Here is a 57274-nt window from a genome sequence, read left to right on the forward strand (position 1 = left end):
CTCGCTTCCCGCCAACCGTATCCGGTCCGCATTCTCGGTGTCAAATCCGCGGTAACCGCAGATTTGGAGTTCGCCGAGGTCACAGACCCTTTCAGGTCGGCGCCGCAGACGTTATCCGAACCGCATTTCCAGTGTCAAATCGGGGCCGAACCCACCATTTCCACAGAAAACCGTTCCACACACACGCCTATCGGAACATATTCACTTCACATCTGGTGAGAGCAAACTCCACAGGCGCACCGCACCCAGTCGGGTTTTGCCAGGAGTTTGTTGTTCTCAGGTGTTTCGTACTCTACCTGGTCCGTTGAGGGCTCTGTCAGCGGGGGTCCCACTGTCTGGCCACGTCCCAGAAGCACCACTTCGCGGTGTCCCGCTCGGTGTGGAGAGAAAGTTACCAGGGTGTTCAGGGGCCGTTTTCACCACCCCCCTCCAAACGTGATCTCGCTGGTCAACGGCATGTCGGCGTGCGTTGCGAGGTTCAGGGCTTGACCCTCACGTCGCGTGAGGCCGCACGGTTGGCCGCGGAAGCAGAGAGGGAGACGATGAGCTACACGGTCGGGCAGGTCGCCGCTTTCGCGAGGGTCACGGTGCGCACGCTGCACCACTACGACGAGATCGGCCTGCTCTCCCCCGGTGGGCGCACCGCAGCCGGGTACCGCAGGTACGACGACGCGGACCTGGAGCGGCTGCACCGGATCCTGTCCTACCGCGAGCTCGGGTTCCCCCTCGACGAGATCGCGACCATCGTGACCGACCCGGACACCGACACCATGGGGCACCTGCGCAGGCAACGCGCCTTGCTGCTCGCACGGATCGACCGGCTCCAGGACATGGTCACGGCGGTCAACCGTGAGATGGAGGCACAACGCATGGGAATCCCGCTGACGCCCGAAGAGCGCTTCGAGATCTTCGGGGAGTGGCAGCCCGCCGACGGCTACGGCGAGCGGGCGGAGCAGAGGTGGGGGCACACCGAGGAGTGGCAGCAGGCGCAGAAGACGATGAGCCAGTTCTCCAAGGAGGACTTCGTCCGCATGCAGGCCGAACAGGCGGAGTGGGTCGAGCGGCTGCTGGTCGCGCTGGACGAGGGGGTCGCCGCGGACAGTGAGCGGGCGATGGACCTCGCCGAGGCGCACCGGCGGCTGATCGGCGCGCTCTACGACTGCTCCTACGAGCGCCACCAGCAGATCGCCGAGCTGTACGTGACCGACGCGGAGCAGCTGGCCTTCGTGGTGCCGCCGGGCAAGCAGCGCCCCGGCATCGGCGAGTTCATCAGGGACGCGGTGCGGGCGAACGCCGCCCGTCACGTGAACTAGGGACAGGAGAGTGCTCCGATCGGGGTGAACTGGACGTGGTTGTTGATACGGCCATTCAGCCCAACGAGGATCTTCGGACTTCTTTCCTCTAGGAGGCCGTGATGGCTGATCGTCGTGTTCACTTCGTGGGGAGCCTGCCGGGCGCCGACGCCGAGTCGGCGATGTCCGGCGCGTTGCGCTCCGCCGGCTCCAAGCTGCGAACCCTCTCCGACGGCGAGACCGGCGAGCGCAACCGCTGGATCGTCGACTTCGTCGACGGGCTGGACGGGCACCCGGACCTGGAGACCGTGGCGACCGGCTCCTGGTCGAGCTACCAGGACGTGCCGAAGTACCGGGTCCGGAAGGGGCACCGGCTGACCGGGGCCTCGCTGAACCTCGGCTACCTCGACGAGTTCCGGCGCAGCTTCCCGGTCTTCACCCGCCTGCGCGAGGAGCACGGCGCCACGGGGCTGCGCTACCAGGTGGGGGTTCCCGGACCTCTGGACCTGGCGATGTTCGTCTTCGGGCCGGTCGGGCCGTTCCGCCACACCGCGCCGTTCGAGGAGGCGACGGTGCGGGAGATCCGGGAGATCCACGCCGAGGCGGGCGAGGACGTGCTGTTCCAGATCGAGGTCCCGGTCGAGCTGGTGTTCATGACCAAGGCGCCGAAGCCGCTGCACGCGGTGCTGGCGCGCTGGCTGGCGAAGAAGACCGTCGGGCTGGTGGCCGCCGCGCCCGAGGGGACGCGGTTCGGGGTGCACCTGTGCGTCGGTGACCTGAACAACAAGGCGCTCGGCCGGCTGAAGGACGCCGGGGCGCTGGTCACGTTGTCGAACGCGATCGCGGCGGCCTGGCCTGCCGGGCGGACGCTGGAGTACGTGCACGCGCCGTTGGCCGCGGGCGACCTCCCACCAGTGGTGGACGAGGCGTTCTACCGGCCGTTGAACCGGATCGCGCTGCCCCAGGGGACGCGGTTCGTCGCCGGGCTCGCCCACGAGAGCCAGGACCTCGACGTGCAGCGGCGGCTGCTCGCACTGGTCGAACGACTCGTTGGCGGCTCGGTGGACGTGGCGTGCGCGTGCGGTCTCGGCAGGCGAAGCCCAGCTCAGGCGGTGGAGGCCATGGCGAGGTGCACCCGGTTGGCCGAGTCCGGCTGATCGGCCGACTTGCGGCGCGGTGGCCGACGCATTACCCCAGTGCTGGTGACCACCGCGGCCGCGCGGTCCTGAGAAATGGATCGCCCGGCCCGTGCGTTGCAGGTGCACCAGGAGCAACACCTGACGATGGGGAGAGTGCATGGCTGCCGATATCGGCGTGACCGGGCTCGCGGTGATGGGCCGCAACCTGGCGCGCAACTTCGCCCGCAACGGTTTCTCGGTGGCGGTGCACAACCGCTCGCGGGCGAAGACCGACGCGCTGGTGTCCGAGTTCGCTCATGAGGGCACCTTCGTGGGCAGCGTGACGGCCGAGGAGTTCGTGGCGTCGCTGTCCACCCCACGCAAGATCGTGATCATGGTGAAGGCCGGTGCCCCGACCGACGCGGTGATCGACGAGCTGACCCCGCTGCTGGAGCCGGGCGACATCCTGGTCGACGGTGGCAACGCGCACTTCGCCGACACCCGGCGCCGCGAGGCCGCGTTGAAGGAGAAGGGAATCCACTTCGCCGGGGTCGGCATCTCCGGTGGCGAGGAGGGCGCGCTGCTCGGGCCGAGCATCATGCCCGGTGGCTCCGAGGAGTCCTACGCCGCGCTCGGGCCGCTGCTGGAGAAGATCTCCGCGAAGGTCGACGGCACGCCGTGCTGCGTGCACGTGGGGCCGGACGGCGCGGGGCACTTCGTGAAGATGGTGCACAACGGCATCGAGTACGCCGACATGCAGCTGATCGCGGAGTCCTACGACCTGTTGCGGCAGGGCCTGGACATCAGTCCGAAGGAGCTGGCCGGGATCTTCCGCGGCTGGAACAGCGGTGAGCTGGACTCGTACCTGATCGAGATCACCGCCGAGGTGCTGGACCAGGTCGACGCGGCCACCGGCAAGGCGTTCGTGGACATCGTGCTGGACCAGGCGGAGCAGAAGGGCACCGGCCGCTGGACGGTGCAGACCGCGCTGGAGCTCGGCGTGCCGATCAGCGGCATCGCCGAGGCGGTGTTCGCGCGGTCGCTGTCCGGGCACGCCGAGCAGCGCGCGGCCGCGGCGGACCTGCCGGGCCCGAGGGGCGGCCGGGTGTCCGGAGCCGTCGCGGAGACGCTGGTCGAGGACGTGCGGCTGGCGCTGTACGCCTCGAAGATGGTCGCCTACGCCCAGGGCTTCGACCAGATCATCGCGGCCAGCAAGGAGTTCGGCTGGAACGTGGACCTGGGCGCGACCGCGACGATCTGGCGAGGCGGCTGCATCATCCGGGCGCGCTTCCTCGACCGGATCCGCGAGGCGTACGAGACCTCGGGCGACCTGGCATCGCTGTTGGTCGCGCCGTTCTTCGCCAAGGCGCTGGAGCAGGCGCAGGAGTCCTGGCGTCGCGTGGTGACCACGGCGGTGGAGCTGGGTGTGCCCACTCCCGGTTTCGCGTCGGCGCTGGCGTACTACGACGGGTTGCGGCGGGAGCGGCTGCCCGCGGCGCTGATCCAGGGGCAGCGGGACTTCTTCGGCGCGCACACCTACCGGCGCGTGGACCGCGAGGGCAGCTTCCACGTGGACTGGTCCGGCGAGCGCGAGGAGAATCCGGCCTGATCCGAAAGGCAACGGGAACCGGACCATCGAGCGGTGGTCCGGTTCCTCGTTTGAGAGGGTGCGGTGATGAGGCGCCTCGTGTGGATCACCGTGTTCGTCGTGCTCGCGGGAACGGCGTGCGGCGGTCAGCCCGCCCCCGCGGCGAAGGACCTGTGCGAGCTCGTGGGGAAGGCGGACTTCCCGTGGCCCGGAGAGCCGAAGGCCACGCGGGAGGAGGACTCGCTGGGGTTGTCCTGCGCTTGGTCCGCGAAGGGGTACAGCGTCGACCTCAAGCGGCTGAGCGGCATGTCCATGGAGGCGCTGCGCACGTCGTGGAACCTGAAGGAGCCCGCGAAGTCCCTCGGTGGGCGTGAGGTGTTCGTGCACAAGTCGGGCTTCGACCTGTCGTCGGAGGAGCGGCGGGCGGTCGAGTGCCGCGCGGCCATGGTGGACGGGTCGGACGTGGTGACGCTGCGAGTGCGCAACGACGACACCGCCGACCTGTGCGGTGATGTGACGAAGCTGGCGGAGAAGGTCGCGGGCGCGCTACCCCGCTGAGATCGCGAACAGGCGGCTCTCGGCCTCGTCGAGTGCGACGCGGAGCGCCCCGAGCGCGACCGCGTCGTCGGCGAGCTCGGACAGCAGCAAGCGCGGCGGTAGCAGGCACAGCTCGGGCAGCCGCCGGTTCAGCGGCTCGATCAGCGCCTGGCCGCAGTTGGCGAGGAAACCGCCCAGCACCACCAGTTCCGGGTCCACCGCGAGCGCCATCGTGGCGATGCCGGTGGCGAGGTCCTCGATGAACTCGGCCACCGTGTCGGCGGCGGCCGGGTCCGCGAGGAGCCGCTCCGGGCTGTGGTCGGAGGAGACCAGGAAGTCGTTGGCCGCGGCCCACGGGGAGCGCGGCATCGCGCCGAGCTCGCCGGCGGCGCCGTGGCTGCCGCGGTGCACGCGACCGCCGACGACCACGCCCACGCCCAGCTTGTGGTCGGCGAGCACGTAGACGACGTCGTCCACGTCCTTGGCGACCCCGCGCCAGCGCTCCCCCATCGCGGCCGTGTTGGCGTCGTTCTCCACGCGGACCGGGCACGGGAAGTGCGTCGCGAGCTCGGCGGCGAGGTCGAGTCCGGTCCAGCCCTCGATCACCGAGCACAGCGAGACCCGGCCGGTGCGGTCGACGAGGCCGGGGGTGCCGACGGCGACGGCCCAGAGGTCGTCCTTGGTGACCCCCGCGGCCTGGAGGCACTGCTGCGTGGCCCTGCGGATCATCACGAGCCGCTCGTTGGCGGGCAGCGCGGGGGTGAGCTCCACGCGTTTGCTGGCGACGATCTCGCCGTGCAGGTCGCCGAGCGTCGCGAAGACCTTGTGCGGACTGATGTGCACGCCGAGCACGTGACCGGCGTCGGTGCGGAAGCGGAAGCGGCGGGCGGGTCTGCCGAGGGGACGGGCGTCGCCGCTGACGGGCTCGACCTCACCGACCAGGCCCGAGGAGATCAGCTCCTCCACCGCGCCCTCGACGGCGGAGCGGGACAGCCGCGCCGTCTTGGTGAGGTCGGTCAGGGTGACGGCCTCCGCGCGGTGCAGGACCCGCAGCACCCTGGCGGTGTTCAGCCGCCGGAGGGCCGTGGCGTCACCGCCAAGCCGACCCGCTCCGTTCACCGGAAGACTCCTTCGTCCGACTCATGCCCTCTCAAGGCACAAGTACCCAACTGTCGCGCCGGGAAGGCACTGTGATCAGGCTAGCCGTGGTTGGGGCCGGAATGCGCGGACGCGAGCGCGCGCGTCCGGCGCCATCGGCCGGACGGGCGAAGGTCACCGCGGCGGCCGAGCCGATCTCGGTGCGGCGCAAGGAGATCGCACCGCCTTCGCGGACTGGCGGGAGTTGCCGACACCGCAATCGTCGCCACCCGGGACAACCCCCGCGACCGCCCGCTCCGGGCACGGCTCTCACCCGGTGCAGGAGAAGCCGACGCGGCCATGGCGCGGGCGTCCGACGGACCGCGACGACCGTCACACTCCCAGGAGCGATCCTTATCGCTTCACCAACTTCACGAGTTTGTGAAACATGTGTAGCTTGCAGTGTCATGAGGATCGTGATCGTGACCGTGGGCTCGCGCGGCGACGTCGCGCCGTACACCGGTCCGGCCCTGCGCCTGAAGGAGGCGGGCCACGAGGTCGTCGTCTCCGCGCAGGCCGACTTCGCCGACATGATCGGTGAGCTCGGGCTGGGCTACCGCACCATGCCCGGCGACACGCGGGCGCTGCTGGAGTCCGCGGAGGGACGCGAGTGGTCGAGGAACGGCACCAAGCTCAGCTCGCTGAAGGCGCAGCTGGACATCAGCAAGAAGCTGATGGACTCGGTCGCCGACGGCGTGCTCGCCGCCGCCGAGGGGGCCGACGTGCTGCTGCTGCAACGCGGCGCGCTGATCAACGGCTACCTGGCCGGCAAGGCACTGGGCATTCCCACCGCCGCGCTCGAACTGTTCCCCGGCGTGCCCACCGCCGAGTTCGGCCTCACCGGGCTGGGCGGCAAGGACCTGGGCCGGTGGGGGAACTGGTTGCTGCCGCGCCTGGCGCTGCGCGTGCCGACGCCGATCGACGGCGCGCTCAAGGCGTTCTGCGCGCGGATCGGCTTGCCGCCGATGGGCATCGGCCGGACTCGCCGGATGATGTTCGCCGACCAGGACTACCCGGTCCTGCACGGCTTCAGCAGGCACGTGGTGCCGCGCCCGGCGGACTGGCCGCGCGGCACCGACGTCGTCGGCTACTGGTGGCCGGAGCGCCCGCCCGGCTGGACCGCGCCCGCCGAGCTCGTCGACTTCATCCAGGCCGGACCGCCGCCGGTGTTCCTCGGCTTCGGCAGCATGGCGCCCGGTGAGGGCGAGCGGCTGTCCGAGGTGGTGACGGAGACCGTGCGCAGGACCGGGGTGCGGGCGGTCGTCCAGGCGGGCTGGTCCGGGCTGACCGCGACCGGGGACGACGTGATGTGCGTGGAGAGCGTCCCGCACGACTGGCTGTTCCCGAGGATGGCCGCGGTGGTGCACCACTGCGGCGCCGGAACGACGGGCGCGGGTGTGCGGGCCGGGGTCCCGGTCGTGCCGACGCCGGTGCTGGCGGACCAGCCGTTCTGGGCGAACCGGCTGGCGAAGATCGGGGTGAGCCCGGGTTCGGTGCCGTTCGCCGAGCTGGCGGCCGAACCGCTGGCGGAGCTGGTCACCAAGGCGGTGTCCGACCCCGCCTACCGGGAACGCGCGCAGTCGCTCGCCGCGAAGGTGCGTGACGAGGACGGGGCGGCCGCCGTGCTGCGCCTGGTGGAGCGCATCGGCGGGTAACCCGGACGGCGCGGGGTATTCCGGAGGGATGATCAGGACCGAGATGCGGATCGGGGCGAGCGCGGAGGACGTCTTCGACGTCCTCGCCGACGGATGGTCCTATGCGAGCTGGGTGGTGGGGGCGGCGCACATTCGCCAGGTGGACAGCGGCTGGCCCGCTGAGGGGGCCAGGGTCCACCACAGCATCGGGCCGTGGCCGTTGCAGGTCCAGGACGTCACGCGGGTGCTGGACGTGGTGCACGGACGACTGCTCGACCTTGAGGCCCGTGCGTGGCCGGTCGGGACCGCGCGGGTGCGGATCAGCCTCACGCCCGCCGGACCGGCCGAGACCGACGTGCTCATGGAGGAGGAGATCACCGCGGGCCCAGGGCGGCTGATCCCCACCGTCGTGCAGGGAGCCCTGTTGCGGCCACGCAACGTCGAGGCCCTGAAGCGCCTCGCCGACATCGCGCGCGGTCGGCGTTAGCCCCGACCACGTGAGCTGGGCTGGTCTGGGCCTCTCGCGAGGGGTGGGCGGTCGGTGGGGGCTGGCGCCCAGCGCCCGTCCTGGCTGGCGTGGTCGATCTCCTGAGGTGGCACCGCCCGCGTGCGCGCATGGGCTGGCTGGCGTGGTCGAGGATTCGCGTTTTGTCACCTTGATGCGCAAAAGAGCGCTCTCATTTCGCATCAAGGTGACAAAACGCGAAATGAGGGCACGGGGGGTGTGCGGGTGAGGGCGCCAAGGGGCGAGGCGCTAGGGGGGGTGAGACGCCAAGGGGTGGGGGCGCGAAGGAGGTGAGGGCGCGAAGGAGGTGGGGGCGCGAAAGGGGTGAGGGCGCCAGGGGGTGGTGGGGTGGTGATGCTGGTTGTAGGACGGCGTCTAGTCGTGGTTGATCGCGTTGAGCACCGACCTGATCAGGGTGGCGTAGGTGCCGCCCGCGACGCCGTTGCGCAGCAGGGCGACGTGGGCGGCCGTGCCGCCGGGGCCGCCGTGCACCGCCCCGCCGGGGTGGGCCGAGGCGCTGGCGAGGTAGAGCCGGTCGACGGGGGTGTCCGGGCGGGACAGGCCCGGCGTGGGACGGAAGACCAGCTGCTGGTGGATGGCCGCGGTGCCACCGTTGATCGCGCCCTCGACGAGGCTGATGTTGTGGCGCTGCAACTCCTCCGGGCCCGCGACGTGGCGGGCGATCACCTTCGAGGCGAAGCCGGGCGCGTGCTTCTCGATCGTCTGCTCGATGCGGTCGGCGGCTCGCTGCACCCGGCTCGCGTCCCACTTCCGGCCGCGGGGCACGTGGGTGTAGGCCCAGACCGACTCGGTTCCGCGCGGAGACCGGCTCGGGTCGGTCGTGGTCATCTGGCCCAGCAGCAGGAACGGGTCTTCCGGGGTCTGCCCGCAGCTGAGCTGTGAGCTGAACCGGGCCAGTCCGTTGAGGTCGCCGCCCAGATGCACGGTGCCCGCGCCGGCCACGTCCGCGGCCGTCCACGGCACCGGGCCGGACAGCGCCCAGTCCACCTTGACCGTGGAGTCGTCCCAGTGGAACCGGGTGAGGTCGTCGACCATCCGGGACGGCAGGTGCTGCGCGCCGACCAGCTCCAGGTACAGGCTCGGCGCGGGCACGTCGGCCAGCACCGCCTTGCGGGCGCGGACGTGCTCGCCGGTCGTGTCGCGCACGCCGACCGCCGTGCCCCTGGCGATGAGGACCCGGTCAACGCGGCGACCGCAGTCGATCCGCCCGCCGCGCTCCCGGAGCCTGCGCACCAGGGCCGCGGTGATCTCACCGGCCCCGCCGACCGGGGCGGGGAACCCCACGTCCTGGCCGAGCATCGCCAGCAGCCACCCGAAGATCGCGCTGCCCGCCGTGTCCGGGCCGAGGTCGGAGTGCAGCGCGTTACCCGCGTAGAGCAACCGCGCTCCCTCCCCCGCGAAGAGCTCGCCGCCGAGCGCGCGAACCGGCATCACCAGCCGCCGGGCGAGGCGGAGCGCGTCGGGCGTGCCCATCCGGCGGAACAGCCGCCCGGCCGCGCGGATCGGCGGAAAGGGTTGGAACAGCGCCTCCACCAGGTCGTCACGGATGTGCCGCCACATCCGGAACTCCGAGCGCCACGCGTCGCCGTCCTCAGGCGCGAACCGGGCGACGGACTCCGCGGTGCGGTCGACGTCCCGCGAGAGCACGGCGGTCCGGTCGTCGGGCAGGACGTGCGCGAGGACGTCCGGCGCGTGCCGCCAGGACAGGCCGTTCTGTTCCAGCCCCAGCCCGGTCATGAACGGCGACACCGCGCTGAGCGGGTAGAACGCGCTGCAGAAGTCGGTGCGGAAGCCCGGGGCGGTGACCTCGCCGCTGCGCACCGAACCGCCCGGCTCGTCGGCGGCTTCGAGCACCACGACGCTCCACCCCGCGTCCGCGAGCAGGTTCGCCGCGACCAGACCGTTGGGACCGGAGCCGATCACCACCGCGTCGGCGGTGTCCCCTGGTTGTGTCACGTCACGTCCTCACTACGTCCGGGCCGGCCAACCCTGGGACTGGTGCGTCGGCCTCCCCCACGGTAGATCGCGCAGCCGCCGCAGGAGTCCGTGATCGGCGATCGGTTCGAGTGGCGGACTGCCCTCCCCCGTGCCGCTGGCCATCGCGGCGACCACCTCGGCAAGCGCGGAGGCGCTGTCGTGCTCCGGGGTCCAGCCGAGCTCCACGCGCGCGCGGGCCGAGAAGACCAGGGGCGCCTTGTCGGCGAGCACGAGCCAGCCGGGGTGCAGCGGGTGCAGCCCGAGGCGCCACGCGGACCACGCGAGTCCCGCCAGCGGCAGGAACGGCACGGGAACCCGGATCCCGCCGAGCACGCGGCTGATGTCGCTCGCGGTGAGCACCGGGTCGGCCGCGAGGTTGAACGCTCCGGTCGCCCCGCGCTCCAGGACCAGCCGCAACGCCGACGCCACGTCCCGCGCGTGCACGAGCTGGAGCCGCAGTCCCGGCCACAACGGCAGCGGCGGCCTCCGGGTGGTCAGCAGCGACGTCGGCATCAGCGGGCTGAACAGCCAGCGCCGCATCTCCGCGCCCGATCCGCTCTGCACCACCGCTGCCGGGCGGACCCGCGTCACCCTGACGTCCGGGTTGGTGGCGGCGAACCGGTCGACCAGCGCCTCGGCCTGGGCTTTGTGGCAGCTGTACGCGCTACCGCTGACACCGCCGAGCGGCCAGTCCTCGTCGACCAGCTCCCACCGCCGCGCCTGCCGGTACGCGGCGACCGAGGAACCGAACACCACATGCGGGACCTGGGCCAGCCGCGCGGCGGCGAGAACGTTCCGCACCCCCACGAAGTTGGTGCGGTACATGTCCGGGTCCTCGGTGCGGGGGTGGATCGCCCAAGCCAGGTGCACGACCGCGTCCACTCCGGTGAACGCCTCGTGCAGCAGCGAAGGCGCTTCCGGCGCGCCGATGTCGCACGCCAGCCAGTCGGCGTTCGTGTAGGGCGCGACCCGCTCGGGCGGCCTTCGGGTCACGCCGACGACGTCCCAGCGCGGCGTCACTTCTCGCAGCAGCGCGGTGCCCAGGTTTCCGCTCGCGCCCGTCACAGCGATCCGCCGGATTCGCATGGGACTCGCTTTCCCCGTTGAGCGCCCGCGAAACGCCTGGCTAGGCTGCACATCATGCCTTCGGACGGTTTCACCGAGTACGCGCGAGCCAACGCCATCCGCCTGGACACCATCGACCCGGCCGCGCCGTTGGAGGACCTCGAACCGCTGCGCGCGCTCGTCGGTGACGCCAAGATCGTCGCGATCGGCGAGAACAACCACCACGTGCGCGAGTTCTACTTGGTCAGGCACCGGATTCTGCGGTTCTTGGTCGAGCGCTGCGGATTCGACACCCTCGGGTTCGAGTCCGGCTTCGCCGAGGGCTCGGCGATCGACGACTGGGTGCGCGGCGGCGAGGGCGAGCTCACCCGGCTGGCCAAGCGCAACATCACCTTCACCCTCGGCGAGGCCGAGGAGATGCGGGCGCTGCTGACCTGGATGCGCGAGACGGAGCACGAGGTCGGCTTCTCCGGCCTGGACGTTCCCGCCTCGGCCGGGTCGCCGAGGCCCGCGCTGGACGCGGTCGCCGGCTACCTCGGCACGGTCGACCCGGACGCGGTGACGCTGGTGACCGCGGCGATCACCGCGACGGAGCTGTACAGCGGCCCGAACAGCGCGGTGTCGTCCAAGCTGCACAAGGAGCTCGACCCCGCGCTGCGGCACGCCGCGACGGCCGCGCTGAGCCGCCTGCTCGCGCACATGGAGTCGCTGCGCCCAGCCTACGTCGATCGATCGTCCACTTCGGACTTCGCCGTCGCCGCGCACCACGTGCTGGGCGCGTGGCGGCTCGACCAGTACCTGCAGGAGCTCAGCGCGATGGGCGACTCTCCCGCGTTGTTCGGGCTGAACTCCTCACGGGACAGCTACATGGCGGCGAGCGCGAAGCGCCTCGTCGACGAGGGCCGCCGCGTGGTCATGGCCGTCCACAATGGACACCTTCAGCGCACGCCGGTGTCCTTCGGCGGGCCGCACGTCGCGCTGCTGCCGGCGGGGTGCCAGCTCGCGCACACCTACGGCGATGACTACGTGGCGATCGCGGTCACCGGCGGCGAGGGGCACACGGTCGCGCTGGCGCTGGACCCCGAGCAGCCCACCGGCTACCGGACCTACGCCGCTCCCCTCGCCCCGCCGGAGCCCGGAGGCGTCGAGGCCGCGATGAGCGGTCTGGAGCTGCTGGACCTGCGTCCCGCGCGGGGGAAGGTCGAGGGCCCGACGAGCATCCGGTGGGCCACGATGCAGCCGGAGACGGACGTGCTCAGCGGCTTCGACGCGGTGGTGCACGTGCCGACGACCAGCACCACCGACCACGTTCCCGGACGGTGAGCGGCCGTCGTTGTCGGTGCGCCGAACTACGCTCCGGCCATGAGAGCATCCTCAACGTTCAAGGTCTCCACCTTCGCCCCGACGCAGGTCGACGCCCCGCCGGTGACCACGGCACTTCCCGTTGGCGTGTCCACTATGGACAAGCACTACGACGGTGAGGTGACCGGCCGGTCGACGACGCTGTTCACCGCCGCGTTCGACCACACCACCGGCGCGGGCACGTACGTCGCGATGGAGTCCTTCGAGGGCTCGCTGCACGACCGGTCCGGCACCTTCAACTTCGCCCATTCGGCGACGACACTGGGTGAAGGCCGTGAGGGCGAGTACTTCGTCATCGTGCCGACCAGCGGAACGGCGGGGCTGGCCGGGATCTCCGGCACCGGCGGCATCGCGGTCGACGCCGACGGCACGCACCGGATCTGGTTCGACTACGAGCTGGCCTAGGACTCGACGACATGGCGGCCGCTGCTCCGCCGGTCGCGACGTCATCGTGAAGACCTCGGCAGCACAGGGCCGGTTGTGGGCGACGGCAGAGTGCTTGTCACCCACCCGGTCGTTGGCGGAGCCTCTGTGGACTTACGGGGCGGGCGAGGGTATCGGGGGAACCCTCGCCCGCCCCGCGACCTAGCCGCGGATGCCTGGGGCCTCCGCGGCGATCGTCGTGCTGGCACCGTGGCCGGTGTGCACGACCGTCTCCGGCGGCAGCTCCAGCAACCGCTTGGTGATCGACTCCACGATGGTGTCGTGGTCGGAGTACGAGCGCCCCGTCGCACCGGGACCGCCCTGGAACAGGGTGTCGCCGGTGAAGACCACGCCCAGCTCCGGCACGTGGAAGCAGCAGGCCCCCGGCGCGTGGCCAGGGGTGTGCAGCACGTGCACCCGCGTCCCGGCGACCTCGATCACCTGGCCGTCGGCGAGCTCACCCGAGGGCCGGACGTCCGGGTGCGTCAGGTCCCACAGCACCAGGTCCTCCGGGTGCAGCAGGATCGGCGCCCCGGTCGCCTCGGCCAGCTCGGGGGCGTACCGCACGTGGTCGTCGTGCGCGTGCGTCGCGATGATCGCCTTGACCTTCCGGCCGCCGACCACCGCCAGGATCGCCGCCACGTCGTGCGGGGCGTCGAAGACCACGCACTCCGAGTCGTCGCCCAGCACCCACACGTTGTTGTCCACGTCGAAGGTCTGACCGTCCAGCGAGAACGTGCCGGAGGTGACGGCGTGGTCGATCCGCGCCGCCATCAGAACGCGCCCTCCGCTGAGAAACGTACGTCGGCCATCAGAAGACCACCACCGAGCGCAGCACATCGCCGTGGTGCATCCTGGCGAACGCCGCCTCGACGCCGTCCAGGGGGATCTCCTCGGTGACGAAGGCGTCCAGGTCGAGCCTGCCCTGCTGGTAGAGGTCCACCAGCAGTGGGAAGTCCCTGCTGGGCAGGCAGTCGCCGTACCAGCTGGACTTCAGCGCGCCGCCCCGGCTGAAGAAGTCGACCAGCGGCATCTCGATCCGCATGTCCGGCGTCGGCACCCCGACCAGCACCACCGTCCCGGCGAGGTCGCGGGCGTAGAACGCCTGCTTCCAGGTCTCCGGGCGGCCGACCGCGTCGATCACCACGTCCGCGCCGTTGCCGTCGGTGAGCGCCTGGATCGCGGTGACCACGTCCTCGACCTCGCTGGCGTCGACCGTGTGCGTCGCGCCGAAGCCGCGCGCCCACTCCAGCTTCCTGGGGTCGGTGTCCACCGCGATGATCTTCGCGGCGCCCGCGAGCCGGGCGCCCGCCACCGCGCCGTCGCCGACGCCGCCGCAGCCGATCACCGCGACCGAGTCGCCCCTGCCGACGCCGCCGGTGTTGATCGCCGCGCCGATGCCCGCCATCACCCCGCAGCCCAGCAGGCCGACCGCCGCCGCCCGCGCATCGGGAGCGACCTTCGTGCACTGTCCACTGTGGACCAGTGTCTTCTCGGCGAACGCGCCGATGCCCAGCGCGGGGCTGAGCTCGGTGCCGTCGGACAGCGTCATCGGCTGCGCGGCGTTGTGCGTGTTGAAGCAGTACCACGGCCGTCCGCGGCGGCAGGCGCGGCAGTCGCCGCACACCGCGCGCCAGTTGAGCACGACGAAGTCGCCCGGCGCGAGGTCGGTGACGCCCTCGCCGACCTCTTCGACGACGCCCGCGGCCTCGTGCCCCAGCAGGAACGGGAACTCGTCGTTGATCCCGCCCTCCCGGTAGTGCAGGTCGGTGTGGCAGACCCCGCACGCCTGGACCCGCACCACGGCCTCGCCGGGCCCCGGGTCGGGCACGATGATCGTCTCGACGGCGACCGGTTCCCCGCGTCCCCTGGCGACGACGCCTTTGACCTCCTGTGCCACGCGGGCCTCCTGTTCGGCTGGATGCATGTGGATCTCCGACCGTAACGCCCTGGGGAAGGGTTCACCCGCCGTCGAGCTCGGCGAGCTCGGCGTCGGTCAGCAGCCGCGAGCGGATCAGGAAGCGCACGCCCTCCGGCGCTTCCAGGGAGAACCCGCTGCCCCGGCCCGGGACCACGTCCACGGTGAGGTGGGTGTGCCGCCAGTACTCGAACTGCGCGGCCGACATCCAGAACGGCACCGGTTCTGGCACTCCCCTGATGTCGAGGTCGGCCAGGTGCACGTCGGAGCCGCCGGTGCGGAACTCCCCCGCGAGGTAGCACATGGGCGCGCTGCCGTCGCAGCACCCGCCGGACTGGTGGAACATCAGCGCCCCGTAGGCGGCCCGGAGGCGGCGGAGCAGGGCAGCCGCCTCCGGGGTCACCTCGACTCGTGCGACGGTCATCAGAAGAAGCCCTGCGCGTTCTCGGAGTAGCTCACCAGCAGATTCTTCGTCTGCTGGTAGTGGTCGAGCATCGCGCGGTGGTTCTCCCTGCCGATCCCGGACTGCTTGTAACCGCCGAAGGCCGCGTGCGCCGGGTAGGCGTGGTAGCAGTTGGTCCACACCCGCCCCGCCTGGATGGCGCGACCGGCCTTGTACGCGGTGGTGGTGTCCCGGGACCAGACACCGGCGCCGAGTCCGTACAGCGTGTCGTTGGCGGTCTTGATCGCGTCGTCGAAGTCGTCGAAGCGGGTCACCGAGACCACCGGGCCGAAGATCTCCTCCTGGAAGATCCGCATCTTGTTGTCGCCCTCGAAGATCGTGGGCTGCACGTAGTAGCCGCCGGAGAGCGCTCCGCCGAGGTCGGCCCGCTCACCGCCGGTGGCGACCTTCGCGCCCTCCTGCCTGCCGATGTCGACGTAGGACAGGATCTTCTCCAGCTGGTCGTTGCTGGCCTGCGCGCCCACCATCGTGTCGGTGTCCAGCGGGTTGCCCTGCTTGATCTTCTTCGTCCGCTCGACGGCGTCGCCGAGGAACTCCTCGTAGATCGAGCTCTGGATCAGCGCGCGGGACGGGCAGGTGCAGACCTCGCCCTGGTTCAGCGCGAACATCGCGAAGCCTTCGAGCGCCTTGTCGTAGAAGGCGTCCTTGGCCGATGCGACGTCGGCGAAGAACAGGTTCGGGCTCTTGCCGCCGAGCTCCAGGGTCACCGGGATGATGTTCTCGCTGGCGTACTGCATGATCAGTCGCCCGGTGGTGGTCTCGCCGGTGAAGGCGATCTTGGCGATGCGGCTGCTGGAGGCCAGCGGTTTGCCCGCCTCCACGCCGAAGCCGTTGACCACGTTGAGCACGCCCGCCGGCAGCAGGTCCGCGATCAGCTCCAGCAGCACGTGGATCGAGGCCGGGGTCTGCTCGGCGGGCTTGAGCACGACGGCGTTGCCCGCCGCCAGCGCGGGCGCGAGCTTCCAGGTGGCCATCAGCAGCGGGAAGTTCCACGGGATGATCTGGCCGACCACGCCGAGCGGCTCCTGGAAGTGGTAGGCCACGGTGTCGGCGTCGATCTGGGAGATCCCGCCCTCCTGCGCGCGCAGCACCCCGGCGAAGTAGCGCCAGTGGTCCACCGCGAGCGGCAGGTCGGCGGCCAGGGTCTCGCGGACCGGCTTGCCGTTCTCCCAGCTCTCCGCGACGGCCAGCTGTTCGAGGTTCTGCTCGATCCGGTCGGCGATCTTCAGCAGCACCCCGGAGCGCTCGGCCAGCGACGCCCGGCCCCAGGCCGCGGCCGCCCCGTGCGCGGCGTCCAGCGCGCGCTCGACGTCCTCCGAGGTGCCCCTGGCGACCTCGGTGAAGACCTCGCCGGTGACCGGGGTGGGGTTCTCGAAGTACTGGCCCTTGGCGGGCGGCACGTACTCGCCGCCGATGAAGTGGTCGTACCGCGAGCGGTAGGACACGATGCTGCCTTCGGAGCCTGGAGCGGCGTAGGTCGCCATCTGCTGCCTCCCACGTCTTCGGGGTGAGTGGCGGCGAGGCTAGGAAGTCCAAGGTTGCAGTCACGTTGCACTCGGCCACCGGCTTGCGTGGCGGCGGTGCGCCGGTCAATCATCGGAGGTGATGGCCACCACAGATGGCCGGTCACCGGCTGTTGACCCCGTCGAACGAGCCCGGCTGCTGGTCCGGGTGCACGAGGCGGTGCTCGGGGGTGGCCGCGCGCCACTGGCTCCGCGCACCGTGATCGCGGAGTCCTGGCGGCGGTCCCTCGACGCGCGCGTGGACCCCGACCGCACCGAGGCGCCGATGGTCTACGCCCAGCGCGAGGTGAGCGAGCTGCGCGCGGCGCACCCGCTGGCCACCACGCTGCCCGCGCTGCGGGGCACCCTGCGCGGCCTCGCCGACGAGGCCAGCCAGATCATGATCGTCACCGACGCGGTGGGCCACATCCTGTGGTGCGAAGGGGACTCCGCCGTCAAGCGCGCCGCCGACCGGGCCGCGCTCGCGGAGGGCACCCGGTGGTCGGAGGACACGATCGGCACCAACGCGATGGGCACGGCGCTGGCGCTGGGCCGCCCGGTGCAGATCCACTCCGCCGAGCACCTGGTGCGCAGCTACCACTCGTGGACCTGCGCGGCGAGTCCGGTGCGCGACCCGGACAGCGGCGAGCTGCTGGGCGTTGTCGACGTCAGCGGCCCGCTGCACACCGGTCACCCGGCGATCGCCGCGCTCGTGGAGGCCGCCGCGCGGCTGGCGGAGGCGCAGCTGCGCGCCGAGCTGACCGCGCGGGACGAGCGGCTGCGCGAGCGGAACATGCCGCACCTGATGGGGCTGCGCGGCGAGCCGGGCGCGCTGCTGACGCCGACCGGCCGCGTGATCGCCTCGGCCGCGGGCGGCCTGCCCCGGCGGGTGGACGTGTCGGGGCCGGAGATCCTGCTCGCCGACGGCCGCACCGGGCTGCTGGAGCCGCTCGGCGAGGGCTACCTGCTGCGGCTGCCGCGTCCGGTGGCGTCCCGCACACCGCGGTTGTCCTTGTCGCTGTTGGAGGAACCGGTCGCGGTGCTCGACGGCCGTGAGCACCCGTTGAGCCCGCGGCACGCGGAAATCCTTGCGGCACTGGCCCTTCGGCCCACCGGGATGACCGGTGAGGCCCTGGCACTGGCCACCCACGGCGAGGACGGCAACGCGGTGACGGTGCGCGCGGAGATGCACCGGCTGCGGGCGCAGCTCGGCGGAATGGTGGTGGGGCGCAAGCCTTATCGGCTCGTCGCGGAGGTGTCGGCGGACTTCCTGCGGGTGCGGGAGGCGGTCGACGCCGGGGACGCCGAACGGGCGGTGCGGCTGTACCGCGGGCGGCTGCTGCCCCGCTCCGAGGCACCGGTGGTGCGGGCGGAGCGCGAGGAGCTGCACGCGGCGGTGCGGTCGGCCGCGCTGCACTGCGGGCGACCCGAAGTGCTGTGGGAGTTCGCGCGGCAGCCGCACGGGGCCGACGACATCGAGGTGCACGAGCGGCTGGCGCGGGACCTGCCACGCTCCGATCCGCGCCGGGCCTCCGTGGTGACGCGGTTGCGGTCGCTGGTGTAGCACCTCGCCCGCGCGGTGCTGGCGTGGTTGGGGTTTTCGCGTTTTGTCACCTTGATGCGCGAAAGAACGCCCTGTGCTCGCAACAAGGCTACAAAACGCGAACGGGCACGCAAGGTGGGGTTCGGGTCGACGGGTGGAATAAGCGCGTCGGTGTGCGCCCGAGTGTGAGGCCGCACTGGAGGATGCGCGGAGCACGGCCTCGTGCCCGGCTTGTCCGGTGCCACGCGGTGCTGGCGTGGTTGGGGCGGTGGTGCCGTTGAGTGCGGGTCCTAAATGCTCTCGACGAAGAGGTCGTGCGCGCAGAACGCCTCCGGGTCGAAGTCGTCGTTCCAGCCGTAGCGCAGGAGGGTGGCGCGCAGGAGGTCCGGGGAGCAGCGCAGGTCCTCGGTGCCGAAGTCGGTGATCGGCACGACGGCGGTCAGCGGCGCCGCGGTGGCGATCACCGGCACCAGGTCGGGCACCGCGAGGAACAGCGGGAAGAAGAGCGAGCACATGCCCTCGTACGCCTTCTCCCCGGCGAGGAGGATCCACTCCTCGTCCCCGGGTTCCCACTTCAGGGTGAGCCCACCGCGGCGGGCGACGGCCGTTGCCGCACCGTAGGCGGCCGCCTCACCCCACTCAGGGAACGGGCTGACCCAGGGCCGGGCCTCCCGCCACGGGGACAGCGACTCGTCGAGGTCGATCATGTCGGGCTCCCTGGGCACGCGTGGATGGTCTTCTTGTTCTTCCTGCGGTAGAGGTTGACGACCGTGGTGGGTCTGCCTGTGCGCGAGTGCACGCCGACGACCTCGGTGAACTCGACCTTCGCCCGCTCGTCGTCCGCGCCCGTCCACAGCCCGGCGGCGTCGGCGCGCTGCGCGGCGTCCAGGGTCAGCCGGTCCACGTCGACGGTCGCGTGGAAGCGGCTCTTGTCCGCCGCCTCGCTGTCATCGCGGTGCACCTTCTGCCCTGCGGTGTTCACCGTGTAATGGCCGTCGGTCAGGACCCCGTGCTTGTTGCGCCACAGGGGACGGCGGGCGAACTCCCCCTTGACCTGGGGTCCCATGAGCCTGCCGAACACCAGCCCGGGATCGGGGTCGCGACCGGCGGAGAGCCACTTCCGCTCCCGCGCCTCCGCTCGCCACGCCGGGCCGCTCAGCTCACGGGTACCGGCGATGTCGTCGTCGAAGCAGCGGCGCAGGTGCGCGCAGATCTCCAGCACCGCGAGCATCCCGGCGCCCGCGCGGTCGATGGGCGTGCCGTACTTCCCGGTCCCGGCCTCGGCGAGCAGGCGGGACACCGAGTCCACCGCCGCGCGCGCCTGACCGGCCTCGGTGTCGGGAAGCGCTTCCCGAGCGGCCGAAAGCCCGTCGAGCGCCTGTTGGTACCCCGTCACGCAGCCCCCTGAGTTCACTCCAGAACAATCACAGGGAAAAGCATTTGCCGCATTGGCAATTCGTCAGCCGAGCGGGCGAAATCCGGCGAGAACCTACCCGCCGCTCATGAGCTGCTGGGTCCGCGCGATGTCCTCGTCCAGCCCGTTGCCGATCTCCGCGCAGGCGTTCATCGCCGCGTTCGCCTCGTCGCTGACCTGCTCCAGCAGGCCGCCGTAGCGCTCGACACCGGCCTCGGCGAGGTGGTCGGCGACCCGGCGCACCGCGTCGAGAACCGCTTGGATGAACGGACCGGGCAAGGCCTCACGGGCGGCGGAAAGGCTCTGCAATGCCTGGTCGTATCCGCTCATTCCAGCCTCCCACCCCGAGGAAAACCAGTCGACGAAAACCATAACGAAAGCAAACAGGGCTGTATACCCGGGGCAAGGCATTCACCCGAGGCCATATGGGCGAGTGCGAGAAACGGAAATCCCCCGGTATTAGGGAATTCTCCGGCGCACCGTCAGCACGACGTGGGCGATCAAGCCGAGAACAAGGCCCCAGAACGCGGAACCGATGCCGAGGAGCGACAGGCCCGACGCGGTGACCAGAAAGGTGACCAGCGCGGGCTCGCGGTGTTCCGGCTCGGCCATCGCGCCGCTGAGGCCGGACATCAGCGCGCCGAGCAGGGCCACGCCCGCGATCGCCGCGACCAGCTCCTTGGGCAGGCCGGTGAACACGCCGAGCAGCGCCGCGCCGAAGGTGCCGACGAGCAGGTAGAGCAGGCCGCAGAAGACACCGGCCGGGTAGCGCCTTCGCGAGTCGGGATGGGCTTCCTGGCCGGTGCAGATCGCCGCCGTGATCGCGGCGAGGTTGACGCCGTGGCAACCGAAGGGCGCCAGAGCGAGCGAGGTGAGCCCGGTGCCGCCGACCAGCAGGCGGTCGCCGGGCCGGTAGCCGCTGGCGTGCAGCACCGCGAGGCCGGGCGCGTTCTGCGAGGCCATGGTGACCACGAACAGCGGGACACCGATGCCGATGATCGCCGCCGGGTCGAGCACCGGGGTGGTCCACTGTGGACTCGCCAGCTCCAGGCCGACCCCGGAGAAGCGCAGACCGCCGCTGACGGCGGCGGTGAGCACGCCGAGCACCAGGGCCGCCAGCACCGCGTACCTGGCGCTGAACCGCTTCGCCACGACGTAGCCCAGCAGCACGGCCGCCGCCACCAGCGGCCCCTGGCCGAGCGCGCGGAAGGCGTCGACGCCGAAGGAGAACAGGATCCCGGCCAGCATCGCCGAGACCAGCGGACCGGGCACCAGCGCCATCAGCCTGCCGAAGACCCCGGAGAAGCCGATCAGCGCGATCGCCAGCGCGGAGACGACGAAGGCACCGACCGCGGCCGGGTAGGAGTAGTCGCCGATGCTGGTGACCAGCAGTGCCGCCCCGGGCGTTGACCACGCGGTGATCACCGGCATTTTGGTCCACAGGCTGAGCACGAGACAGGTCAGGCCGCTGCCCACGGAGATCGCCCACAGCCAGGACGTGGTCTGCCCCGACGTGAGGTGCCCGGCCTGGGCCGCGGTCAGCACGATCACCATGGGACCGGAGTAGGACACCACGACCGCGATCAACGCGGCGACGAAGGACGACAGCGAGACGTCCTTGAAGAAGCGTTGCGGGGCCTGCTGGACCGCCGAGGTCATGACCGCCCGATCCTCTCGGTCAGCCGGCTCGTCCAGTTCGCCGCGCGTTCGTCCTGTGCTCATAGCGGTGCACAACCAACTTGACCCCCGGATGCCGTGTCAAGCGGGTTGCCGTTGGGGCACAGGGGAAAGCAGTGGCCCGGATCACGGGTCACCGCGGTCCGGGCCGGCGAGCGCGGAACCTCCGCCGCTGTCGCAAGGGGCGGACCAGCGCCTTTCGCTCGCGTGATGACCAGGGTCCCGTCGCGTCCGCCCCACGGGCGAAGAAGGCCAAAGTTCGCGATGTGGCCTGGCCACGCCCGTTCCACCAGCCGGGAACCGGTCGAACAGGCGCGGCGGAACCCGGCCTACTCGCGGTGCACGCGCACGTGATCGATCTCGATGGAACCCTCGGCGACCTCCGGCGGGATCACCGCACCTAGCGCCTGGCCCGCAAGTCGCCCCGAAGCCCCGAGCTGGCGCGCCACCCCCGTGCCCCGTGCGCGCGTGGACTGGCTGGCGCTGTGGGTTCTTCGCGTTTTGTCACCTTAATGCGCAAAAGAGCGCTCTCATTTCGCATTAAGCCTACAAAACGCGAAACGAGGGCACGGGGGGTGAGGGGGGAGGGGGAGGCGGAGTGGTGGGGAGGTGGGGTGAGGGGTGAGGGGGGAGGCGGGGAGGTGGGGGGAGGTGGGGCGGTGGAGAGGTGGGGTGAGGGGCTAGGGGGTGGGGGGTGGGGGGTGGGGGGTGGGGTGGTGTTACCACGTGCAGGATGGCGCCTTGTCAGCTTGATGCGGCGAGGCAGCGACTGCGGTCTTTCGTCCACTTTGGACCCGTCAGGTGGTTCGCAAGGTGGAGGCACCGCGTTTTCGCTTGTGCAGCAGGGAGACTTGTGTCGCGCCAGGGTTTCGCACCGCCCGGTGACACGGGAGCCGTCGCCCGGACCGGCGGTGGAGGCCGCGCGGGGCCGCGCAGGAACGACTGGACTCAGCCGAGACGCGGTCGAGGGGGTTCCGCTCCGCGATCGAGGCAGGAGTGGGCCCCAGTGTTGGTCGATTTCCTCGGCGGCGTCGGCGCGCCCCTGAACTGGCCCCGTCCAGCAAAGCTGGAGGAGCTGTTCGCCCCAAAGAAGCTGAAGATGGTCTACAACTTAAGGGTGAAGGCGGCGTACAACGCACGGCTGGAGATGGCCTGCGAAGTCGAACACCGAAAGTCGCTACGAGTCCCATTTGCCGGGCGTCGGCCATGGCCTTCTTTACCGTTCTCACCTGTGGCGACCCCCCTCACCCAATCGGGTATTGGTGGCTGCGCCGAAACGTTCGCCGGAAGGCGTTAACGCACGGCCGTGGTAAGGATGGCCGCAGCATCGGTGACCTGGCGTCCGGGGCATCATCACCTGTCACGGAGAGGAGTTCGGCCGCGTGGACACGACCACATTCGGTGACTTTCTGCGCTTCTACCGGCTGCGCTCCTCGATGACCCAGGAGGAGTTGTCCGAGCGAACCGGCATCAGTGTGCGCACCATCAGCGATATGGAGCGTGGACGGGTGCGCAACCCGCAGCGACGCACCGTGGAACTGTTGGTCAACGGGCTCGAACTGGTTGAGGAGGAAGCAAGCGAGTTCGCCGAGGTGGCCCGCGCCGGACGGCGGATGGCCGTCGCGGCGGACAAACCGGGGCCTCCCGACGTGCCGCAGGTGGGCGCCGCATGCGCGTTGCCTCCCGTGCTCATCGAACTCACCGGGCGGGACGCCGAGCTACGGGCGCTGGACGAGTTCGCGCGGGACGCCACGTCGTCCTCCCGCCTGCAGGTGGCGGTCATCCACGGCCTGCCGGGCGCGGGCAAGACCGCGCTCGCCTTGGACGCCGGGCACCGGCTCGAAGGCCAGTTCGGCAACGGTTGCCTGTTCCTCGACCTGCACGGCATGGGCCGCGAGCCGCTGTCGCCGGACCGGGTCGTGCACCGGCTGCTGCGCGGGTTCGGGGTGGGCGAACGCAAGATCCCCACCGACTACGAGGACCGGCTCGCCCTCTACCGCTCCCTGCTGCGCGAGCGCACCGTGCTGCTCGTGCTCGACAACGCCGCCTGCGAGGCTCAGGTGCGGCCGCTGCTGGCCACCAGTCCTGGCTCGATGGTGCTGGTGACGAGCCAGAACACGTTGGCGGGGCTGGACGCGCGGCACCGGCTCGCCTTGGGCGTGTTCGACGACGACCGCGCGATCGAGCTGCTGGGCCTGGTCGCGGGCAGGGACCGGGTGGCGGCCGAACCGGACGCGGCGCAGCGGGTGGCGACGCTGTGCGGCGGCGTGCCGCTGGCGCTGCTCATCGCGGGCAACCGGCTGGCCAGCAGGCCCCAGTGGACGATCGCGCACCTCGCCGACCAGCTGGAGGACGAGCGGCGCCGGCTGTCGGTGCTCACCGCGGGCGATCTCCAGGTGCGAACGGCCTTCGAGATCTCCTACCACCATCTGGATCCCGCCGCCGCGACGATGTTCCGAAGGCTGGCGTTGGTGCCCGGTCCGGACACCTCCGTCGAACTGGCCGCCGTGGTCTCGGGGCTGCCGGTGGACGTCGCTGAGATGACCCTGGAGAGGCTGGCCGACGCCAGCCTGCTCGGGTTCAGCGGGACCTGCGGCCGGTACACCAGCCACGAGCTGCTGCGCGTGTTCGCGAGGGAACGCCTGGAGCTCTGCGAGAGCCCCGAGGACGTGGCGACGGCCACCGAGCGGATGCAGGACTGGCTGCTCGCGGTCGCCACGAAGGCCGCGCTGTTCTTCGACCACGACCGGACGGAGGCGCCGGGCGCGGTCGACGGGCCGGATCCGGTGCACTGCAGGGAGGCCGCGGCCCGGTGGCTGGCACAGGAACAGGCGCACTGGCTGGGGGCGCTGCGGTCCGCCGCGGCGCGGGGAGAGCACCGGAAGGTCCTCGACCTGGCCGCGGCCATGCACTGGTACTCGGATCTGCGCGGCACCGGCGACCTGTGGCGCGAGGTGTTCGACGCGGGCGCCACGGCGGCGCGAGCGCTGGGTGACGTCCGCGCAACGGCGGAGCAGTCGAACTACGTGTGCTGGGCGCTCTACGCGTTGTGCGGGCAGCCGGACGAGGCACTGGCGGCGCACCACCTCGCGGTGGAGGCGGCGGTCGAAGCGGGCGACCTCGTGGCGGAAGCGTGGGCTTGGTCCTACCGTTCGGCCATCGAACTGCGGCTGAGCTCGCCGCGCGAAGCCATCCGGTACAGCCGACGCGCCGTGGACCTGTTCGAACGGGCGCGCTATTCGAACGGCTACCACTTGGCGCTGTCCTTGCTGGGCAGGCAGCTGCACATGGCCGGCGAGTTCACCGAGGCCGTTGCGGTGCACCGGCGGAGCGTGGCGCACTACCGGAGCGCGGCCACCGCACCGGGCAACGACGAACTGCTGTCGATGGTGCTGACCCGGCTCGCCGAGAGCCTGGCGGCCTCCGGTGACGTGCCCTCCGCTCTGGAGTTCCTGGACGAGGCCGAGTCGCTGTTCCGCAAGCACGAGGTGACCACCGGTGTGGCGCGGGTGCGGTACTTGCGCGGCGTGGCGCTGATCGGCGCGGGCCGCCCGGCCGAGGCCGCGGAGCAGCTGCTGTCCGCGTTGGACGAAGCGCGCTGGGCGGAGACCAGGATCGAGATCCTGGTGCGGCTGGCGGAGCTGTCCGACGAGTGCGGCGAACCCGCGCGCGCCCGCATGCACCGGGTGCGGGCCCTGGCCGAATGCTCCCGCTATAACACGCCCGGCGTCCGGATCACCGCGGGCAAGCTCGCCGCCGAGCTGGGCATCACGTGCCCGAGCCAGCCCGTCCCGGACCCGAGCTAGCCTCCAGCCCACCGCCGTCACGCCGTGCCACCCGCACACCGATGACCGCCGCCGAGCGTTGGCTGGTGCGGTCAATCCGGTGCACCTGTTCTGGAGCGTGACGCTCCCTCCGTGCCAACCGCGTCGCCGAGCACCACCGGACGGGCGCTGTCACGGCGGGCCCAGTCGACGATGAGGGTGCGGGCCACGCTGAGCTCCCTGCATCGACATTTCTTGGCGACAAGTTCACCCACTGAGACTTCGCGCCAACAGGAAGAAGAACCGGAAGAACTCACCCCTCACCAGTTCTGCCGGTACTTCTTCATGACCACGCGGGGTCGGGGAAGGTTCAATCGGAGTCGGCGACAGCGAAAAGGGGTCGCCACACCCAAAAAGCGAACGGGTTTCACGTCTTTCCAGCAAGCGCTTACCTGACATCGCGGCGATTTCGTCCGAATTCACCCCGATTGGCCAGGTCGCACCATTCGCCGAAGGCCGCCGCCCTCGCCGAACCGAAACGCGCATCGCAACGAGAACTCCGAACACGAATGTCAATCGATCAGTTGACATCAATGTCCGGTTCTCCGGAACTTCCCTTCTCCACGACCACGCGAACGCGGCAGAACTGAGAGTGGGTAGACATGGCAAACCTCGCGCCGGTCGGCACCTCGACGCAGTCGAGCCCGGCCACCGCCCTGCGAGAGCGGCTGTCCCCCATCGTGGGCAGGCTCGGTCCCGTCACGCCGCCGAGGCGACTGCCCCTCCCCGAGGGCATTCCGGGACTGCCGATCGCCAGCTCGTCGACGGGCGACGTGCGCTGGGTGCTGCCCGAGGTCGCCGGGTTCGCGGAGCGGACCGGCTCACAGACCACCGGCCTCGACGGCGCGGGCGGCGGCTTCGATCCCGACCTCGCCGAATGGGTCGCGGTGGCCGAGGCCGTGGAACGCTACTGCGCGACCGTCTACAGCCGCGACCAGCTGATCACCGCCACCGCCGACGAGCTCGGCCCCGAGGCGCTCGACCTCGGCACCATGCCGCGGCTCTCGGACCGGGAGCTGGCCGACGAGAGCCACGGGATCGCACCGGCGCGCAAGGACGTGCCGCGCTCGTGGGTGCGCGGTGTCCGCCTGGTCGACGCGCGCCCCACCTGGATCCCCGCCGAGCTGATCTGGCTCTGCTTCAGCGAGCCGGGCGTCCAGCGGCTGTCCGCGCCCAACACCACCGGTTGCGCCATCCACTCCGATCCGTGGCAGGCGCTGCTCAACGGCCTCCTTGAGGTCGTCGAGCGCGACGCGATCGCGATCGTGTGGCGGCAACGGCTGCCGCTGCCCGAGATCGAGGTCGACAGCGGACCTCCCGAGCTCCACGAGCTGCTGGCCGGGTTCCGGGACGACGCGGGGCTGTCGATGCGACTGTTCGACGCGACCCTCGATCTCGGTGTCCCCACGGTGTACGCCGTGTACCAGGAGCACCGGTCGGAGCGCTACCACCAGGTGCTCGGCTGCGGGATCAGTCCCTCGCCCGAGAAGGCCGCCATGAACGCGGTCAGGGAAGCCCTCAGCTGCCGGCTGGCACTGGAGCACCACGGTGATCCGCCCGCCGACCCCGGGCTGATCCGCAGCACCATGGATGGCGCGCTGTACATGGCCAAGGCCGAGCGCGCGCACGCGTTCGACTTCCTCGTGGGCCCCAAGCGCACCGGCGGCACGGTCGCGCTGTCGCGGCTGGGATCGGCCGCGTGGCAGGGGTCCCCGAAGCAGTACCTGGTCCGGCTCCTGTCCCGGATGCGCCGGGCCGGCCTGGAGAGCTTCGCGGTCGACCTCGGGTGCGACGAGTCGCGGGAGGTGGGGCTCACCGCCGTCAAGGTGGTGGTGCCGGGTCTCCAGCCGCTGTCCTTCACGCACCGGGCGCAGTTCCTCGGCACTCCCCGCCTCTTCGACGCCCCCGCCGCGTGCGGCTACCCCGTCCACGCGCCCGGCGACCTCAACCCCTGGCCGCAGCCCTTCGCCTGAGCACCCGCCCGTTCCCATCGGAAGGAGACCAGATGCCCGGCACACGCGACGTGCTCGTCCTGCACGACGACGGGTTCGGCACCGAGGTCGCCACGCGGCTGGCCGCAGCGCTGCCCGCGGTGACGGTCCGCGCCGCGCACCCCACCGACCTGCCCGCCGCCGACGACATCCCGGGCGAAGGCGTGCTGGTGCTCGCGCTCAACCGCGCCGCTCCCCGGTTCGAACAAGAAGCGGACCTGCTCGCGTTGTCCCGCGGAGCCATCTTGGTTCCCGTGGTCGCGGAGCACCAGGTGGTCCGGATCGGGCCGGTGCTCGGCCCCGGCGCCCACGCCACTGTGGACTGCTACTACCGCAGGGTCCGCCAGCACCACCTCGGCACCGGGCTGCAGGAACTGCACGAGACGTACGACCGGAGCGGGCCACGCGGCTCGCACGGTTACCTGCCGTCCGTGGCCGCGGCGGCGGCATCGTGGGCCGCCGCGGTCATCCGGCGCCTGGCCGAGGGCGATCGGCGCGACCTCCAGCAGGTCACCCTCGTCAACGGCCTCTCGCCCCGGCTGAGCCGTTCACGGCTGACCGGAGTGCACGGCAACGCCAGGTCCGCCTCCCCCGTCCCCGCCGCCGACCGGTCGTGGCACGCGCTGCTGCCGCTGGCCCGCGAGCTCGCACAGGACCTTTCCGAACCGGACGCCATCACCGAAGGAGCGACCAGGTGAGCAGCTCCGCCCCGACCGCGCCGAACCGCATCGCCGCCACCCGCATGAGTGCCGCGGTCGCGGGTGACCCCCAGTTCACGCTCCCCGCGCGGGCCCGCACCCTCCCGGGACTGCTCCAGGTCCCGCTGCCCACCGGGTACCTCGTGGAGGGCGCCGCCGCTCGGCAGGTGTTCTCCGGCAAGGCCAGCGTGACCCTCCTGCCCCGGGTCCTCGCCCTGCTGGACGGGGTGCGGACCTACGCCGAGATCGCCGAGACCATGGGCATCCGCGAAACCGACGTCGTGTCGATCGTGTCGCTGCTCTACGTCCGCGGTCTCGTCGAGGAAGGCATGGACCCGGCCGTCCCCGAGGAGCCCGTCCCCCTGTGGCTGGCCCGCACCATCGACTCGACCCGGGTGCACCGGAGCGGGCACAGCGCCCTGCGGGAGCTCCGCTCCGCCCGTGTCGCGGTCGTGGGCCCGCCGCACCTCACCACCGAGCTCGCCGAGCTCCTCACAGCCAACTCCGTCACCGTGACACCCCAGCCGATCACGGCGGCCGCCCGGCTCACCGCCGACGACCTCCCCGGCGACAGCACCCTCGTGGTCGGGCTGTCCGACGGGCGGTGGGCGCCGGAGTGGCTGCACGACCTCGACCGCGCCGTCCGCGACCGGGGTGGGGTGTGGCTGAGGGCCGCGTTGACCGGTGCCCGGCTGGAGATCGGCCCGCGCTTCGACGCCAGGGTGGGGCTGGACCTCGCCCGCTGGGAGCTCGGTGCGGTGTCCACATCGGACGAGGATGGCGGTGCCGAGCTCACCGGCCCCGGCGAAGCGGTCCGGTCCACCGCGCTGGCCCTGCTGGCCACCGAGATCACCAACGTGGTGGCCAGGATCGGCCAAGGTGAAGGTCTCACCACCGCCGTGCGCGTCGACCTGGAGACCGCGGAGACGACCAGCCTCGCGGTCGCCCCGGGACCGATCGCCACCCTGGCGCCGGGGGACGCCCCCGCGCACTCGGTGGCGGTCAGCTTCGACGAGATGGTCCGCTTCCCCCCGAAGGACCAGGCGTTCCCCAAGGGCCACCTCATGCACTACATGCCAGCCAACACCGCCAAGCAGTTCGAGCACAAGGTGTACCCGCCGGCCTCGCGGATCCCGTTGCCACCGCTCACCGTCGCGGACATCCACGCCCTCGCCGCCGCCGACGCCCCGGTGGGCGTCGAACGGCTCGTGCTCGCCGTGCGGACGGCGTTCGGGCTGCAACCCGGTGGCGCCGAACGCGGTGACGGGCACGTGCACCGCTACCACGCGACCGGCGGCAACCTCGGCTCTCCCCAGGCGTACCTCGCGATTCGCGACGTCGAAGGGCTCGCTCCCGGCTGGTGGAGCTACGACCCGTTCGCCAACGAGCTCGCGGCGGTGGCACCGCTGCGCGCGGAGAGCGAGCGCTGGCTCGACAACGCCGCGCCAGGGGCACCAGCCGTCCTCGTGGCCACCGGGGCGCTGAACAGGGTGGCGGGCAAGTACGGCCCGTTCGCCGCTCGGGTGATCCACATGGACGCCGGGGTCGCGCTGCACCAGTTCGGCGAGTCCTGCCGCCTGCTCGGCCTCGCGGCGCGGCGGGTCGGCAAGGTCCGCTTCGGTGACGCCGCCCGGCTGCTCCACGTCGATCCGGCGAAAGAGCCGGTGACCGAGATCGTCCGGATCGACCGCGCCGCCGCGGCGTCCGCCGGGACCTCCTGCGCCGTCTCCTCGTTCACCACGCCCGTTCGTGTCCACAGTGGAACCGAGTTCCTCGTCCCGCACGCGCTCGGGTCCCGGGAGGACGTGATGGCGACGCTGATCGACGAGCTCCAGGAGCAGCTCGCCCCGGCAGCGTGCGGCCGCCTCGGCGGCGCCGCGTGGTCGCCGGAGGAGTACGCCGCGGCACTGGCGAACCGGCACGGCGGCCGGTACTACGGGCCGGGGGAGGTCGGCGGCGACGAGCTGGAGGCACTGCTGCGCCGGGCGGACCGCGCGGGCAGCCTCGGCTGGGGCGAACCCGGAACCGGACGGCTCGGCTACCTCGTGCTGGCGCTGCGGATCGCCGGCCTGGAACCGGGTTTCCACCGGTTCGACCCGGCGAGCGGGTTCACCATGGTGGCCCCCCTGCCCGCGGGCTTCCCGGTCGGCGAAGCGGTGCTGCAAGCGGAGTTCGCGCAAGCGGCCGCGATCGGCACCGTCACCGGCCACATTCCCCATGCGGTGCACGAGCTCGGTGCGCACGGCTACCGGATCCTGCTGGCCCGCGGGTGCGCCGCGGTCAACGAGGTGTGGCTCGGCGCGCTCGCGGCAGGCAGGGAGTGCTGCGGTTTCGCCGGGCTCATCCCGCACGCGCTGACCCGGCACGGCGGCCTCGACCTGCGCGAGGAGGTGCCGTTGTTCACCTTCGCGATCGGCGAAGCCCCACTGCCCCGGTAATTACACCCCCACCGCGCTCCCGCGACATTCCAGCGACTCCTCGGAATTGCAGCAAAATGCATTCCACCTACTGAAACCAACAGGAAGTTGCACGGCCTACGACAGGGTAACCGTTGAACCCGCGAACCGCAGCGGCACATAATAATCCCAGTGTCCCGACCTGACATTCAGGACGCTCCGAAGGCGCTCTCCGTGAATACCCAGCTCAGGGAATTCATGAAGCGCGCCGAACACCACCGGATTCAGGAGGCAGAAGTGAAGCAGTTCGAGAACGACCAGGACGTCGCACTGGACCTGTGGGCCGAGGAGTCCGACACCGCGGTGGCCGCCGACTGCTGCAGCGGCACCTCCGGCAGCGCGAGCACCCTCAGCACTCCGGCCCTCTGCGTCGGAACCGCCAGCACCAAAGCCTGCGCGTGCTGAAACGGGTGGGCGACCAACCCACCCGAAATCAGCTCCACATGTCTTTCGATTCAACACCGAAAAGGAACGACAATGGACATCACCATGAAGGAACAGGACATCCAGCTGGACCTGTGGGCAGAGGAGTCCGACGCCGAGGTGGCCGCCGCCTGCTGCAGCGGCTCCGGCAGCAGCGTTGCCAGCCTCAGCTCGCCAGTCAGCTCCACCTCGACCGCCGGAACCGCCGGCAGCGTCTGCTGAACCACCCGGCCGAACGCCCCGCCACGACATCGAGCGGCCTCGGCAGCACGGGCCGAAACACGCGGACGACCAGCTCCCCGAACGGCAACAAGGAAGTTCCACCCCTGCCTCCGCCGGGAGTCACTTCGGTCGCGAGCAAAAAAGCCCGACCCGCCGAGCACCATTCGAGCAGAAAAAATCTGAATTCCCCTTCTGATCCAACGCGAAAGGAACGACAATGGATTTCGTCACGAAGGAACAGGACGTCGCACTGGACCTGTGGGTCGAGGAGTCCGCGGCCACGGTGGCCGCCGACTGCACCCTCAGCAGCGCTGGCACCGCCGGCTCCGCCGGCACCGCCAGCACGCCGTTCGGCTGCGGGAGCACCGCAGGGTGCGGCAGCACCGCCAGCACCAAGTGCTGAACCAGGCGGCCGAGCACTCCACAACGACATCGAACAGTCTCGCCAGCACGAGCTGAAACACGCAGACGACCGGCTCCCCGAACGGCAACAAGGAAGTTCCACCCCGCCTTCGGCAGAAGCCGGCACGGCCGCGATCACAAACACCCTGCGCCGACCACCACATCAGTGGAAAACGCACAGCGGCCACCCTGAAACGAATGCGAATGCCTTTCAGCTCAACATGAAAAGAGTAGAAAATGGACATCGTCATGAACGAACAGGACGTCGCACTGGACCTGTGGGCCGAGGAGTCCGACAGCACGGTGGCTGCTTCCTGCTGCGCTGGCTGCGCCAGCTCGGCGGGGAGCGCGAGCAGCGCGGGCTGCGCCTGCACCACGATGTCGACCGGGGGCTCCGTGGGCTCCGGAGGGTCCGCCTCGACCAACTGCTGACGCACTGATCCCGGGTGGGTGGCCTGTGCTGCCCCCAGGCCACCCACCCGTCCTTCCCGACCCGGAGAACCGACCTCGTCGCGAGAGTCCTGGAGAGCCGCCATGCCCACCACCGTCGAACCGCCGCACCACGGCAGGCAGGCCGCCGAGCCGGCGCCCGTCGTCACGGACGCGCAGTGGCCCGCCGACGACGACGTGCTGACGCTGCGCCCCAGCGTGGAGCTGCTCACCGGGGCCGACGGCCGCTCGATGCTGTTCGACAGCGAGAGCGGCAAGTACGTCTTCGTCAGCGCGGGCACCTGTTCCCTGGTGCCTCAGCTCACCGCGGGTGTGCAGTACGGCAGGCTCCGCGAGGATGTGGCACGCCGCAGCGGCGCGACCACCGCGCAGGTCGGGAAAGCACTGCGGCCCATGATCCACGACCTGCTCCGGTTGGAGCTCCTGGAAGGGGCCGCCTCGCGCACCACCGGGGTCACCTCCCGGCTGGCCAGGTCCCAGATCAAGATGCCGCACGTGCGGCTGCCCGTCTCCACGGCGCGGGCGGACCGCGTGTTCGCCGCCGTTGCCGGGCTTTTCCGCGGCCGGGCGGGCGGAATGGCGCTCGGCGCGCTCGGCCTGCTCGGCGCGGCGGGCTTCGTCACCGCCCTGTCGACGATGTTCTTCGCCCGGGTCGTCCCCGACCTGTCGGCGGTGTGGGTGGTCTACCTCGTCATGCTCCCCCAGACCCTGCTGCACGAGGCGGCCCACGGCGTGCTCTGCCGCTACTACGGCGTGCCCGCCCGCGAAGTCGGTGTCGCGCTGTGGTTCTACGTCATGCCGATCGCCTACGTCGACCGGTCCGACGCGGTCCGCCTGCACCGGCGCTGGCCCCGGATCGCGATCCTGATCGCCGGGCCCGCCCTCGACGGCGTCGTGCTCGGCGTGATCGCCGCGCTCCTGCTGTCCGGGACCGGAGATCCCGGTGTGCTGGCCATGCTGCTGGTGTTCCAGACCTTCATGATGTTCATGAACTTCAACCCCATGCTGCCGACCGACGGGCAGCAGGCACTGGAGAACGCGCTCGGCAAGCTGAACCTCCGCAGCCGTGCGATGACCTACGTGCTGCACCGGTTGCTCCGCAAGCCGCTGCCCAGCGCACTGCACCGAACCACCCGTGGCGACCGGACGCTGTTCTGGGGATACGGCGTCGCGTGCCTCGCCTACATGCTGCTGGTCTTCGGGATGGTCGGCGTGACCCTCTACACCGTTGTCAGCCAGCTCTTCTGACCTTCGCTCCCCCAAGCCCGCAGGAGACGACATGGCACAGGAACTAGCGGTGGCGCCGCACCGCCGCCCACCGCTGTCCAGGAAACGCAAGCTGCTGACCACCGCACTGGTGCTGCTGGTCGCGGCGACCATGGTGGGTGGGGGCTTGTTCGTCCAGCTGCGGCGGTCGAGCCCCGAGGCCGATGGCTACGGCTCTGCTCGCACCCCCGCACGGATCACCGCTCCTGCGGCAATCACACTCGGCGCGCCCAGCGCCCCGCACACGGTGGACGTCTACGAGGACCCGTTGTGCCCGTACTGCTCCCAGTTCGAGCACCGCTTCGGGCAGCTGCTCGCCAAGGCCGTTGACGAGGGCAAGGTACGAGTCACCTACCACCTGCTGACGTTCCTCGACCCGCGGTCGGCGACCGGGACGTACTCGACCCGTGCCGCAGCGGCCATGCTGTGCGCCACCCAGGAGAACGGCGCCGCTTTCGCCCCGCTGCACGACCGTCTGATGTCCCTCGACGCCCAGCCGGGGGAGAACGGCGCCACCGACCGCACCGACGAGGAGCTGACGCGGTTCGCCGCCGAAGCCGGTGCCGGGACGGGCGTGGCCGACTGCCTGCGCAACGGCACCTACACGGCCGTGCTCCGGGACACCACGGCCGCCGTGCGCCCCACCATTCCCGGCACCCCGGCGATCCGGCTCGACGGCAAGCCCGTGGACCTGGGCAACCTCACCGACAGCGCGTGGGCAGACCCCTTGCGCTGACCGGACCGTGCGCGCACCACGCCCAGGGAAACCCGCATTCGAAAGGAGCCCAGTCATGCCGCCACCCCGCACTGCGGCCGGAGCGAGCCCCGAAGCGCGACGACTGCGCGAGCAGCTCAGCCCGCTCGTGGACCAGGCGGTCGGCCTCGTGGCCGAACCCGGTCTGCTCCCGTTCCCACTCGGCTCCGGGGTGATGCCCATCGCGACCGCGCACGTCGGCGACGCGGGCGCGTGCATCCCGGCCATCCGCCGCTACGAACGGTGGCTGCGGAGGGAGCCAGAGCAGCTGGACGGCAGCGGCGGGGGCTTCGACGTCGAGCTGGCCAAGTCCGTCGCGGTGGCCGAAGCGCTGGAACGGTACTGCTGCTCCATGTACGACCCGGCGGACCTGCACTGGGCGACCGCGCTCGAACTCGGCGACGAGGCGCTCGACCTGGACACCCTCCCCCGGCTGTCGGAGACCGAGCTGGCGCTGCCAAGGCAGGGCGTCCGCCCCGCTGCGAAGGACGCCAGCCGCCACTGGGTCCGCGGCGTCCGGCTGCGGGACGGGAAACCCATGTGGGTCCCCGCGATGCTGGCCTACCTCTTCTTCGTCCCCACCGAGGAGGAGAACCTCGCCAACCCCATCACGACCGGCTGTGCCGTCCACACCGATCCGGTGCTCGCGATCGTCAAGGGCCTCGTCGAGGTGGTCGAGCGGGACGCCACGGCGATCGCGTGGCACCAGCGGCTCCCGCTGCCGGAGATCGAGCTGGACACCGGCGGCCCCGAACTCCACCGGCTGATCGCGGCCTACGGGCGCAACCCGCACGTCGACGTCCGGCTGTTCGACGCGACCACCGACATCGGGGTGCCGACCGTGTTCGCCGTCCGGATCGACCGGCGCAGCACCGCGCTGCGGCACGTCGCGATCTGCGCATCGAACCTCGACCCGGAGCTGGCCGCCGTCAACGCGGTCCGGGAGGTGCTGTCCTGCCACATCTCGTTCCAGCACCAGGTCGACGAAGCACCCGCGCGCGCCGAGGACTGCTATCGCACCGTGGACGGCGCCCTGTTCACCGCGCACGCGGATCGGGCCGAGGCGTTCGACTTCCTCCTCTCCGGCACCACGCGGCGGCCGCTGTCGGCACTGCCCACGCCGCCGAAACGCGATTCGGCGGAGTCGTTGCGCTGGCTGGTGGGCAGACTGGCCGCAGTGGGCACGGAGGCCTACGCGGTCGACCTCACGACCGACGAGGCCCACTCGGTGGGTATGACCTCGGTCAAGGTGATCGTGCCCGGACTACAGCCCATGTCGTTCGTGCGCACGGCGCAGTACCTCGGCCACCCCCGGCTCTACGCCGCCCCGGCGGCCATGGGCTACCCGGTACGGGACGAGGCGGACCTCAACCCCTGGCCCCAGCCCGTGGCATGACGCCCGCGACCCCGTCACCCGTCGGCACCTTCCCGCGAGAGGACATCCCGTGAGCATCCTCGTCCTGCACGACGACGATTTCGGTGCGGCCGTGGCCTCACGGCTGTGCTCGGCTTCCTCGGACGCGGCCGCCGTCCGGCTCGACGACTGGCCCTGCCCCGAGGAGCTGGACAGCCTGGTCGCGACCGCCCACCAGGTCGTGTTCGCCTGGAGCCGTCCCGTCCAGCGGCTTGAGTCCGCTGTGGACAGTGCGGCGCTGCGGCACGGCGTGACGTTGCTGCCCGTTGTCGCCGAGGGCATGGCGACGCGCGTCGGGCCGCTGCTCACCCCGCGCACCCCGGCGACCGTCGACTGCTACTACCGCAGGCGTGCCCAGCGCGCGGGCGCGCACAGCCGCCTCGGTGCGGTGCACACCCACTTCGACGACCATCCGACCGGCGAACCCGCCGGATACCTCGCCGCGACGATCGCCACCGTGTGCGGCCTGGCCCGGCACCTGTTGCGCGCGTCGGCGGACGAGGACACAGCCGACCAGGCACGGCTCGTCCTGGTCCACCCCCTCACCGGCGAGGCGGCCGGCTCGGTGCTGCTCGGCGTGCACGGCAACGCCCGCTCCCGGGCACCTTTCCCGCCCGAGCAGAGGACTTTCGCGCGGTTGCGCGGAATCGTCCGGGACGCGATGGAGGTGAACGCGTAGATGGCAACGCTCCTGCACCGGCACACCGCTGCCGAAGCCCTGCACGAAACCGGCTCCGTACCCGGCACGCACCTCCCCTGCCTCCTGCCCGGCATCACGCTCGTGCCCACCCCGACCGGATTGGTGGCCTACGGCGGCCTCCACCCCCAGGTGTTCGGTGGGAAGTCCGCCAGCACCGTCCTGCCCGCCGTGCTGCGGGCGATGGACGGCACCCGGACGACCGCCGACATCGCCGAACGACTCGGACTGCCGCAGTCCACAGTGGACGCCGTGTGCGCGCTCGCGCGCAGCCGCCACCTGCTCGGCTCCGGGCCATCGCCCCGCGAACACAGCGGCCGCTGGCTGGTCCGCGCACGTGCCACGACGGCGACCCCCGAGAACACGAGCCGCGCCCCGGCCCAGCAGACCAAGGTGCGAGTCACCGGTGATCTCGTACTCGCCGGCGAGCTGGCGACGCTCCTCACCGCCGACGGCGCGGACGTCGCGGTCGTGGACTGGGCGGGAGAAGACTTCCCGCCCGGGACGGCCGACCTCGTCGTGGTCGTGCTCGCCCAGCCGGAACCCGTGGAGGTGCTCGCGTCGTTCGACCGGTCGCTCGCCGCGGCGGGAGTGCCGTGGCTGCGCGTCGTCGTGGGTGCCGAGGGCGCGGAGATCGGTCCCCGTTTCACCGCGCGCGACGAACTGCGCTACGCGTCGTGGTGGCCGGTCAACCCGCCCCGCGCGTCGCGGGAAGCCGCTCTCGAGGTCCGGCAGGCCGCGCTCGGCTTCGCCGCCTTGGAGGTGATCAACCTCGTGACCGCGGCGGGGAGCCCGCTCTCCACGACCGCCGTCGCCGAGTTCGACGCCGCGACCGGAGCGTGCCGGCCCCGGCCGCGCGCGCCACGCCCGGCGGACGGGGACTCGTCGGTCTGCCTCGCGGTGGACTACATGGCGCGGCAGTCCACATCGGACACCTCGGCGCCGAAGCTCCGTTCTCTGCCCGAACCCGACCCGATGACGGTCGAGCCGCCGGCATGCCCAGACCTCGCGCGCCTGCTGCGCGCCGCGTTCCCCGATGCCGACGACCAGCACCTCAACGCTTATCTGCTGGTTCCACCCGGTTCGGGATGGCCCGCTGGTGCGCACCTCTACCGTCCAGGTCAAGGCGGGCTGCTCGATCTCGCCGGTGTCGCCGACGAACGGGCCTGGCTGAGTCAGCACGCGGACGGCGCCGCCGCGGCGATCGTCGTGTCGGTCACGGTGCCGCGCGGCTCGGGTGCCGCGGTGATCCGGGATGCGTTGCTGGACACCGGATCCGCAGTGCAGCACCTGACCTCGGCGGCCCGTGACCTCGGTTTCCGCGTTCGTGACGACGTCGGCGGATCGCTGGGCGAACTCGGTGACGCTCTCGGCGTCCTTCCGCACGCCGAGACGCTGCTCGACGTCGTGGTGCTGGAGCGAGTGCCAGGAGGCAGGCGATGACCGCAGAAGCACGAAACCAGCGGTGCGCTCCGGAGAGCCCCACGGATCTCCTCGAACTGCTGCGCGACGAACTCGCCCACGAGCCGCTGCCGGGCACCACCGGGTACTGGCCGGTCTCGGACCAGCCCGGCACCGGGAGCGTCCGGCTGGTGCCCGGCACGCTGACCGATGACGGAGTCGTGGCGGTCCTCAGCGGGACGACTCCGGACGGCGGCGATCTCCGCCTCACCGTCGCCATCCGCGACGTCGACGGCCTCGCCCCGGGGTGGTACGAGTTCCGCGACGGCTCGTGCCGCGCCATCGACGATCTCGGCGAGCCCGACGGCGACCACCCCGCGACCGTGTACCTCTGCGGCCGGGGCGATGCCGTGCTCGGTGACGGCGTCCACGCGTGGCGCCGAGTCCTGCTCGCGGCGGGTGCCGCCCGGGCGGTCGTGGAGTCCCGCGCCCGTGCTTTCGGATACGCGCTGCGTCCCGTGCCCGCGTCGTCGGCCCCGGGGTCCGGCGGGCGGGATTTCCTCGTCCAGGCATGGGGTTTCGGCCCGGCGTCCGTGGACGGCACCTGATGCACCCCGATTCCCTTGCCGGCATGAGCGCCCTGGTCTCGCCGTACGGCCTCGTCGGCCGGACCGGCGTCTCCGCCGGGTACCAGGGGGAGCCCCGGATCCCTGTGGCCGCCGGGACCCTGGGCGAGATCGGCGAGGCCCTCCCGCACCTGGACGGCTGGCAGCCGTCCCTGACAGCGGACGGGAACTACGACGGCGCGGGCGGGGATCTCGACCCCGGGCGCGCCGAACTGCTCAGCGTCGCCGAGTCGCTGGAGCGCTACGCCACCCTCGCCGTGCCCGAGGACGTCCTCGTCACCGCGAGCGCCGACGAGCTCGGGCCGGACGCCGTTGCCCCGGAGGAGTGGCCGCGGGCTTCGGAAACCGAGCTCGGCGCGCCGGGATTCCCGCTGACCCGGCCGGACGGCGGGGCCCGCATCCGTTGGGTCCGCGCGTGGTCGCTCACCCACGAACGGCCGCGGTACGTGCCCGCCCGGATGGTGTGGCTGCGGATGGAGCCCTGCTCCCCGGCGGAGCTGTTCACCTTCGGCAATCCCAGCGGCAGCGCCGCGCACGCCGACTACCCGCGCGCGGTGCTCGGCGGGTTGCTGGAGGTCGTCGAGCGGGACGCGCTCATGCTGACCTGGTTGCACCGGCTGCGGCTGCCGCGGCTGGCGGCCCGGCCGGAGGACCTGCCGGCCTCCTTGCGGCCCTACGCCGAACGCACTCACGAGGCCGGTCTGGAGACTGTGGTCTTCGACGCCACCACCGACTTCGGCGTGCCGGTGTTCTTCGCCCTGCAGCTCGCCGAACACGACGGGCTGCTCGCACAGCTCGTGGCCACGACGGCGGGCCTCGACCCGGCGGCCGCGGTGGCCAAGGCACACCGCGAGCTGGCCATGCTGCGCGCGGCGCTGCGGGCCAACGCGCCCGCGGACACCGCGGCCGTGTCGCCGGAAGGGGTCTGCGGCGGCGCCTACCGCAGCGGCAAGCCGGAAGCCAGAGGGCACTTCGACTTCCTGCTCGACGGGCCGCGCCCCGTGCGCGCCCTCGCCGAGCTGCCCGGTCCGGACAGCGACGATCCGCTCCGGCAACTGGACTGGGTCGTTTCCCGGCTGCGCGCGCGGGGCGCGGAGGTGCTCGCCGTCGACATCACCCCGATCGAGGCACGCGCTGCCGGGGCCGTCGTGGTCAAGGTGCTTGTGCCCCAGGCGGTTCCGCTGTCGTTCGGCACCACGGTGCGCATGCTGGCGACCCCGCGCCTGTACACGGCACCGGCCGCGATGAACCACCCCGTGCTCACCGAGGACCAGCTCAACCCGCTCCCGCAACCGATGGCATGAGGACCGCGATGGAATCCGTCTTCCACACCTCGCCCAGCGGCGTCAAGCTGCGGCTGTCCGGCGCGGGCGCGTTCGGGAGCCGCGTGCTCGCCGCACTCGGCGACCGGACCTCCGGCGACCCGCACCTCCTGGCCGGAGTGGCCCAGAGCGGGCACCGCGATGTGCTGGACGCGGTCGCGCGGGAGGCGGAGGCACAACGGCTGCCCTGGATCCCGCTGGTGCTGGACGGGTCCTCGCTGCGGTGCGGCCCGGTGGCCGGGCCTGGGCAGGGTCCCTGCCCCGACTGCGTGGAACGGCGGCGTCGTCAGCACTCGCCGCAGGCGAAGCTGTCCGCCCTGCTGCCGCCCGCCGAGGAGCACGCGTTCCTGCCCGAGCACATCCCGCTCGCGGCCGCCCTGCTGCACCGCGCGGCGCACACCTTCGTCCACTATGGACAATCAGCCGCGGTGTGCGAGGTCGACCTGGTCCGTGGCACCTTCGAACAGCATCGGGTGGTGGCTGTCCATGCCTGCCCGCGCTGCGATCCTCCCGGGTCGGCAGAGCGGTCCTGGGACCGTCTCGCGGTCGCACTGCGCTCTGCCGCGGAGGTGGCCGGATGACTGTGATCCGCCGCCGCGGCCTGCGCACGGCCGTGCTCGACGACACCCTGTTGCTGGGCGGCTCGGTGCCTCCGGCACGGCTGCGCGGCACAGCGGCCACGACACTGGTGCCCGCCCTGCTCGCCGCCGCTGACGGCGTCCGCGATGTCCCGCGCATCGCTGAGGCGATCGGAACGCCGGAACGGCACGTCGAGGCCGTGCTGTCCCTGCTAGCCCGGCACGGCGCCGTGGAAACCGCCGCTGCGGCACGCGAGCCCGATTCCACTGAAGCCGGATTCTTTGCCCTGGTGGCCGGACACCGCGCCGACCCGCGCAGTGGAGAAGCACTGCGGGCTGTCTTCGCCCGAACGGCCGTCGAGGTGGTGGGGGACGACGCATTCGCGGCCATCGTGCGCGCCGGATCGAGCACCCGCGAACGCCATCACCCATCGGGCGGGTCACTCGTCATCGGAAGCGACGCCGGGAAACTGACCAAACGCTGGCATGCGGGTGCGGTCGTGCTCCCGGTGCGGGCAACCGGAACCGAGCTCGTGATCGGACCGGTCACCCACCTCGGCACAAACCCCTGCCCGCACTGTCTCATCGAAGGCACCAGTGAGCCCGGCTCGCTGCCCGCCGCGCACCACGGTCTCGCGGCGGCGCTCGTCGCGGCGCGGATCCCGGTGCTCGCCACCGTCGGCCACGACGACGTCACCTGGTCGCAGGCCCAGCACCTCGACCTCGAATCCGGCCGAACCCGGCTCGTGGCCCGGGCCAGCCGTCCCGGCTGCCCTTCCTGTTCCGTCCTCATCGACTCCGCACCCAGCCGGGCGAGTGCGGCCTCCCGGTACGAGGCCGCGCTCGGCCCGGTCACTCCCGCGCCCAGCACGCCCGCACCGCTCGTCGAATGGCCACTCGCCCGCCGCGTCCCCGCCGAGGGTCTCGCGGCGGAGGTCCAGCGGGCGTGGTCGGGGAACACGGTCGCGTCGATGCACTGCCACCTGCTGCTCCCCGACGGCGAAAACCAGGGCGTCTTCGGGGTGCTTCGCGACGAACCGGAACTAGCCGTGCTGAGCACCGCGCCGATGTCGCCACCCGGGCTGGTCGTGCTCACCGGAGCCCTGGCGGCGGCCGCATCGTGGTCTGGCGGTGCGGCCCTGCACGAACTGCTCGTGGAGGCGGGCTGGGCGATCGAGCGGATTCGGACCTGCCTCGGTGGACGGGGGAAAGTGCTCGACGCCTGGCCCGACGGCGACATCTCCCGGCTGCTGAACGTGGACCCGGCGGCCGAACCCGTGCTCGCCGTGCTCGCGATCGGGGACGCGTCGTGATCCCGCGGCCGGAGATGACCGAGGTGCTGGCCTCGTTCGGCGTGGAGGACGGGCGCGTGAGCACACCGTCACGGCACCGCCCGCCCACCGGCCGTTCCGTGACGTCGCACGCCCTGCGCGGGGAGTCCGCCCACGGCGAGCTGAACCTGGCGGTCCTGCGCACGATCCTCGCCCAGGGCAGGCAGGCGGTCGGTAGCGGGTCCTGCGAGCTGGTGGTGTCCGCCCGCGACGTCGCGGGCCTGCCCGACGGCATCACCGTGGCGCACGAGGACGGGGCGTTCGGCCTCCTCTCCCCCGGGCACCACGATCTCAGGCCCCGCTCGGCCGTCCTGTCGCTGCTGGGCGACATCGAGACCGCGGTGGCCGAACACGGCGGCCACGGCTACCGGCTCCTGCTCACCACCGCGGGCAGGCAGTGCGCGGCGATGAGCCTCGCCGCCGACTCCGCGGGTCTGCGCGCCGAGCGCTGCCGTCCCCTCGCGACTCACGAGCTCAGGCCGCTCGCCCCGGTCGACGGAGCGGGCCGCGCCGTCCTTTGTGGACTACTGCTGCTGGCCGCGCCGATCCGGCCGGCCGGCCAGGAGGAGAGATCATGACCAGTCGTCTGGATGTCGTTCCGGTTTCGCCGCTCCGCCGTTCCCCGGATCCCGCCGCCGTCTTCGCACCGTGGACGCTCGCGCGGGTCGCCGGTCTGCCCGCTGACACGTGTGACCTGGTCAGTGCGGAGACCGCAGATCTGCTGGAGCGCTGTGAAGCACTCGCGGCGGAGTTGCCGACGGTGGGTGAACCAGTCGCGAACGCCTGCTATGACCTCGTTCCGTCTCTCGACGACGCGCCGATGCTGCGCCGTCTCGCACTGGCGGTGAAACGGGCCGCGCACAAGGGCTCCGACCTCCCGAACGACGCCGAGGACCTCACCGCGCACCTGCCCGCGCGAGTACGGGGCACGTTCACCCTGTACCGGTGGAAAACGGCCGAACTGGCCCGGTTGCGCGAAGAACTGACCGTGTCCGTCGCTTCCGACAGCGAACGCGCACGTGCGTGGCTGATCGCTCAGCTCAAGCACGATCCGTTCGTCCGGTCCCTCGCCCTCGCCGCCCCGGGATGGGCGAGGCATGGTCTGGCCAAAGCACGGACCGGCCGCCTCGACGCCCGCAACCTGCGCACGTTGTACTCCTACGTCACCCGCACAGCACTGAAGACGAGCCCCTACGCGCAGTTGACGACGGTGGCCCTGCCAGGCGTCGCGAGCACGGAGATCCGCAGCTACGCCGGAGCAGCCGTCGCCTACACGGCCCTGCACGCCGTGGCCCGCGATCGCGAGCTTGCTCGCCTGCTGCGCTACCGCGTCGCACCGCACACGGCCCGGACACCGGGCGGCTTCCTCGTGCACGGCCACGCCGAGGGGCTCGGCCATCTTCCGTGGATGTCCGCTTCGGTCGCCCACGACGATGCTGCGCCGGCCTGGTTGTTCGCCGCCGACAACGAACACGACTACCACCTCGGCGACCTGCTCACCCTCCTGGGAGGCAAGGACCCGTGGGCCCGGTACCTGCGCATGCTCGACAGCGGATGGATCTTCCCGGTCGCCTGCTGGCCGGGCACCGACCCGCTTGGCAGCCTGCTCTCCGTCCTGGAGGGCACCGAGACCGACCACCCGTTGACCCGTCACGTCCGACAGGTGCAACGCGCTGCGCGTGACGTCGCCGGCTCCACGGTGACGGACCGAACGGCAGCGGTCGCGACGGTGCAGCAGGCGCAGACGGAGTGGCGCGCCATGAGCGGGCTCCGCCTGTGGACACCGGACCTGGTCTACGAAGACGCGGCGACCGGCTTCGCCGTGCCAGATCCACTCGATGCCGAAACAGGTCTTGAACTGACTTCGTTCGCCGAGGACATGCGACCGCACGTGTTCCGGAGCCACCTCTACGACTTCCTGCTCGAAGCCTTCGTGTCCCGGTTCGGCCGGGGTGGCCGCTGCCATGACGTGTTCGGGTTCCTCGCCGCGCTCACGGTTGAAGACCGCGCGGCCCAGCCGATGGCCCAGGCGGAAGCACGAGACCGCGAGGGCACCGACTCGGCCGGACGAGCGCACCTCCCGGTCGGGATCACCAGCGCGCCGCCCACGACGGCCGTGCTCGTGCAGGTGGCCGACACCGAGCGGGGCCGGTTCCTCGTGGTGAACCAGCTCTGCGATGGCGTCGGCGGCCTGGTCAGCAGGTTCACCGGAGTCCTGGGCGACCGGCTGTCCGGGGCCCTGCACGAGTGGTTTTCCGCGCTGTGGCCGGATGTCGCGCACCACGAGATCGTCCCCAGCCGGGCGTGCACCACGGCCCAGCACACCTCCGCCGGCCTGCTGCCCGCGCTGACCGTGCCCGGGGACGGCATGTCCGCCAGGCCCGGCGACCTCCTGCTCGAAAGCACCACGCTGGTACACGACCCGGACCGGGACGTCCTGGAGCTGCTCGGCCCCGACGACCGCCCCGTCGGCCTGGCCTACCTCGGGCTCGTCCCGACACACCTCAGCGTCGGCCTCCATCGGCTGCTGAGCGCCCTCGCCAACCCCTGGGTGCTGCCGAGGGGCTACGGGGACCGTCCTTTCCTCACCGCGCCACGCGACACGACCGAAGTCGTGGCGCTGCCCCGGAGAACCGTGGGACGCACCGTGGTCGAACGAGCGAGCTGGCTGTGCCCGGTGGACCGTCTTCCCTTGCCCCGCAAAGGAGAAAGCGAGAGCGACATGGTGCTGCGCGCGAACCGGTGGCGACGCGAGCACGGCATCCCCGCCGAGGTGTTCTGCCGACGGGTAGAGGACTTCACCGCGAAGCCGCTGTGGACCGACCTCCGCAGTGCGGTCTCCCTCGCCGTGCTCCGGCAGGAGCTGCCGGAGCACGGCTGGGTCAGGGTCACGGAGGCACTGCCGGGCTCCCGCGAACACTCCCTCCGCTCACCGTCCGGCCAACGGCTGGCGAGCGAGTACGCGGTCGGCCTGCGCTGGCCGCGACCGGGAGCGACGGCATGACCGGCCGCGAGTGGTGGTTCGCCAGCGTCTACCCCGGCACGCCGTCCGCCATGGACGCCGCAGTGGCCGGAGCAGGACGCTGGGCCAGGCAGACCGTCCACGACATTGGCGCCGACTGCTGGTACTTCATCCGCTACGTCGACCCCACCGGCGTCCACGTCCGCCTCCGCATCCGCGCGCACCCGGACGCGCTGGACGGGCTCGCCCACCGGAGCGGCCCGCTCCACGAACTCGCCGACAGCGCGGATCCGTCCCCGTCGGCCACCGTGCACCGGCGGCTCATCCCTGAAGCCGGAACCCTCGACGTCTCAGGCCCTCCCGGCGTCCGGCTCGACGTCTACGAACCAGAGCTCGACAAGTACGGCACCGACCACCTCCCCGACGCCGAGCGGTGCTTCCAGGAGTCCAGCGAGCTCATGCTTGACCTCGACACCACCACGAAGCCGGCGACCGGCGCGCGTGCCGCCCTCGCTGTCCACCTGATGCGCCAGGCAGCGAACGCGGTGCTCACCGACGCCGAGATCCGCGACTTCTGGCCGTATCACCGCGCGTACTGGGGAAACAGCCTGCGCCCGCTCAGGCTCACGAAGGAGGCGTTGCGCTCCCGGCTTGCCGTGGTCACCCGCGCGATGGAAGACACCCCACCAGCCGACGGCGAACTCGACCGCCTCGGCAGCTGGAGCGACGCACTGGCACGCCGGATCCACGCCGCTGGGCCGTCCCGGCGCGTGCACCTGTTCTTCCACCACCTGCACATGAGCATGAACCGGCTGGGCTACCTGCCCGCAGAGGAGGCCATGCTCGGGCTGGTCGCGAGCGGCGGAGGCATGTGATGACGACCGACGCGGACCCGACCGTGGCCGGCACGTGGCTGAGCACCGAAGCGCTGGAGCTGTACCGCAGGATCGTCCTCGACCCGGGCAGCCTCGGCGTCGACACCGGCTGCGGCCGCGGTGACGACCCGACTGCGGCGATCACTCAGCTCGCCGACGTCGGACTGATCCGCCCCGCTCCCGGATCCGGCTGGGAAGCGGTCAATCCGGGCCTCGCCGTCGACACCCTCATGCGCCAGGCGCAGACCGTGCTGACCGAGCACCGCCATCGGATCTCCGCGCTCGGGCACAGCTACAACCTGCTGCACCGGGCTTTCGCCGAGCGGACCACGTCATCGGCCCTGTTCGAACCGGTCGCCGACGAGCACGAAGCCCACACGTTCCTGTCCGACCACCTCCGCGCGAGCCCCAACGACGTCTTCGCGTGCTCGGCCGGCCCCGGCACGCGCTTCGCGGACAGCGGCGTCGACGCGGTGCTTACGCCTCGGCTGATCCCTCCGGGCCGCCACCTGCACCTGGTCGTGCCAGCCGGCCCGACCGGGTCCGCTCTCCACGCCGCGTTCGCCGCAGAACGCCGGGTGCGGCTGCGGACATGTCGGCAGGTCCCCGTCACGGCGGTCATCGTCGGCGACCGTGCCGGGGCGGTGGTGCTCCCGCAGCTCGCGTCAGGCGCTTCTTGCACGCCCCACTCGGCGAGGCGGCAGTTCTACGTCTACGAGCACCCCGGCGCGCACGCACTCGTCAAGTCCCTTTTGGACTCCCTGTGGTCCTTTTCGGACCAGGCCTGCGACCAGGTCCCGCCCTGCTCCGGAATCCAGCGGTCCATAGTCCGCCTGCTGGCCATGGGCAAGAAGGACGAGCACATCGCCCGCGAACTCGGCGTCGGGCTCCGCACCGCGCGCAAGCACATCGCCAACATCCTCACGGCGCTTGGCGCGCGCAGCAGGTTCGAAGCCGGTGTGCTGATCGAACGGCACGGCTGGCTGGACAAGCAGACCTCCGACTGACGAAAACCCCACCAGGAGCGGCGGAAGCGGCGCACTCCGATCCGCCACAGCACCGCCTTCAGTTCCTGCTTCGGTGGACATGTCGAGTTCGTGCCCACACCGTTGAACAATGCAGTCGCCGACGGGGGACCGCGCCCCTGCGGTGATCTAGGGAGCCTCGACCACCAGCGATGGCCAGTCCAGCGGCTATGTGCTCACGCCTCGTCGTTACGAAGACGACGCGACTGGATCATGGGATGAGCAGATCGCCGCGGGCGCGCGGCGACGGGTTCGAACGCGGCGGCGTCACGGTCCGGATCCGCTGGTGCACCGCAGCGCCACATCAGCGGACGGCCACGGCCCCAACGGGAGCAGCACCGCGCCACGCTGCCGCGCCCGCACCGCCGGTGTCCGCTGCTCGGCCACGCCCAGGGAGCGGGGACCGGTGAAGGCGGCCAGGTCCACGCCGTCCACGAGCGCGGCCACCACCGCGGCGGGCACACGCAGCTCCAGCACGCCGACCACCGCCGCCCAGCTACCAGCGGCGGTGACCGGTGCGGGTGCCCGAACAGCTCCGGCTGAACCCCGTCTGGCGGCGCGACGAGGTCGTGTCCTGTACGTAGTAACACCACCTCACCACCCCTCTCCCTCGTGCCCCTCAATTCGCGTTATGGAGCCTTAACGCGAAATGAGAGCGCTCTTTTGCGCGCTAAGTTTCCAAAAAGCGAAAACCTCGACCACGCCAGCCCACGTCGGCGCGCGCACGGGGGTACGAGTGCGGCGCGCCGCCTCGGGGCATCGGGACGACTTGCAGGACAGGCGCTAGCCACGGCAATCCGGGCCCCGCACGGCTCCGAACAGGTCGGTGAACGCTCTCGCGTTGCGACTTGTCGCGAGCCGAGCGGGTACCACTCCGTTGACCCGAGCCCTTGGAGATGGACATGTCGATGGCAGTCCGCACACCTTCGCCACCTGTTGCCCTGGCGGGCTTCGGTGTGGCCGTGGCACTGGTCGCCGTTGTCGGCGCTCTGTCGTCCGGCGACGCGGCAGGGACCTACACCGCCCTGCGCCAGCCCGACTGGGCGCCTCCTTCCTGGCTTTTCGGACCAATGTGGACGGTCTTGTACGTGCTCCTCGCGCTGTCGGGTTGGCTGTACTGGCGAGCCGGTGCGGCCAAGAGCGGCCTGATCGCCTATGCCGCCGGGCTCGTGCTCAACGCCGCATGGAGCCCGTTGTTCTTCGGCAACGGGCTTCGGACTGTCGCGCTCGTTGACATCATCGCCCTCGACATCGTCGTAGTGGCCTGCATCTGGCTGTTCTCCCAACGCTCCCGCGCCGCCGCGCTGCTCCAGGTTCCCTATCTGGCATGGATCCTGTTCGCCACAGCGCTGAACACGGCGCTGGTCGTCCTGAACTGACTGGTCACCTCACTCTGCCCGCGCGCATCTGGGCGAGTTGACGACGCCGATCGCCGCTGTACGCATCGGGCACGAGTCGGAAAGCGACCCGCGGGAGGTGCGGGTGTGCCTGGTGGAGTTCCGCCTGTTCGGCGGGGTCGAGGCAGTGGTTCGTGGGGCTGGCCTGCCGCTCGGGCATGCGCGGCGAAGCTGCTGCTCGTCCAGGTCAACAGAGTGGTTCCAGTACCCGCGCTGCTGGACGACGCGTGGGGCGAGGACCCGCCGGGCCTCGCCCCACGAGACCCTCCGCAGCCATCTCTCCCGCCTGCACAGCACGCTCACCCCGGCCGGGATCACCATCACCCGTGCCGACGCTGGATACCGGCTCGCGGCACCCGCGCACACCGTGGACCTGCACGCGTTTCGCGCGCTCATGGCCGCCGCACACTCCGCGGAGGAGCCGCTGCCGCTGCTGGAACAAACCCTGGCGGTGTGGCGCGGCAACGAGCCTTTCGCCGGTCTGACCGCATGCGGTCTCGACGACCTGCCCGCTCCGCTCGCCCAGGAACGGCGTTGCGTTGAGCTGGACCGTGGCCGCCACAACGAACTGCTGCCGGAACTGGTGACCGGGGCGACCGCCGCACCGCTGGCCGGGCACCGCCTTGACAGACAGGCCGACGCGCTCACCCGTTACCAACAGCACGGCGCCCTAGCCGCGGAACCCTCTTCCCGGCTCCCCAGCACGCCAGCCAAGCGCTTGCGCGTTGCACATTAGGGCAACGGATCAGCCACAGGTCTGCCCAGAGCTGCCTCGCGGATGAGGCGGGGAAAGCAGCAAGGTCTGAGACCGAACACCTCCCCTGTTCCGCGAGATCCATGACGTTTGGGAAGTGACATGTCGAATCTGTTCTCGTTCGCCTCCGCTCGCCAGCTGACCGCGGAGGAACTCCAGCTGACCACGCCGGAGGACACCGGCCACTACGACGCTGACGCACAGACGTGGACCGGTGGGTCTGAGGCGGCTGCCGGGCCGTGCTCTTTCAGCAACTTCTACCCCTACACCACCATCACGCGCGGCGACTACTGGACCACGTGCTGAGCGGTTCTCCGGGAAGGAATGACCATGTCGAAGTTGTTCTCTTTCACCACGGCGCGTGCGCTCACGGCCGAAGAGCTCTCGTTGACGGCGTCGGACGATGCCGGGCGGTACGACGCGGAGAGCCAGACCTGGGTCGGGAGTCCTCAGAGCACAGCCGTTCCGTGCACGGTGACGAACTTCTACCCCTACAACCGCACCACCATTGGCGACTACTGGACCGGTTGCTGAGGACCAGGTAGCCGAACATCCGCAGGCGTGGCGGCGAACCGCCGCCACGCCCTGTTCGCCGGGACGGCCGAGTCATGATCATCGTCTTCACTGCTCAGCAGGACACGCATTCGGATGTCGTGGTCGGCAAGCTTGATCGTGCCGGCGCGGAGGTAGTTCGCGTCAACACCGAGGAACTACCGGCCGAGGCCGAGTTCCGCTTGCGGCTCAAGCGTGCCGGGTGGCACGGGGAGATGGGGCTCCGCCTTGGCCGCCGTCGTGTCGACCCGGCACGCGTTCGGGCTGTGTGGGTGCGCAGGCCCGGTCGTTGGCAGCCGTCTCCTTCCCTCCTGCCTTGGGAAGCGGAGTTCGCCAAGGCCGAGACGAGGAACGCCGTGCTCGGTCTGTGGAGCGCCCTGGACTGCTTCTGGATGAGCAGGCCGGGGAACATCGAGGCAGCCTCGTGGAAGATGGAGCAACTGGTGCGAGCTCGCGGCATGGGGTTGTCCGTTCCCCGCACCCTGGTGACCTCCGACCCGGCAGAGCTGCACCGCTTCCACTCCGAGTGCGGAGGGGAGGTTGTGACCAAGACCTTCACCGGCGGAGCCAGCGCAACGGCTGCCGCGCGCGCGGACCCGGGCAGGCAGGTCCCGCACGTGGGACTGAGCACCACTCTCGTGACAGAGCAGGTGCTCGAACACGCCCAGTTGATCTGTCATGTCCCCGCTCTGTTCCAGCAGCGGGTGCCGAAGCGAGTCGAGCTGCGAGTGACCGTCGTGGGTGACGAGCTGTTCGCTGCGGAGATCCACTCGCAGGAGCACGCCGAGACCATGTTGGACAGTCGCCGGTTCGATATCCCCGTGCGCTACCGGGCCGTTGACCTGCCCCACGAGGTGGCCGATCGGTGCATCCGGTTCGTGCACAGCTACGGCCTCTCGTTCGGTGCGATCGACCTGATCGAGACACCTGGGGGTGAGTACGTCTTCCTCGAGAACAACCCGGTCGGTCAGTTCCTCTACGTTGAGCAACGCGTGCCGGAGCTGCGGATAACGGACGCCTTGGTCGCCTGCCTCCTGCGAGGACGCGGTGGATGAGCCAAAAGCGCTGGGGCGACTGAGAAATCTGCCCCGATCCGCTCGCGTGCTGGCTCGGGTGGTCCGCCTGATCTGGTCGGCGAGTCCCGGGTTGTCCTGCCTTCTCACCGCGATCACCGTCGTACGCGGGCTGGTTCCGGTCGCCGAGATCGTCATTGCCGCGTCGTTGATGGAGCTGCTCGTCAGCTCCCTGGGGGGCGTGGCGATCGGGGGCCAGAAACTCTTCTGGCTCTTGGCCCTTCTCCTCGCCATCGAGGTCGTCAGCGCGGCGGTGAACCAGGTTGCGGCGGCCACGCGTGAGTTGTTCGAGACCCGTGTCAGAAACCACATCACGCTCTTGGTCGCGGCCAAGGCGAGTGAGCTGGATCTGGCTTCCTTCGAAACTCCCGCGCTCTACGACGAGATGCGGCGGGCCAGGGAAGCGTCAACGCGATCAGTGATGATCGTGCAGCAGCTCTCGGCTGGTGTGGGCCTGGGGGTGACCGCGGTCTCGTTGGCCTGGGTGCTCGTGGGGTGGCACTGGTGGGCGCTGCCCGTCACCGCCGCTGCGGCGGTCGCCTCGCTGCTCGTGCAAGGCGGGGTGCAGCGAGCGGCTTACGAGCTCGATCGCGGGCAGACTTCCGAGCGGCGCCAGGCCGACTACCTGGCCGGGGTGCTCACCGACAGGGCAAACGCCAAGGAAGTCCGGTTGTTCGGGCTGGGTCCACTGCTCGTCGGGAGGCTGCGTCGCCGACTCGACGCGCTCTACGCCGACCAGCGGCTGGTGGTTCACGGCCGCACCGGGCGTGCCGTGGTGCTGGAGTGCGTGATCACGCTCGCCCAGCCCGCCCTGATCGGTCTTGCCGTGTTGGAGGTGGTCAACGGCTCGCTCACGATCGCCGCGTGGACGCTCTACACCCAAGCCGTTCGTCAGCTGCACGACTGCACGGCGAATGCAGCACAGGTGGCGATGCACGTCTACCGAGGTGGGCTGCACGCCGGTGACGTTCTGGACTTCCTCGCCAGGACACCGGATGTCGAGGCCCGCAGACCGGGGCCGGGGATCGCGACCGAACCGGTGCGGGAGTGCCCGTTGCTCGAACTGCGTGGGGTCGGGTTCACCTACCCAGGAGCGGCGAAGCCGACCCTCAGAGACGTGAACCTCGCGGTGGTGCCGGGGCGGACGACCGCGGTCGTCGGACCGAACGGCGCTGGGAAGAGCACGCTCGTCAAGATCATGGCTGGCCTGTACCGCCCGACCACGGGTCAGGTGCTGTTCGACGGCATCGACATCGCACTGCTCGACCAGCAGGAGGTGCGTGCCCGGCTCAGCGGGATCTTCCAGGACTTCAGCGTCTTCGAGCTCTCAGCGTGGGACAACATCGGTTTTGGTGACATAGCGGTGTTGGAGGACCACGAGGCGCTGCTCGCCGCGTCCCTGAGCAGCGGTTTCCACGAACGCGTGGCGAAGGCGCTGCCGTCGGGGTACGAAACCGTACTGGGGTGCACGTTCGAACGGGGACATGAGCTCTCCGGCGGACAGCGCCAGCTCCTGGCCATCACTCGGGCATTGTTGCGCGACAGTCCGATCCTGCTGCTCGATGAACCGTCGGCTGCACTGGACATAGAAACCGAACGCCACTTCTTCCAGACCGTTCTCGGATCAAGGCGGACACCTGACCGCGCCACCGTCTTCATCAGCCACCGCATGACGACGGTGCACCAAGCGGACGAAGTGGTGCTGCTGGAGGACGGCCACGTCGTCGAACGCGGAACGCACGACGAGCTCAGCCGGAGGCGTGGTCGCTACAGAAACCTCTACGACCTCTACTGCGCGCCGTATCTCTCTTCCAGCGAACAGGTGGTGTGAGCATGAATACCGAGAAAACCGCTGTAGAGGGGACGATCGACCGTCTCGAGCGGTCCCGGGGACGCCCGCTGGCGGTCATCGCGGTGCAGTCCCTGGAGCCGGAGCTGGTTCCGATCCTCGCCCGCTGCCTGCGGGCCCAAGGCCGGGTACCCGCACTGGACCTGCTCCTCAACACCTTCGGCGGGAAGGTGGATGTCGCGCGGCGGCTTGCGTTGCTGGTCCGGGAGTACACCGACGACCTCACCGTTCTCGTGGCCGATCACGCCCGGTCTGCTGGGACGTTGCTGTGCCTGGCCGCTGACCGTCTCGAACTCGGTCCGGCATCGAGCCTCGGACCGCTGGATCCGCACTTGAGCCAGATCAGCGCGACATCGACCGCTGGGCCCCACCACATCTCCACAGCCGAGCTGCGGGCGTTCACGACGTTCGCGCAAGAGTGGTGTGGCCTTCAGGAGGGCGCGGAACGAGCGTTCGCAACGGTGAGCCAGCGGATCTTCCCCAGCACGGTCGGCGCGCTCCTGCGAGCCGAACGCCACATGCTCGCCATCATCGGAGAACTGGCGGCACGGCAGGTGCCGGACCCAGATGCCCGGGAGCGGTTGGCAGCCCGGCTCGTCACCTGCTACCACAGCCACGACCACGACATCACCCGCGCTGAAGCAGGGTCGCTGGGGCTGGTGTTGACCGATCTGCCCGACGCGCACGACAGCTGGTGCTGGGACGTGCTGGCAGCGGCATCTCCGTCGATCAGCGGACCGCCTGACCACGACCCGGTCACCATCGGGTTCCTCAGGGCGGGAGGGGTCACGGCGTGGCAGCGTTGCCTGCCGGCCCGGCCGGACCGTCCCGAGACGTCGGCCTGGTGGGACACCACCGAGAACGGGTGAGCATGGCCGACCTCGAACTGTTCTGCCGCGCCTTGCTCATCAGCGTGTTCACCGTGTCGCTGCTGGGAAAGCTTCGCGATCCTGCGGGCTTCGCGCACTACCTCACGATGACCCGCGTCGTGCCTCGATCGCTGAGGGCCGCCACCGCCGCAGTGGTGGGAGCAACCGAAGCGGCCGTCCTGATCGCACTTGTCCGAGGCGGGGTGTGGGCGGCGATCGGTTACCCCGCAGCTCTCGTCCTGCTGACGACTTTCAGCATCGTCGTCGTGACGATGCTGCGCACCCGGGGCGATGTGGTCTGTCACTGCTTCGGTCCGGGACGGGCGCCGGTGTCGGCGCGGCACCTCATGCGCAACGGAGTGCTGCTGGTGACGGCCGGTTGCGGCTTCGCGCTGCTGGCGACCGAACGGACATCGACGGCGACGGATCCAGTACTGGTGATCGTGCTGGCCGCCTTGGTCTGCGGGCTCCTGGTACTGCTACCTGAGCTCGGCCCGGCCACTCTGCCGGTGCTTCCCAACGGAGGCAGGGCACCTGCTTTCGAAGAACGAACCCTGGGCGGCGGAACCTTCACCAGCAGTGGGCACGGGAAGGCACCCCTGGTGCTGGTCTTCCTTTCGCCGGGCTGCGAAGAATGCCGGCGCCATGTACCGCGCCTGGTCGGTCTGCGCGACGTGGCCGCGAGAGTCGGCGTCACCGTGGTTCCCGTCTTCTTCGAAGACCGCTACGACTCCCGAGCTGACATCGAGCAGTACGCGCAGGACTCGGCCCTCGTCGAACCGGTGCTGGTCGTGACCACCGACTCGCCACTGGCGAAGAAGTACAACCCGCGCCGGCAGACACCGTTCTACTACGCGATCGACAACGGGCACATTCGCAGCAGCGGTGTGGTCGGCACACGGGGATGGACCTCGGACCTGCGGAGCCTGCTGGCCGAGAGCAGCCCACCGCGGGAGGACTCGCCCCGCCGAACGGCGCCCTCATAAACCGAGCACACACCTCGTGTCGGCGCAAGGCAGCACGCTGTCGTCCGTGCGGGCTACAACAGTGGTGGCGAAACGCTCTTCCGCCATGTGCTTCACGTCGGCCACAAGCTCGACTCCACAGTTCCTCCAACGAGCACGACGTGCTGCCACCAGGCCCGATGAGGGGAAGCATGATCGCTGCCCTTGGGAGTGGATGAATGTTGTGTGCACATGCACAGCAAGCCGGGGCGCCGGGGCGCGACCATTTCGGAGCAGGTCGGCCAAAGTACACCTATCGGCTCCCCGCGGTCGTTCGACGCGGGGATCAGCCGAACCAAGTACCGGCAGATCAGAAGCGAGGCTCTCCGATGACGATGTCAAAGGCCGCTCGCAGCTGCGGAGGAGAAGAGGTGGCGGACCCGTCGGGGTCTGTGTTCACCCGGCTACTGGAGAAGATTCCACTGATTGTTGAGGACGTCGTTTGCCGCAGTACAGCGGAAGCGAAACGCCGCTCGATGAAGTCTGTCATCCCGAATTCCACGTATCGCGACATCCTGGTTTTCGCAAGCCGAACGCGACTGCTCAGAGCAGCGCAGCGCCAGCCCTACCAACCGGCTGACCTGGAACCCTACGGCGTGTTCTACGCGACCCTCGCTGACAACGGCATGCCCTTGACCGAGGTGCTCACCGGGGGGCGGTTGTGCGTCGCGGCCACGACAAGCCTCTACTGGGCACACGCAGAGCCCGAGGACTACGCCCAGATGAACGCTCTGTCGAGCTGGATGGCCGAGCATTCCTCGCCGCTGTTCGACCTGGCCGTTCGCACCTACGCCTCCCGGGTGGATCCCGCGCAACGGCTCGCGATGGAACGCCGCCTGCTCGCTGACGCGCTGCTGTCCGGGAGCGAGGTCGACACGGTCACCGGCTCCCTGCGCCATCCGGTCCCCGATCGCGTGGCTGTCTGCGTGTTCTCCGGCGACGACAGGGCGCAGTGGCCCCCGCGACTGCTCCCCCACGACTGCATGACCACGCGGCGCAGTGGTCACCAGGTGCTCCTGCTGCCGCTCACCGATGACGACACGGGAACCGTGCTCAGCCGGGTGGACGAGGTCATCAACCAGGTGGAGCCGGCCACGCAAGAGCAGACGATCGGCGTCGGGGTGGCCAACTCCGCCGCGGATATCCCGAGAGCGTTCACCGAAGCACTCCGCACATGTCGGCTGGCCCGCGGCACCACGCTGGGAAAGAGACGCTACTGCACTCCGGAGGACGTGCTGGTCCTCGAAGGCGTGCTGAACTCGGCCGACACACCCGCTCGACTCGGCCGGGTACTGGCTCCCCTGGAGGGGCACCCGGATCTGATGACCACCCTGACCACCCTTTACCGCAACAACCTCGACCGCACCCGAACCGCAGCAGAGCTGTACATCGCCCGTCGAACTCTCAACTACCGGATGGACAGAGTGCGACAACTCACGGGCATCGACCCGACGGGAACTCAAGGAATCGTCGTCCTGAGCACAGCGCTCACGGTGTCCCAACTCTGCCGCGACAGCGCTGGGGAGAATTGTCTGGGCGCGTGACGCAAGCGGATTTCCGGACGTCAGTCCACGACAAAACTTGCACACTCGCAGAAATGCGCGCAAAATCTGCGCGGGCGCGGTCGCGCGAAGGGAATGGCTCCGTTCATGCAAGCACAGCCTCGACCTGGTGACGGCCGGGGTCGTTCGATGTTCGACAGCGCACCGGTAGGGATGTGGGCGGTCGATGCCGAACTCCGCTTCATCGCCGCCGTGGGCGCGATCTTCGACTGGCCGGGCACCCACCGTCCGGAGAGCGGAACCCCGCTGGCGTCGTTCCTCGGCCCCGAACCGTCCGAGCTGGCCGAGCCGGGGAGGTTGACCTCGTGGCGCGCACACCGCAAAGCCCTCTCCGGCGAGAAGGTCCAGTGGCGCGTCGACCTGCCCGGGGGACCCCACCTGTACTCGCTCTGGCCGGTCCGTTCCGCCGACCGCGTGGTCGGCGCGGTGGGCGTGCTGCTGCCGCTGACGTCCGGCTACGCCGCGTCGTTCGCCGACACGGACTCCTCAGCCTGGCTCGCCGACGTGCTGCACCACCTTCCGGCCCTCGTCGCGGTCCGGGACCGCCTCGGTCGAGCGGTCTGGGCCTCGCGGGAGTACCAGGCGATGGCCGGGCTCGGCATGGCGTCGCTGATCGGACGATCCGTGGCCGAGCTGCAGCCGGGTGTGGACGTCAGGCACAGCATGGACCTGGACGCGCAGGTGCTCGCGACGAACCTCCCGGTGTCCAGCTCCGGCCGGTGGCACCACCCGGACGGGTCCTCGCGCGAGATGGACGAGGTCAGGTTCGCGCTCAGCGGACCGGGTGGTGACCCGCTCGTCGGGCATCTCGCCCTCGACGTGAGCGAACGAGAAGCCGAGAGAAGGCGCGCCGAGGAGGCAGAACGACGCTTCACCGCCTTCATGGACCACGCGCCCTTCGACGCGTGGATCAAAGACCGGCACGACCGCTACGTCTGGGCCAACCGGGCACATCTGCGCACGCTCGGCGAGCGTGAGCTCCACGATGTGGTGGGAGCAACCGCGAGTGCGGTCGGCTCCTCCTGGCGATCGGGTTTCGACGAGGTCGAGCAGGGTCCCTTCGTCGATCGTGGGGAGTCGGTAGCCGTCCGTGCGGAGTTCACTGTTGACGGTGGACAGCGCTGCCAGCAAGGGTACGTCTTCCCCCTTCCCAGCGAACCGTCTGCGCTGGTCGGCGGTGTCTACGCCGATGTAACGGAGCTGGAGAACGCCCGCCGCGCGGCCCAGCTGGCCAACGACCGCTTCGAGGCTTTCATGCACCACGCGCCCACGGCCGCCTACATGAAAGATGCCAGGGGCAGGCACGTGTGGGCCAACCGCGCCTACTTGGATCACTACCGCCTCTCCACGGTCGAGGACATCATCGGCAAGGCCACTGAGGATCTGGATGAACCGGAGATCGCCCGGTGCAACCGGCGCGAGGACGAACTGACGCTGGCCGCGGGAACTCCCCGACGCATCCGCACCACGGGGGACAGCGGTGAGGCGCACGCGGTTGGTTATCGCTTTCCCGTTCCGTTCGAGGACATCACCCGGCTGGCGGGCATCTGGGTCGACACAAGCGATCTTGCGCGAACGAAGTCGGTGCTGGCTCGGTGGCGCAACCGACATGAAGCGCTGTTCGGGCACACGCCGACGCCGATGGTCGTCATGACAACGACCGGTGACGTCATCGACGCCAATCCCGCCTTCTGCGCGCTGGTCCGAGTGAGGGTGTCGGAGCTGCGCAGGATGACGTCACGACAGCTGGCCGAGGGCGACGAATGGCGCTCGCCGTTCACCGACTTGCTGGCAGGTCGAGTGAACGCGGCACGCTACAGCAAGAAATACCGACGGCTGAGCGCCTCTGCAGTCGATGCCGCGGTCACCGCCGTACGGGTCACCGACCCCGAGGACGGCTCGGACCGCATCGTGGAGATCGTCAGGGCCGGGGAGCCGGATGATATCGACACTGCCGCCATCACCCTCAACGACACCGAGGCGTCCGTGCTGGCGATGCGCGCCGAGGGCCTTTCTCTCGTCGAGATAGCCAGTCGTCTGGGCATGACCCGGCGCGGGGTGGACTACCACCTCCGAGTCCTCGCGCGAAGACTGCGGTGTACGACGAACAACGCCGCCGTACTGGTAGCACGCGCCTACCACCTCGGCCTACTCGATCAGCGGACGTGGCCCCCCACTGTCCCTCATCGGTGTCGATCTGAGAACGGGCGCCCAGAATACTGAAAACGACTTCATCACGGAGGCTCACCATCCCGCCGCAGCGGAACTCCTCATCATCGCCACCGCCCTTCAGGAGCAGGAGGCCCGCATGAGGCAGTCAG

At 70.6% G+C, this 57274-nt stretch carries 53 protein-coding genes (1 of these 53 cut by a window edge); 40 read left to right on the forward strand and 13 right to left on the reverse strand.

The genetic code is table 11. The features are described from left to right. The first annotated feature begins 542 nt into the window (after window positions 1-542). The 4 genes from ACFFQA_RS06870 to ACFFQA_RS06885 all read left to right on the forward strand — a co-directional run bounded on the left by ACFFQA_RS06870 (window position 543) and on the right by ACFFQA_RS06885 (window position 4556). Window positions 543-1313, forward strand: a complete 771-nt coding sequence (locus ACFFQA_RS06870) for a MerR family transcriptional regulator (RefSeq protein WP_377850808.1) — start codon at window positions 543-545, stop codon at window positions 1311-1313. Between the two features lie 101 nt (window positions 1314-1414). Further along, window positions 1415-2449 carry a hypothetical protein gene (locus ACFFQA_RS06875; RefSeq protein WP_377850809.1) on the forward strand — a complete coding sequence of 345 codons (1035 nt, stop codon included), beginning with the start codon at window positions 1415-1417 and terminating at the stop codon, window positions 2447-2449. Between the two features lie 139 nt (window positions 2450-2588). Then, entirely contained in the window at window positions 2589-4019 is a 1431-nt protein-coding gene (gnd, locus tag ACFFQA_RS06880; RefSeq protein ID WP_377850810.1) for an NADP-dependent phosphogluconate dehydrogenase, read from the forward strand. 66 nt (window positions 4020-4085) lie between these two features. Beyond that, window positions 4086-4556, forward strand: coding sequence for a hypothetical protein (locus tag ACFFQA_RS06885; protein WP_377850811.1), 471 nt, complete (start codon window positions 4086-4088; stop codon window positions 4554-4556). Here ACFFQA_RS06885 and ACFFQA_RS06890 read toward each other — a convergent pair. Continuing rightward, window positions 4545-5654, reverse strand: a complete 1110-nt coding sequence (locus tag ACFFQA_RS06890; protein WP_377850812.1) for an ROK family transcriptional regulator — start codon at window positions 5652-5654, stop codon at window positions 4545-4547. The two genes, ACFFQA_RS06885 and ACFFQA_RS06890, sit on opposite strands and share 12 nt — an antisense overlap. Window positions 5655-6079: 425 nt before the next feature. Here ACFFQA_RS06890 and ACFFQA_RS06895 point away from each other — a divergent pair, with 425 nt between their 5' ends. Both ACFFQA_RS06895 and ACFFQA_RS06900 read left to right on the forward strand, forming a co-directional pair. Next, window positions 6080-7327 carry a glycosyltransferase gene (locus ACFFQA_RS06895; RefSeq protein ID WP_377850813.1) on the forward strand — a complete coding sequence of 416 codons (1248 nt, stop codon included), beginning with the start codon at window positions 6080-6082 and terminating at the stop codon, window positions 7325-7327. Window positions 7328-7355: 28 nt separating this feature from the next. After that, window positions 7356-7793, forward strand: coding sequence for an SRPBCC family protein (locus tag ACFFQA_RS06900; protein ID WP_377850814.1), 438 nt, complete (start codon window positions 7356-7358; stop codon window positions 7791-7793). Window positions 7794-8186: 393 nt separating this feature from the next. Here ACFFQA_RS06900 and ACFFQA_RS06905 read toward each other — a convergent pair whose 3' ends face one another. Beyond that, on the reverse strand, window positions 8187-9788 hold the full coding sequence (locus tag ACFFQA_RS06905; RefSeq protein ID WP_377850815.1) for a phytoene desaturase family protein: 1602 nt from the start codon (window positions 9786-9788) through the stop codon (window positions 8187-8189). A 12-nt stretch (window positions 9789-9800) separates the two neighbouring features. Next, a complete protein-coding gene (locus ACFFQA_RS06910; protein WP_377850816.1) occupies window positions 9801-10895 on the reverse strand; it encodes an NAD-dependent epimerase/dehydratase family protein in 1095 nt (364 codons plus the stop codon). Between the two features lie 54 nt (window positions 10896-10949). Here ACFFQA_RS06910 and ACFFQA_RS06915 point away from each other — a divergent pair, with 54 nt between their 5' ends. Both ACFFQA_RS06915 and ACFFQA_RS06920 read left to right on the forward strand, forming a co-directional pair. Further along, window positions 10950-12197, forward strand: a complete 1248-nt coding sequence (locus tag ACFFQA_RS06915; RefSeq protein WP_377850817.1) for an erythromycin esterase family protein — start codon at window positions 10950-10952, stop codon at window positions 12195-12197. A gap of 39 nt (window positions 12198-12236) precedes the next feature. Further along, window positions 12237-12641, forward strand: coding sequence for a DUF3224 domain-containing protein (locus ACFFQA_RS06920; RefSeq protein WP_377850818.1), 405 nt, complete (start codon window positions 12237-12239; stop codon window positions 12639-12641). 180 nt (window positions 12642-12821) lie between these two features. Here ACFFQA_RS06920 and ACFFQA_RS06925 read toward each other — a convergent pair whose 3' ends face one another. The 4 genes from ACFFQA_RS06925 to adh all read right to left on the reverse strand — a co-directional run bounded on the left by ACFFQA_RS06925 (window position 12822) and on the right by adh (window position 16524). Then, window positions 12822-13433 (reverse strand): MBL fold metallo-hydrolase, encoded by a 612-nt coding sequence (locus ACFFQA_RS06925; RefSeq protein ID WP_377850819.1) that lies wholly within the window; start codon window positions 13431-13433, stop codon window positions 12822-12824. Between the two features lie 37 nt (window positions 13434-13470). Further along, window positions 13471-14559 (reverse strand): S-(hydroxymethyl)mycothiol dehydrogenase, encoded by a 1089-nt coding sequence (locus tag ACFFQA_RS06930; protein ID WP_377850820.1) that lies wholly within the window; start codon window positions 14557-14559, stop codon window positions 13471-13473. A 61-nt stretch (window positions 14560-14620) separates the two neighbouring features. Continuing rightward, the gene (locus ACFFQA_RS06935) at window positions 14621-15001 is read right to left on the reverse strand and encodes a DUF779 domain-containing protein (RefSeq protein WP_377850821.1); all 381 of its coding nucleotides are present in this window, start codon (window positions 14999-15001) and stop codon (window positions 14621-14623) included. Continuing rightward, a complete protein-coding gene (adh, locus tag ACFFQA_RS06940; RefSeq protein ID WP_377850822.1) occupies window positions 15001-16524 on the reverse strand; it encodes an aldehyde dehydrogenase in 1524 nt (507 codons plus the stop codon). The genes ACFFQA_RS06935 and adh overlap by 1 nt, the downstream gene beginning before the upstream one ends. A gap of 121 nt (window positions 16525-16645) precedes the next feature. On the opposite strand from adh, the gene ACFFQA_RS06945 reads away from it, so the two are divergent. Next, a complete protein-coding gene (locus tag ACFFQA_RS06945) occupies window positions 16646-18106 on the forward strand; it encodes a GAF domain-containing protein (protein WP_377850823.1) in 1461 nt (486 codons plus the stop codon). Window positions 18107-18375: 269 nt separating this feature from the next. Here ACFFQA_RS06945 and ACFFQA_RS06950 read toward each other — a convergent pair whose 3' ends face one another. The 4 genes from ACFFQA_RS06950 to ACFFQA_RS06965 all read right to left on the reverse strand — a co-directional run bounded on the left by ACFFQA_RS06950 (window position 18376) and on the right by ACFFQA_RS06965 (window position 21158). After that, window positions 18376-18810, reverse strand: a complete 435-nt coding sequence (locus tag ACFFQA_RS06950) for a hypothetical protein (protein WP_377850824.1) — start codon at window positions 18808-18810, stop codon at window positions 18376-18378. Continuing rightward, window positions 18789-19481 (reverse strand): hypothetical protein, encoded by a 693-nt coding sequence (locus tag ACFFQA_RS06955; RefSeq protein WP_377850825.1) that lies wholly within the window; start codon window positions 19479-19481, stop codon window positions 18789-18791. The genes ACFFQA_RS06950 and ACFFQA_RS06955 overlap by 22 nt, the downstream gene beginning before the upstream one ends. 93 nt (window positions 19482-19574) lie before the next feature. Continuing rightward, window positions 19575-19829, reverse strand: coding sequence for a hypothetical protein (locus ACFFQA_RS06960; protein ID WP_377850826.1), 255 nt, complete (start codon window positions 19827-19829; stop codon window positions 19575-19577). Window positions 19830-19958: 129 nt separating this feature from the next. Next, on the reverse strand, window positions 19959-21158 hold the full coding sequence (locus ACFFQA_RS06965) for a benzoate/H(+) symporter BenE family transporter (RefSeq protein WP_377850827.1): 1200 nt from the start codon (window positions 21156-21158) through the stop codon (window positions 19959-19961). A 1400-nt stretch (window positions 21159-22558) separates the two neighbouring features. On the opposite strand from ACFFQA_RS06965, the gene ACFFQA_RS06970 reads away from it, so the two are divergent. From ACFFQA_RS06970 to ACFFQA_RS07070, 21 genes are all read left to right on the forward strand, one after another. Further along, window positions 22559-24982: a helix-turn-helix domain-containing protein gene (locus ACFFQA_RS06970; protein ID WP_377850828.1), complete on the forward strand. Its 2424-nt coding sequence runs from the start codon at window positions 22559-22561 to the stop codon at window positions 24980-24982. A 620-nt stretch (window positions 24983-25602) separates the two neighbouring features. Further along, window positions 25603-26973: a YcaO-like family protein gene (locus tag ACFFQA_RS06975; protein WP_377850829.1), complete on the forward strand. Its 1371-nt coding sequence runs from the start codon at window positions 25603-25605 to the stop codon at window positions 26971-26973. Between the two features lie 32 nt (window positions 26974-27005). Further along, window positions 27006-27689 carry a hypothetical protein gene (locus ACFFQA_RS06980; RefSeq protein ID WP_377850830.1) on the forward strand — a complete coding sequence of 228 codons (684 nt, stop codon included), beginning with the start codon at window positions 27006-27008 and terminating at the stop codon, window positions 27687-27689. After that, window positions 27686-30127 (forward strand): hypothetical protein, encoded by a 2442-nt coding sequence (locus ACFFQA_RS06985; RefSeq protein WP_377850831.1) that lies wholly within the window; start codon window positions 27686-27688, stop codon window positions 30125-30127. Before ACFFQA_RS06980 ends, ACFFQA_RS06985 begins: the two co-directional genes overlap by 4 nt. Before the next feature lie 255 nt (window positions 30128-30382). Next, complete coding sequence (locus ACFFQA_RS06990) at window positions 30383-30550, forward strand: hypothetical protein (protein ID WP_377850832.1); 168 nt, start codon at window positions 30383-30385, stop codon at window positions 30548-30550. A gap of 72 nt (window positions 30551-30622) precedes the next feature. Beyond that, a complete protein-coding gene (locus ACFFQA_RS06995) occupies window positions 30623-30790 on the forward strand; it encodes a hypothetical protein (protein ID WP_377850833.1) in 168 nt (55 codons plus the stop codon). Between the two features lie 217 nt (window positions 30791-31007). Then, window positions 31008-31193: a hypothetical protein gene (locus ACFFQA_RS07000; RefSeq protein WP_377850834.1), complete on the forward strand. Its 186-nt coding sequence runs from the start codon at window positions 31008-31010 to the stop codon at window positions 31191-31193. Window positions 31194-31470: 277 nt separating this feature from the next. Beyond that, window positions 31471-31632, forward strand: a complete 162-nt coding sequence (locus ACFFQA_RS07005; RefSeq protein ID WP_377850835.1) for a hypothetical protein — start codon at window positions 31471-31473, stop codon at window positions 31630-31632. 94 nt (window positions 31633-31726) lie between these two features. Next, complete coding sequence (locus tag ACFFQA_RS07010; protein WP_377850836.1) at window positions 31727-32890, forward strand: hypothetical protein; 1164 nt, start codon at window positions 31727-31729, stop codon at window positions 32888-32890. Window positions 32891-32921: 31 nt separating this feature from the next. Further along, entirely contained in the window at window positions 32922-33644 is a 723-nt protein-coding gene (locus ACFFQA_RS07015; protein ID WP_377850837.1) for a DsbA family protein, read from the forward strand. A 55-nt stretch (window positions 33645-33699) separates the two neighbouring features. Further along, window positions 33700-35058, forward strand: a complete 1359-nt coding sequence (locus ACFFQA_RS07020) for a SagD/YcaO family ATP-dependent cyclodehydratase (protein ID WP_377850838.1) — start codon at window positions 33700-33702, stop codon at window positions 35056-35058. Window positions 35059-35107: 49 nt separating this feature from the next. Further along, a complete protein-coding gene (locus ACFFQA_RS07025) occupies window positions 35108-35755 on the forward strand; it encodes a hypothetical protein (RefSeq protein WP_377850839.1) in 648 nt (215 codons plus the stop codon). Beyond that, on the forward strand, window positions 35756-37216 hold the full coding sequence (locus ACFFQA_RS07030) for a hypothetical protein (RefSeq protein WP_377850840.1): 1461 nt from the start codon (window positions 35756-35758) through the stop codon (window positions 37214-37216). It begins immediately after the preceding gene. Beyond that, window positions 37213-37782 (forward strand): nitroreductase family protein, encoded by a 570-nt coding sequence (locus ACFFQA_RS07035; RefSeq protein ID WP_377850841.1) that lies wholly within the window; start codon window positions 37213-37215, stop codon window positions 37780-37782. The genes ACFFQA_RS07030 and ACFFQA_RS07035 overlap by 4 nt, the downstream gene beginning before the upstream one ends. A 23-nt stretch (window positions 37783-37805) precedes the next feature. Further along, window positions 37806-39104: a YcaO-like family protein gene (locus tag ACFFQA_RS07040; RefSeq protein WP_377850842.1), complete on the forward strand. Its 1299-nt coding sequence runs from the start codon at window positions 37806-37808 to the stop codon at window positions 39102-39104. 8 nt (window positions 39105-39112) lie between these two features. Then, complete coding sequence (locus ACFFQA_RS07045; protein ID WP_377850844.1) at window positions 39113-39703, forward strand: TOMM precursor leader peptide-binding protein; 591 nt, start codon at window positions 39113-39115, stop codon at window positions 39701-39703. After that, on the forward strand, window positions 39700-41013 hold the full coding sequence (locus ACFFQA_RS07050) for a hypothetical protein (RefSeq protein WP_377850845.1): 1314 nt from the start codon (window positions 39700-39702) through the stop codon (window positions 41011-41013). Before ACFFQA_RS07045 ends, ACFFQA_RS07050 begins: the two co-directional genes overlap by 4 nt. Further along, entirely contained in the window at window positions 41010-41609 is a 600-nt protein-coding gene (locus ACFFQA_RS07055) for a hypothetical protein (RefSeq protein WP_377850846.1), read from the forward strand. Before ACFFQA_RS07050 ends, ACFFQA_RS07055 begins: the two co-directional genes overlap by 4 nt. After that, window positions 41606-44035 carry a lantibiotic dehydratase family protein gene (locus tag ACFFQA_RS07060; RefSeq protein ID WP_377850847.1) on the forward strand — a complete coding sequence of 810 codons (2430 nt, stop codon included), beginning with the start codon at window positions 41606-41608 and terminating at the stop codon, window positions 44033-44035. The genes ACFFQA_RS07055 and ACFFQA_RS07060 overlap by 4 nt, the downstream gene beginning before the upstream one ends. Then, entirely contained in the window at window positions 44032-44868 is an 837-nt protein-coding gene (locus ACFFQA_RS07065) for a thiopeptide-type bacteriocin biosynthesis protein (RefSeq protein ID WP_377850848.1), read from the forward strand. The genes ACFFQA_RS07060 and ACFFQA_RS07065 overlap by 4 nt, the downstream gene beginning before the upstream one ends. After that, complete coding sequence (locus ACFFQA_RS07070) at window positions 44868-45875, forward strand: helix-turn-helix transcriptional regulator (protein ID WP_377850849.1); 1008 nt, start codon at window positions 44868-44870, stop codon at window positions 45873-45875. Before ACFFQA_RS07065 ends, ACFFQA_RS07070 begins: the two co-directional genes overlap by 1 nt. Window positions 45876-46160: 285 nt before the next feature. Here the strand turns inward: ACFFQA_RS07070 and ACFFQA_RS07075 are convergent, their stop codons facing one another. Beyond that, entirely contained in the window at window positions 46161-46370 is a 210-nt protein-coding gene (locus tag ACFFQA_RS07075; protein ID WP_377850850.1) for an ImuA'/RecA-like NTPase, read from the reverse strand. Between the two features lie 425 nt (window positions 46371-46795). Here ACFFQA_RS07075 and ACFFQA_RS07080 point away from each other — a divergent pair, with 425 nt between their 5' ends. The 10 genes from ACFFQA_RS07080 to ACFFQA_RS07125 all read left to right on the forward strand — a co-directional run bounded on the left by ACFFQA_RS07080 (window position 46796) and on the right by ACFFQA_RS07125 (window position 57176). Continuing rightward, window positions 46796-47272: a TspO/MBR family protein gene (locus ACFFQA_RS07080; RefSeq protein WP_377850851.1), complete on the forward strand. Its 477-nt coding sequence runs from the start codon at window positions 46796-46798 to the stop codon at window positions 47270-47272. Between the two features lie 37 nt (window positions 47273-47309). Next, on the forward strand, window positions 47310-48026 hold the full coding sequence (locus ACFFQA_RS07085; RefSeq protein ID WP_377850852.1) for an AfsR/SARP family transcriptional regulator: 717 nt from the start codon (window positions 47310-47312) through the stop codon (window positions 48024-48026). Between the two features lie 120 nt (window positions 48027-48146). After that, window positions 48147-48350 (forward strand): hypothetical protein, encoded by a 204-nt coding sequence (locus ACFFQA_RS07090; protein WP_377850853.1) that lies wholly within the window; start codon window positions 48147-48149, stop codon window positions 48348-48350. Between the two features lie 24 nt (window positions 48351-48374). Next, a complete protein-coding gene (locus ACFFQA_RS07095; protein WP_377850854.1) occupies window positions 48375-48578 on the forward strand; it encodes a hypothetical protein in 204 nt (67 codons plus the stop codon). Window positions 48579-48652: 74 nt separating this feature from the next. Continuing rightward, window positions 48653-49651 carry an ATP-grasp domain-containing protein gene (locus tag ACFFQA_RS07100; protein ID WP_377850855.1) on the forward strand — a complete coding sequence of 333 codons (999 nt, stop codon included), beginning with the start codon at window positions 48653-48655 and terminating at the stop codon, window positions 49649-49651. 46 nt (window positions 49652-49697) lie between these two features. Next, a complete protein-coding gene (locus ACFFQA_RS07105) occupies window positions 49698-51500 on the forward strand; it encodes an ABC transporter ATP-binding protein (RefSeq protein WP_377850856.1) in 1803 nt (600 codons plus the stop codon). Window positions 51501-51502: 2 nt separating this feature from the next. Then, entirely contained in the window at window positions 51503-52387 is an 885-nt protein-coding gene (locus tag ACFFQA_RS07110) for an SDH family Clp fold serine proteinase (RefSeq protein WP_377850857.1), read from the forward strand. 2 nt (window positions 52388-52389) lie between these two features. Further along, on the forward strand, window positions 52390-53373 hold the full coding sequence (locus ACFFQA_RS07115; protein ID WP_377850858.1) for a TlpA family protein disulfide reductase: 984 nt from the start codon (window positions 52390-52392) through the stop codon (window positions 53371-53373). 389 nt (window positions 53374-53762) lie between these two features. After that, a complete protein-coding gene (locus tag ACFFQA_RS07120) occupies window positions 53763-54935 on the forward strand; it encodes a PucR family transcriptional regulator (RefSeq protein WP_377850859.1) in 1173 nt (390 codons plus the stop codon). Window positions 54936-55082: 147 nt separating this feature from the next. Next, on the forward strand, window positions 55083-57176 hold the full coding sequence (locus ACFFQA_RS07125) for a PAS domain-containing protein (protein WP_377850860.1): 2094 nt from the start codon (window positions 55083-55085) through the stop codon (window positions 57174-57176). A 66-nt stretch (window positions 57177-57242) separates the two neighbouring features. Here the strand turns inward: ACFFQA_RS07125 and ACFFQA_RS07130 are convergent, their stop codons facing one another. Further along, window positions 57243-57274 carry the final stretch of an ATP-grasp domain-containing protein gene (locus ACFFQA_RS07130; RefSeq protein ID WP_377850861.1) on the reverse strand. It continues 976 nt past the right edge of the window, so 32 of the gene's 1008 nt are visible here — the last part of the coding sequence; its start codon lies beyond the right edge, outside the window; the stop codon is at window positions 57243-57245.

The sequence above is a fragment of the Allokutzneria oryzae genome, from assembly GCF_042429765.1.
GTDB classification, from domain to species: domain Bacteria; phylum Actinomycetota; class Actinomycetes; order Mycobacteriales; family Pseudonocardiaceae; genus Allokutzneria; species Allokutzneria oryzae.

Bases quoted from the DNA above. Each gene is read 5' to 3' on its own strand.
- ACFFQA_RS07030 (WP_377850840.1), top strand. From the start codon at position 35,756: ATGGCAACGCTCCTGCACCGGCACACCGCTGCCGAAGCCCTGCACGAA.
- ACFFQA_RS07095 (WP_377850854.1), top strand. From the start codon at position 48,375: ATGTCGAAGTTGTTCTCTTTCACCACGGCGCGTGCGCTCACGGCCGAA.
- ACFFQA_RS06975 (WP_377850829.1), top strand. From the start codon at position 25,603: ATGGCAAACCTCGCGCCGGTCGGCACCTCGACGCAGTCGAGCCCGGCC.
- ACFFQA_RS06960 (WP_377850826.1), bottom strand. From the start codon at position 19,829: ATGAGCGGATACGACCAGGCATTGCAGAGCCTTTCCGCCGCCCGTGAG.
- ACFFQA_RS07020 (WP_377850838.1), top strand. From the start codon at position 33,700: ATGCCGCCACCCCGCACTGCGGCCGGAGCGAGCCCCGAAGCGCGACGA.
- ACFFQA_RS07065 (WP_377850848.1), top strand. From the start codon at position 44,032: ATGACCGGCCGCGAGTGGTGGTTCGCCAGCGTCTACCCCGGCACGCCG.
- ACFFQA_RS07100 (WP_377850855.1), top strand. From the start codon at position 48,653: ATGATCATCGTCTTCACTGCTCAGCAGGACACGCATTCGGATGTCGTG.
- ACFFQA_RS06995 (WP_377850833.1), top strand. From the start codon at position 30,623: ATGGACATCACCATGAAGGAACAGGACATCCAGCTGGACCTGTGGGCA.
- ACFFQA_RS06920 (WP_377850818.1), top strand. From the start codon at position 12,237: ATGAGAGCATCCTCAACGTTCAAGGTCTCCACCTTCGCCCCGACGCAG.
- ACFFQA_RS06900 (WP_377850814.1), top strand. From the start codon at position 7,356: ATGATCAGGACCGAGATGCGGATCGGGGCGAGCGCGGAGGACGTCTTC.
- ACFFQA_RS06945 (WP_377850823.1), top strand. From the start codon at position 16,646: ATGGCCACCACAGATGGCCGGTCACCGGCTGTTGACCCCGTCGAACGA.
- ACFFQA_RS06915 (WP_377850817.1), top strand. From the start codon at position 10,950: ATGCCTTCGGACGGTTTCACCGAGTACGCGCGAGCCAACGCCATCCGC.
- ACFFQA_RS07070 (WP_377850849.1), top strand. From the start codon at position 44,868: ATGACGACCGACGCGGACCCGACCGTGGCCGGCACGTGGCTGAGCACC.
- ACFFQA_RS07035 (WP_377850841.1), top strand. From the start codon at position 37,213: ATGACCGCAGAAGCACGAAACCAGCGGTGCGCTCCGGAGAGCCCCACG.
- ACFFQA_RS07050 (WP_377850845.1), top strand. From the start codon at position 39,700: ATGACTGTGATCCGCCGCCGCGGCCTGCGCACGGCCGTGCTCGACGAC.
- gnd (WP_377850810.1), top strand. From the start codon at position 2,589: ATGGCTGCCGATATCGGCGTGACCGGGCTCGCGGTGATGGGCCGCAAC.
- ACFFQA_RS06980 (WP_377850830.1), top strand. From the start codon at position 27,006: ATGCCCGGCACACGCGACGTGCTCGTCCTGCACGACGACGGGTTCGGC.
- ACFFQA_RS06965 (WP_377850827.1), bottom strand. From the start codon at position 21,158: ATGACCTCGGCGGTCCAGCAGGCCCCGCAACGCTTCTTCAAGGACGTC.
- ACFFQA_RS07040 (WP_377850842.1), top strand. From the start codon at position 37,806: ATGAGCGCCCTGGTCTCGCCGTACGGCCTCGTCGGCCGGACCGGCGTC.
- ACFFQA_RS07090 (WP_377850853.1), top strand. From the start codon at position 48,147: ATGTCGAATCTGTTCTCGTTCGCCTCCGCTCGCCAGCTGACCGCGGAG.
- ACFFQA_RS07000 (WP_377850834.1), top strand. From the start codon at position 31,008: ATGGATTTCGTCACGAAGGAACAGGACGTCGCACTGGACCTGTGGGTC.
- ACFFQA_RS07125 (WP_377850860.1), top strand. From the start codon at position 55,083: ATGTTCGACAGCGCACCGGTAGGGATGTGGGCGGTCGATGCCGAACTC.
- ACFFQA_RS06875 (WP_377850809.1), top strand. From the start codon at position 1,415: ATGGCTGATCGTCGTGTTCACTTCGTGGGGAGCCTGCCGGGCGCCGAC.
- ACFFQA_RS07110 (WP_377850857.1), top strand. From the start codon at position 51,503: ATGAATACCGAGAAAACCGCTGTAGAGGGGACGATCGACCGTCTCGAG.
- ACFFQA_RS06935 (WP_377850821.1), bottom strand. From the start codon at position 15,001: ATGACCGTCGCACGAGTCGAGGTGACCCCGGAGGCGGCTGCCCTGCTC.
- ACFFQA_RS06885 (WP_377850811.1), top strand. From the start codon at position 4,086: ATGAGGCGCCTCGTGTGGATCACCGTGTTCGTCGTGCTCGCGGGAACG.
- ACFFQA_RS07080 (WP_377850851.1), top strand. From the start codon at position 46,796: ATGTCGATGGCAGTCCGCACACCTTCGCCACCTGTTGCCCTGGCGGGC.
- ACFFQA_RS07115 (WP_377850858.1), top strand. From the start codon at position 52,390: ATGGCCGACCTCGAACTGTTCTGCCGCGCCTTGCTCATCAGCGTGTTC.
- ACFFQA_RS07060 (WP_377850847.1), top strand. From the start codon at position 41,606: ATGACCAGTCGTCTGGATGTCGTTCCGGTTTCGCCGCTCCGCCGTTCC.
- ACFFQA_RS06895 (WP_377850813.1), top strand. From the start codon at position 6,080: ATGAGGATCGTGATCGTGACCGTGGGCTCGCGCGGCGACGTCGCGCCG.
- ACFFQA_RS06925 (WP_377850819.1), bottom strand. From the start codon at position 13,433: ATGGCGGCGCGGATCGACCACGCCGTCACCTCCGGCACGTTCTCGCTG.
- adh (WP_377850822.1), bottom strand. From the start codon at position 16,524: ATGGCGACCTACGCCGCTCCAGGCTCCGAAGGCAGCATCGTGTCCTAC.
- ACFFQA_RS06870 (WP_377850808.1), top strand. From the start codon at position 543: ATGAGCTACACGGTCGGGCAGGTCGCCGCTTTCGCGAGGGTCACGGTG.
- ACFFQA_RS07010 (WP_377850836.1), top strand. From the start codon at position 31,727: ATGCCCACCACCGTCGAACCGCCGCACCACGGCAGGCAGGCCGCCGAG.
- ACFFQA_RS06910 (WP_377850816.1), bottom strand. From the start codon at position 10,895: ATGCGAATCCGGCGGATCGCTGTGACGGGCGCGAGCGGAAACCTGGGC.
- ACFFQA_RS07015 (WP_377850837.1), top strand. From the start codon at position 32,922: ATGGCACAGGAACTAGCGGTGGCGCCGCACCGCCGCCCACCGCTGTCC.
- ACFFQA_RS07045 (WP_377850844.1), top strand. From the start codon at position 39,113: ATGGAATCCGTCTTCCACACCTCGCCCAGCGGCGTCAAGCTGCGGCTG.